The organism is Desulfocastanea catecholica (assembly GCF_054657295.1).
In genome coordinates this window covers 1-57,671 of record NZ_BAAHYZ010000024.1, presented here as the reverse complement: position 1 = coordinate 57,671, position 57,671 = coordinate 1, and the positions used below count along the sequence as shown (strand labels likewise).

Genomic DNA, 57,671 nt, shown 5'->3' with positions numbered 1-57,671 from the left:
TTAAATTAGGGGCCACGCAGGATGAGGAAAAACGGCAGGAAATTGAAGAGATTTTCGCAACGACCTGCACGCAGTGGATTCTTGAAATCAAGAAGGCCATCGACCTGTACCACGCCAACCATGCGGATCACCCTCTGAAAAGACTGATTCTGAGTGGAGGTGGCGCTAAGGTTTCCGGTCTCGTAGATTTTCTTGCCCAGGAAACGGATTTACAGGTGGAACTCTTTAACCCGTTTCTGAAGATGGTCTCGAACGAACAAAAAATTGATCCGGAATATCTCAAAAATATTGGACCGGAAATGGCTATCGCCACGGGAATAGCTCTCCGATCCTCTGTTATATAATTCTTCACATTGTCAAAGGTCCAGCATGCTTAAAATCAACCTGCTGCCGGTTCGGCAACTCAAAAAACAAGCCAAGGCGAGACAACAGCTTTTCGGCATGTTCCTTTTATTTATACTGGTTCTTGCCCTTGTAGCTGCTACCGGTGTTCTGCAGGCCCAAAAAATCTCCGGCCTGCAAACCGATATTGCCGCACTGCAGAAGGAAAAAAATTCCTACAAGCCGACATTAGACAGAATTGCCAAATTGAAAAAAGATCGCGAAGAACTTGACAGAAAAACCGGAATAATCAAACAACTCAAGACGGATTCTTCGCTGACTGTTCACACTGTTGATCAAGTTGCCAATCGAATAGATAATCAACGGATGTGGCTCGAATCCCTCAACCAGCAGGGTTCGTCGTTACAATTAACCGGTGTGGCACTTGATAACCAGACCATTGCTCAATTTATGGACAATCTCAAGGAATCTCCATTTGTGCAGGATGTCACCCTGGCCGGTTCTTCTCTGAAAGTGGTATCAGGCAGAAACCTGAAAAGTTTCGAATTAAATTGTGTTGTTGCACAGCCGGTAAAAGCAGCGCCTGAAAAGACTGATGTTAAATAATGATAAACACGTTGAAACCTGAATCTTCGGATGGCTACGTAAACAACTTCCCAATATGAGTGTATGAAAACGAGCGACGCAGCATTTGCAACCTTCATTGATGAAAAATACATACCTCTTTCGTCAAGAATCAAGCTGGGGATTACGGCTGGAATTATTCTCCTGCCCCTGGTGATTTTTTATTTTTCTTACTATCAAGCAAAAGCCGAGAAAATAGCAACTCTCAGCCAGGAAAAAGTGACGATCACCAAACAGCTTCAGGAAGTAAAAGCAAAGGCAGCTGACCTCGCCAAATTTGAGAAGGAGATGGCAGAAGCGGAAGCTCAATTCCAGGAGACCGCGGCACTGCTTCCCAAAGAAAAAGAAATCCCCAAACTTCTCAAGGACATCTCTGCCCTGGGTCGAAATGCCGGTCTTGATTTTTTGACTTTCAAACCACTTGCCGACATTCCAAAGGATTTTTATGCCGAGATCCCGGTGACCATCAATGTGCGGGGTCCCTACCACAACATGGGTTTCTTTTTTGACCAGGTCAGCAAACTTGAACGAATAGTTTCCGTCTCCAATATCAAAATGAGCTCCCCGAAAAAGGAAGGTGGAGAAATGCTGCTCAACTCGGACTGCAGACTGGTTACCTACCGTTTCACTAACGTTGAGCTCCCCAAACCACCCAAAAAGTGAAATCCATGATCTGTTTAATTGAGTATCCCAAATCAACTTTTCTCTCGAGCGTTTTCAGGACAAGGGTTCTCTGTGCATTTTTATGTGCAGGCGGCTTGGTTGGCATGCAGAACATCAGCTATGCGACGGCAACCGACACAATGGACCAAGCACAGCCTGCAGCTGCCGATTTCAGTACACAATTTGAATATGTACTTGAAAACAGACCTGATCCTTTTATGCCCTTCATTACCGAAAAAGCCGCGACATCAACTGCTGATATGAATGAAATCGTTGATAAAAGCGAACCTCTTACGGGCATGCAGCTTTTTGAACCCGGTCAGCTTACCCTTGTGGCATTACTGAAGAAAAATGCCGAAGATGTGGCCATGGTTGAGGATTTTACCGGCAAGGGCTATATCCTCCTTGAAGGTACAAAAATAGGCAAACGAGGTGTTATCAAAGATATCGCCGCCAATGCCGTTATTATTGAAGAGACTGCCGTAACACGGGCAGGAAAGGAAATCATCACCCAGGTGGTGATGACACTCAAGAAAGAAGAGGGAGAAGAATAGAAAATGCTTAAATGGCTAGACAAAATACAAGCGGCTGTTTTCATCGCATTTTGCATCTTATTCGTATTGCAGACCGAGAAAGCATGGTCTGACAATGAAGTTTCCTACGAAATAGCTGATATTGCCGTTGTGCTGTCAGGCGATGCGATTACGTACACTCTCTCCGGAACCGTCCCACCGGTATATAATGTAACGGAGCGATTTACTCCCTTTAGAGTTGTCGTTGATATTGCCGGAGCATTTTACGGCAAGAATCTTGCGCCGGAAAAAGCCCAGCTTCCGGAAAACTCTTTCGCGACACTCAATGTACTGGACATCAAAGACCAGCCCCCTGCCCGCATGCGCTTTGAGTTCACCTTAGCCGACAGCCATGATTACGCGGTTGAAAAACTTGGCAACAGCCTGGTTATCAAATTGTTTCCGGCAGCGTTAACAAAAACGCCTGCCGCAGCCGCACAACTGCCTGGAGTAAGGTCGCTGAATGATTTCAAGGTGGTGAGCACACCACATACCACCACCATCACCATCAGCTCCAATGGGCCTCTGGAAAATTATACTGTCGACACCATCAGCAGCGGGCCTAATAGACCGCCACGGATGTTTATCGACATTGCCGATGTGGCTATCAACGAATTGGTTCCTGAAAAATATATCGGCACCTCTGTCGACAAAATTCGCGTCTCTCCACATGGTACTGGAGCTCGTATCGTATTTGACTCGGCCACTGAGGATTTATTTAAATACACCGTTGCGCCATCCGCCGATGGGTTACATGTGGTGATCGATGAGCGACCGGCGAAAACTTCTTCGACTGCCGACCCTACCCTGGACCAGCTTATCGGCTCCTCCGAAAAATTACTCAAGCAGGCTCCAGGTAAAATGGCCGCCGGAAAATCGGGCGCCAAAGCTGCGGCTCTGCAGGATGACTTCTCTTTCTCCGGATATAAAAAACAGCGTATCAGTGTCGATTTTTATAAGATTGACATTCACAATGTATTTCGTCTTTTCCGACAGATTACCGATCTGAACATCATCGTCGACGAACAGGTACAGGGGGTATTGACTCTTGCTCTTACCGATGTCCCCTGGGATTTTGCTCTGGACATTATTCTCAACCTGATGGATTTGAAGAAGGAAGAACGCTTTAACACTATCGTCATCTATCCCGCCAAAAAAGAATTCGTCTGGCCGACCCGTGCCGAAGACAATCTCGAATTCAAAGCCGACATTGAAGTTCTTCAACAGGAAGCCCTGGTCATTGAAAAATCCACCAGCCAGCCCAAAGAAGTCATGCTGGCGAAAGAGTACATGGGCAAAGCGCAAAATCTGGAGAACAGAGAAGAGTTTGAAGAAGCGGCACAGCTGTATACCAAGGCCTTTGAACTCTGGCCGCAAAATGCCAGGATATCCAATAGGCTGGCGACCCTTTACCTGGTAAATCTCGGTATGAACGCCAAGGCTGTTCACTACGCCAAAGAAAGTCTAAAACACGATCCGAAAAATGATAAGGCGGCTCTGTACGCGGCCATTGCCTCAGCCAACATGCAGAGAACATCGGAGGCCAAAGAATATTTTGCGCAAAGCATAAGCAATTCGCCGCCAATGAAAGAGGCGCTGATGAGCTTTGCCGCTTTCAGTGAAAATAACGGCCAGAACGATGCGGCACTGAAGCTTCTCGACAGGTACCACTCCGCTTACGGCGAGACCCTTGACACCATGATTGCCAAGGCACGCATTCTCGATAAAACAGGCAGGTCCAAAGAGGCGACGAAGCAGTATCTGGCAATTCTCACCTCCGGCTTTCAGTTACGTCCCGATCTAAGGCAATATATCGAAGGCCGTCTGGCTGCTAAAGATCTTTAATAAAAATAAAATGGAATCTGATTCTCTCTCAAAATTTTCAGTCCAAGAGGTTTTTATGAAGTACCTAAAATATTCTTTTGTCGCCGGTAGCCTCTTGCTACTCACCCTGCTCCTCAGCTCTTGCGCCACCGACACGAAGCAAAAAGAACAACAAGCCGCCCTCGCTCAGCAATCGGCGCAGGCCGTTGACAAGGCAGCGACGGTGAATACTCCCCAATTACCGGCGAGCCTGCCGGTCCGTTATCAGACGGCATCGTATATTGTCGATAGAGATACGACGGAAGACATATCAATTGCTGAGGAGAGCAAACTCAAGGTTGGGGCTCGTATCACCTCGACCCGCGGCCCCCAGCCGCTCTGGGATATCATCAGCCGATTGGCCTCTCTTAAAAACATGAATGTCTCCTGGGCCAGCGATGTCGATAAAAACGTGCTCGTCGATGTAAACATTGGGGCAAATGACGATTTCTACACTGCTCTCGACAACATGCTCCGCCAGGTTGATTACTATCATGAAATGCAGGGGTCTACCATTATTGTCAAATATAAAGAGACCAGACAGTTTCAGATTTCCATGCCTTTCACCAAACAAAACTATTCTACCGGCACCGGCGGAAATGTGCTGGGCAACTCAGAAATTTCAAACAGTATTGACGGCACTATCTCACTTAATAGCGAAAGTAACGAATTCGATATCTGGGATAATATAAAACTTAATTTAGATACTATTTTGCAGATCTGGACATTCCGCAGAGAAGGTGAAACGGTTAAGAGAGATACTGACAAAGTAGAAGATGAAGATGTTGCCAAAGAAGGGTCACGAAGTTATTCCGGAAAAACAGAAGTTGCACATTCTGAATCCTCTGATGTTACTAAAACTTCTTCCGCTCAAAAAGCAGGTGATGTCGGCGGTGGCGAAGGCTTTTATATAATCGACAAACCGGTTGGTCTTATTACCGTTACGGCACCACGTCCTGTACTCGAAAAAATAGATGCATATATCACCACCCTGAAAAAATCTCTCTACCAACAAATCTCCATAGAGGCAAAAATTATCGAAGTTCAACTGGACGACCACTCCTCCATAGGACTGAATTGGAACCAGATTCTTGAAAATCTAACCGTTTCTGCTGAGTATTTTGGTGGAAGTGATTATTCCAAAAACACTACAGATAATTCGAATTTCTCCAACTCAATTAACGGGTCAATTGAAGATAGAAATACTATAAGCAATACACGCAACAGAACTTTTACTAACAATATCCTCGATGGAGATACTGCTACCAGCAGCACTAATAATATCTTAAGCAGCATAGCTGGTGCTAGTGCAGCATCTGGACTTTCGGGTGCGACCATCATTGCCGATGGTCTTAATAGAAGCTTTAGTGGTGCTATTTCACTAGCCGCATTTAGTTTCGATTCCTTTCTTAATGCCGTAAGCGAGCAGGGCCAAACAAACATACTTTCTAATCCTAAATTAAGTGTATTAAACGGCCAACCGGCACTCATGACTGTTGGTAAAGTTGTCGCCTATCTATCTAATGTTACAGCAGATATAAATGACGAAACTGGAACCGTATCATACACTTCTGAAACCGAGCGAGCACTTTCCGGAGTTGGCTTAGCACTGACTGCAACCATCCTTGATAATAATCAAATCATCCTCAATCTCGTTCCCGTCACATCGGAATTAGTCGAACCCATAGAATATAGACCAGTAGGTCTGGGAGAAGTAGGACTTCCGGTAATCAATGTTCGGGAAATGAGCACAACTGTGCGAGTCAATAACGGTGAAATGCTTGTAGTTGGTGGCTTAATTTCAAATTCATCGGAAGGTGATGAAAGTTTTATTCCCGGAACTAAAAATATTCCATTCTTCAAATACCTATTTGGCTACGAAGAAAAAACGAGTAGAAAACGTGAACTGATAATTCTTTTACGACCACAAATCATTTAATTTCTTCAAAAATGAATCTATTATTTTCAGTAGGGAGAACAAATATGGACAGGCTGAAATATCTCGTCATCGGAGTTTTAGCATTATTGCTGGTCGGTTGCGGCGGCGGACAAATGGTAGTTGAAACACTGAATGTCCCTCAAGGGCCAAACCCTAATGGACTTGGCAATGGAAAAAGCATTGTCATTCTCCCTTTTGCCGATTACTCCGAGGGCAATCTTGCCTCGGCCCAACGCAGAAATATGCTCGTTACTGAATCCCTGACCGATCGCCTTATCATCAACGGATTTGGTCTACCGATCCAGGAAGACATTATCGATTATCTTGTGCAGGAAAATGTCATCAAGGTCGATACTACCAGCTCGCTTGCTTTGCAGCTGGCCGACGATGACTGGTCCAATACAATGAAAAATGAAATCAGATTCTATATGAGCCAGGTTGCAAGTGACGCCGGGCAAAATTCTTTTGGTACACATGGGCTGGACGCGAAAACAGTGGCGAAAATCGGCCAGCAATTCAATGCGGATTATATCCTCAGGGGCCGGATCCTGGAATTCAAAACCAGGCAGGGAACCTCATGGGCACCATCGCGAAGAGGCTTGTTGCCCGTGGTCTTTGAGAGCACCGGTCGATCCGTTTTTGGTTACGTCAGTTCGGATGCCTATGATGCACAGGAGAGTTCCGACGCCCTCACCTACGGCCAGGGACCAGTTGACGCGCAGGGCACAGTAGAAATGCGCATGTGGGTGCAGGAAGCGGCAACAGGCAATGTCGTCTGGAGTAACAGAGTAAGAGTGCAGGTATCGCCCGAGTCAGTTCTGGCCGACAATCAGTACGATACGCTTTTTAACACGGCGATTGAGAAAGGTGCCACAACCCTCGTCGATCATTTTGTCGCCTACGGCCTGTAAGCTGTAAGATACCGGCTGGAATAATAACAAAAAAAAAAAGGGGGGGATGCTGGCGTAACGCCGGCATCCCCCCTTTTTACTTTCGGCTTTGCCAATTAATTTTTAGCCTCTGCTTCCTTTTTCTTTTTAGCATTCTGAAAAAGAGCCATAAAGTTAACAGGTTCCATCAAAAATGGGACAAATCCGCCGTCGATCGAAACCTGGCTGACGATCTGTCTGGTAAACGGAAAGAGCAATGTTGGGCAGTCGACCCCAAGCAGCATGGCCATATGTTCATCGGGAATATTCTTCAACATAAAAACCGCCGCATGCTCTATCTCTAAAATAAACAACACCTTGCTGTCCTCTTTCGAGGTTACCTTGGAGGTAATATGCAGGGAAAGTTCCCAGTGATCGTCGTCTATCTGCTTATTGTTGAGTTGCAGGTTTACCTCTACGGCAGGATCCATCTTCTGGCGATCGGTAAATATCTGCGGCGCGTTTGGATTTTCAAACGACAGATCCTTGATGTACATTTTCTGCATTCTAAATTCCGGTTTTGCCGCCTTGTCCTTTTCGGTGTTTTCTGCCATGGTGCTCCTTGATATTATTGTAATAGTGTTATTCTGAGATAAATAGAACCCGTAAAAGCCTAAATCTTTACATGGCTATCGCGACGCATCTCCCAGCTGCCTATTCTTGATACGCGCTATTAGAACGTACTTCGCCGATTGAGGCAAGCCTTGTCAACCAATTCTCCGCAATTAAGGCAGAACTTGTTTGAGAAAATGCCCCGTATAGGATGTCTCGACTCCAGCCAATTCTTCCGGGGTGCCAACCGCAACTATTTCTCCCCCGCCATTCCCGCCTTCCGGCCCGACATCGATTATCCAGTCGGCGGTCTTGATGACATCGAGATTATGCTCGATGATGATGACGGTGTTGTCCTGATCAACGAGAATGTTCAGGACATTGAGCAGATGCTGGATATCCGCCGGGTGCAGGCCGGTGGTCGGTTCGTCTAATATATACAGGGTCTTGCCGCTGCTCCTGCCGGACAGTTCCTTGGCCAGTTTGACCCGCTGCGCCTCGCCGCCGGACAGGGTAACCGATGACTGGCCAAGGGAAATATAGGTCAGACCGACATCGTAGAGCGTCTGCAGCTTGTTTTTCACCGGCGGCACATTCTGAAAGAATTCCAGTGCTTCCTCCACGGTCATGGCCAGCACATCATGAATGTTTTTATCCCGGTAGTGAATCTCCAGGGTTTCACTGTTATATCGCCTGCCCCGGCATGTTTCACACTCGACATAAATATCCGGCAGGAAGTGCATAGCAATCTTGTTGACGCCCTCCCCTTCACATGCTTCACACCGACCACCCTTGATGTTAAAACTGAATCTGCCGGGTTTGTAGCCACGGGATCTGGACTCGGGCAGACGGGTAAAAAGGTCGCGTATATGGGTGAAGACGCCGGTATAGGTGGCAGGGTTTGACCGGGGTGTTCTGCCGATCGGGCTCTGGTCAATATCGATAATTTTATCGATCAGGCCCAGGCCGGTCAACACGGTTCCGTCCTGACTGAAACTGTCGCTTCTTTTATGCAGACCCGCTTTGGCCATGCGAAACAGGGTCTCGATGACCAGGGAACTTTTTCCCGAACCCGAGACGCCGGTCACGCAGGTCATCCCCTTTAAGGGAAACGAGGCGGTGATATTTTTCAGATTGTTGATGGTGCAGTTTTTCAGCTGCAGACAGTGTTTTGCCCCGAGACGTATCTTGCGTCTTTTCTTAGGCGTTTTTATCTGCAGACGCCCGGACAGATAGGCGCCGGTAGCCGACTGTTCATTGAGCAGCAATCCCTGGACATCACCATTGTAGACGATATGGCCACCATGAATTCCGGCGCCTGGTCCCATATCCAGGACATGATCCGCCGCCAGAATCGTGTCGGTGTCATGTTCGACGACAATCAGGCTGTTGCCCAGATCACGCAGCTCAAGCAGGGTATTGATAAGTTTCTGGTTATCGCGCTGGTGCAGACCGATACTCGGTTCATCTAAAATATACAGCACCCCGGCCAGGCGCGAGCCGATCTGCGAGGCCAGGCGAATCCTCTGCGCCTCGCCGCCGGACAGCGTACCGGCCCGCCGTTCCAGTGAAAGATAGCCCAGTCCCACATCGCGAAGAAAAGAAAGCCGGTCGACAATTTCCTTGAGGATCGACTGACCGATCTTTTTTTCCCTGGCGGTAAAGGGCAGCTTCGGCAGCTCCGCCAGAATCATTTCAATCGACAGACAGGTCAGTTCGTATATCGACCATTTACCGACCCGTACGGCCAGTGCCTCGGGCTTCAATCGTGCACCGAGACAGCGCGGACATTGCTGCTCGTTCATATATTTGGTCAGTTCCTCGCGAACCATTGGTGACTGGGTCTCGTGAAATCGACGATCGAGCTGGGGGATAACCCCTTCAAAGGGCTTCACCGCAGACATGCTGCGCTGGCCGTTGCGATAATCAAATTGAATTTCTTCCTGGCCGGAACCATAGAGAAACACCTCTCGCACCTGCTCGGATAATGTGCCGAAAGGCGTTTTCAGCGAGACATGGTAATGTTTGGCGACGGATTCGAGCATATGGCCGGTATAGGATTCCTCGTTCCGCCAGCCCCAGGGGGCAATCGCGCCATCACTGATAGACAGGCGGTCATCCGGCACAATCAGGGACGGATCAAAAAACTGTTTCACGCCGAGTCCGCCGCACTCGACACAAGCCCCCTGCGGATTGTTGAAGGAAAACAGCTGGGTGGAGATCGGCGGCAGGGAAATGCCGCAGCTGTGGCATGCGGCAAGCTCACTGAACAGTCGCTGGGTATCGTCATCGGGAAAGAGCACCAACAGAAAACCATCGCTCAGCTTGACGGCGGTGGCGACCGAGTCAGCCAAACGTCTTCTGATGGAGTCCTTGATCACCAGGCGATCGACGACAACCTCGATGGAGTGTTTCTTGTTTTTATCAAGATCGGTGACATCGTCGGCATGCAAGATGTCGCCATTAATGCGGATCCGGACAAAGCCTTCCTTGCGCACTCGGGCCAGCAGCTGTTCATGGCGGCCCTTTCGTTCGGTGACAAGCGGGGCAAGAAGAATAATTTTCTTGCCCTCCGGCAGAAGCATCAGCGCGTTGACCATGTCCTCGAGGGACTGCGCCTCGATGGGCTTGCCGCACTGGTGACAATGGGGATGGCCGCAGCGGGCAAAGAGCAGGCGGAGGTGATCATAGATCTCCGTTACCGTGCCGACCGTTGAACGGGGATTTTTGCTGGTCGTTTTCTGCTCGATGGAAACTGCCGGCGAAAGCCCTTCCAGCGAATCGACATCAGGCTTATCCATCTGGCCGAGAAATTGCCGGGCGTAGGTCGACAGCGACTCAACATAGCGGCGCTGGCCTTCGGCATACAGGGTATCGAAGGCCAGTGTTGATTTCCCGGAACCGGACAGACCGGTAAAGAGCACAAGTTTATTGCGCGGCAGATCGACATCGATATTCTTCAAATTATGCATTCGCGCACCACGAATGCTCAGGGTCTTTGGTTCCATGGAAAACTAAAAGAGAAAAGAGAGCTATTGCAGACAGTTATCTGCGGAGGAGAGTGGCATGATCCACTTTAATACACCGGTCCATGACCACGAAAATCCCTTTGCTGCGGGCCAGCTCGGCGGCGGCTTCATTGATTACTCCCTGCTGCATCCAGACCACTCGAGGCAGCGGCTTCAATTCGACAAGCTGTTCGACAATCTCAAGAACATCTTCTGATTTTCTAAAAATATCGACGACGTCGATCGGGTGAGGAATGGATTGAAGATCCGCATAGCAGGTCTGGCCGAGGATCTCTTTTTGTCCGGGATTGACCGGGTAGATGGTATAGCCGACATCAAGAAGATACCGGCCGACCATGTTACTCGGCCGGTTCTCTTTGGGCGACAGACCGACAACGGCGATGGAGGTAACCTCCCCGAGGAGGCGGGATATTTCCGCTGTGTGCTGCAGTGATTCAGGTGTTTGCATGGAATAAAGCCCGTTATTAATAGGGAAAAAGTGCAGGGAGAAACGAAGGAGAAATCGATCCACTGTGTAATAGGTAATGTGCAGATATAATTATGATCCCATAGACAAAAGTCAAGATAGCAATTATATACTACGGGGACATTTGGCCGGACATGCCCGGTCTTCCTGAAATATCATTGCCAAACATGAGGAAATTTGATGAATTTTCAAAACATCATTTTTGAGTTGAGTACCTACTGGGCGGAACAGGGTTGCGTCATCCAGCAGCCCTATGACATGGAGGTAGGTGCGGGGACATTCCATCCGGCCACCCTGCTCCGCGCCCTCGGTCCCGAACCATGGAAATGTGCCTATCCGCAACCTTCCAGAAGGCCGACCGACGGACGGTACGGCAACAATCCCAATCGATTGCAGCATTATTACCAGTACCAGGTAGTCATCAAACCTTCGCCGTTAAATGTGCAGGAGCTCTATCTGGCCAGTCTGGAACGTTTCGGCCTCAATCTCCTTGACCATGATATCCGCTTCGTCGAAGATGACTGGGAATCGCCGACCCTCGGTGCCTCGGGGCTTGGCTGGGAGGTGTGGCTGGACGGGATGGAAATCACCCAGTTTACCTATTTCCAGCAGGCCGGGTCTATTGATCTTCATCCGACCACCGTGGAGATTACCTACGGCCTGGAACGTATTGCCATGTATCTCCAGGGTGTCGAAAGCGTCTACGATATCGCCTGGAACGACACGGTCAGCTACGGCGAGATCTTTCACCAGGCCGAGGTCGAGTTTTCCACATTTAACTTCGAAGAGGCAAATGTCGAAAAGCTGCTGATGTTTTTTGACATATACGAAGAAGAAGCACTGAAACTCGTCGATAAAAAACTTATCCTGCCGGCCTATGACTACTGCCTGAAATGCTCGCACACCTTCAATCTGCTCGATGCACGCAAGGCAATCAGCGTCAATGAACGGACACGATACATCGGCCGCATCCGCAATATCGCCAGAAAAGTCGCCGAGGCCTATGTTGAACAGCGGGCCAGTATGCATCACCCGCTTCTCAAGTAAGGCTACTGATCCGTCAGCCAATAAAACCTGTACGGCGGAATAACCAGTTCCTCGTTAAACATTGCCGGTTTTTCCCCTGAATACAGGTCGCGAATCGCCCCGTTGCGAAAATAGGCTTTTCGCTCTATGTCCTTCAGATTCAGATGCTGCGGAGCATTGTCAAAATTGGCCACCACCAGGACCCTGCTGGTCGGCTGGTCATATTCAAAACGGGCAAAAACGAACAGGTGCGGGTTGCCGACATCGAGCAGTTCGCGGTTATTAAAATCGGCAAAGGCGACTATTTCCTTGCGCACGGCGATCATTTTTTTCAAGGCGGAAAACAGCCGGTATTCGACCGTGCCCGGACTATTGCGCAGTGCCGCCTTGTCCCAGTTGATGCGCGGACGATGCGCCCAGCGACTGTCGTTGGCTTTTGCCGGATCTTCGAGATAGCTGGTATCGTTTAAGGTACCTAACTCGTCGCCGTAATAGAGCAGCGGAATGCCGCCGAAGGACATGATCATCCCATGCAGCAGGACGATGATTTTTATGGCATTGTCGATCTCCGCCTGATCCCCCATATCCAGCGCCGCCTCCAGGCCGACCAGCGAAGCAAGAGAGCCGGAAATACGGCTATCCCCGGTCTTGTCATTTTGGCCGAAAGGCAGGCCGCGGGATAAGGAATCGTCATACTTTCCGGTATAATAATCTATCAGGAACTGGCGATGGGCACGCGGCTCGTAGTCGACGGCACGAATATCATTATCGTCATAGCCCAGGCCGATATCGTCATGACAGCGGACATAATTGAGCCAGGTGGCCCGCTCGAGTTTATCGGGCAGACTTTTGATACCCTGGGTGAGCAGTTTGGCATTCTTGGTCGCCACCGCATCCCACAGAAGGGCCATATAGGTGGCGTTATAGGCTATTTCACATTCCTTGGCGTTGATGGCATCTTCGCCGAAATACTTGATTATCTCGACCGGCGCAACAATGGCCTCGGCGATGAACAGGACACCCGGGGCCGACACCTGGCAGCAATCCTTCATCAGTTGCAGCAGCAGATGGGCCTCACGTTCGTTCTGGCAGATGCTGCCGATTTTCTTCCAGAGAAAGGCCACGGCATCCAGGCGTAGAATATCCGCGCCCTGATTGGCCCAGTACAAAATGATGTCGAGCATTTCGATGAACACCGCGGGATTACTGTAGTTCAGGTCCCACTGAAAGTCGTTGAAGACGGTCATAACCCACTTGCCCATCTCCTCGTCCCAGGTAAAATTTCCCGAGGCGGTTTCCGGAAAAATCTCCGGCATGGTGACTTCAAACATGTCGGGCACTTCACGGTTGTCAAAGATATAGTAATAATCCTGATACTTCAAATTCCCCTGCCGGGCCTTCAACGCCCATTCATGCTCATTGGAGGTATGGTTGAGTACGACATCCAGGGTCAGGAGAATTCCATGCTTGTGGAATTCTCCGGCCAGATTCTGTAAATCCTCAAGACTGCCGAAACGCTCGTTGATGCGGCGAAAATCACTGACCGCATAGCCGCCGTCGCTGGCCCCTTTCGGGCAGACCAGCATCGGCATGAGATGGACCATATTCACCCCAAGTTCGAGGAAATAATGCATATGCTGCTGCAATTCCGACAGATTTTTGGCGTATCCATCCGGATACTGGGCCATGCCGACCCACTCCTGACTGAGAAACCAGTTGTGATCCTGCTCACGGGCGATATCGCTCTCCTTCAGGTGGTCGGGCCGCTGAATATACTGCCTGGCCATCGTTTCAACCAGCTTCTGCATCTGCCCATGAAAATCATCACGCTTGCCGTAAAGCCGTGTGAACAGCGAATGAATGGAATAAAAATTCGCCCCTAACCGGGTATAAAAATGGCGCAGATCCTGTTTATGAATTTCAGGTTTCAGGTCGGTAAGTATCTGGTTAAGGAGGGAGTGGGATACCTGTTCGTACATTAAAAAAACTCCACAATGATGCATTGGTAAAAAGGTTCCGGCACCGTCTTTTGCGGTTTGATCCGGAATCAATAACTCTCTGACAAGAAGTCGGCAGCGGCGTACACCGACTTTTCATTTTTCCGGGATGTCACAACTCTCGAAAAATTCGTAGAACTCAATTGCCTCAAGGATACCTTCGGCGTAGGGGCGAGAGGCAAAGAAAATTTCATCGCCATGCACCAGCTCGGAAAGCTCCTCATTGTGCCGGTTGGCAACGACGACGGCGAGCATATTCCCGCGCATCATGTCTTCATCGGCCCCGGAACCACCTGCAGCCAGTATCCTGTCGAGAGGAATATCATGCCTCTCGGCAACCCAGCGCAGGGCGAGTCCCTTGGACGCGCGGACCGGAATAATATCGAGATACTGCCCGAAAGAAAGCACCACGTTGGCGGCCTGCCCTTCCTGATGCAGCATCTTGTTGATCTGCTGGATATCCGGGGCGACCTGCGGATCAATGTAATAACTGATCTTGAAACGGCTCTGCTCCAGACGCGGCTGCAGCTTCAGCCCCGGCAGTTCCCGCAGCGTCCGACGGATGATACGTGGGTTCCACAGATAATCGATATGCAGCTCCCAGGCGGCATCGGGCACCAGGTTGGGGTTGTAATAGATTTCCGTACCAAGGCTGGTTATCAGCACGTTCGGCATGGGAATGTGGTGTTTTTTCATGACCTGGATTGCCGAGTCAAGCCGTCGGCCGGTGGCAATACCGAACAGGACGCACTTCCGGTTCGCCTGCAAGGCTTCTATGAATGTCCTGAGCGCAACAGGATGTCCGAGCAGATTCTGATCGAGGTCGGAGAACAATGCCCGGTCGTGATGCAATTGACTGCGGCGTTTACCGTGAAATGGCGTGGCAGCCGCCGTGCGGGTAATCAGGGGATGAACCACCTCGAGAAATTTCCTGGTATGCGCCTGCCAGGAATAATGCTTTTCTACCCCGCGCAGGCCGTTACCAGCAAATTCGTGCCACTGTCGGGAATCGGCCAGGATGCGCAGCAGCTTCCGGGTAATATCTTCGGCGTCAAGCGGATCGATAAGAAAACCGTTTTGGCAATTGCCGATAATATCAATGGGACCACCATCTTCAGTGGCGACCACCGGCAGGCCGCAGGCTGCCGCTTCAATCAGGGTCAGGCCGAAGGGTTCGGTCAGTGCCGGATTAATAAACACCCCTTTGCCAAGAGCCGCCAGCCGGTAAATAGTTGCCACCTCGGATGCCTGGTGATGTTTCGGGTAGGCCACTTTGCCATACAGGTCATACTGGTCAATGTGCAGGAGGATATCCTGCAGTACGCCCTGGGCGTCATCATCCATATCGGTGATATCATCACGATTACCGGCAATAATAACAAGATTGGCCAGTTGCTGGAGTTCCGGCGATTGGCCGTAAGCGGTAATGAGCTGGAGAATATTCTTACGGGGATCAGGGCGAGACAGAGCAAGAATAAGCGGTTTCTCCGGCTCTCTGAGAAAGCGGTAAATCTCTGCGGCAATGGCACTGTCGGTTTCATCCCCTTGCGGCGGAAAAAATTGCTGCAGATCAGTCCCCGGCGGGACAACGCGCATACGCTCGGGCTGGTAATGATCATAGGCGGCATACTGCTCATGAATTTCCTGCCTGGTACTGGTAATAACACAGGCGGCAACGCCCAGGGTCGTCTCTTCGGCCTCGATGCGCGTGGTAATATTGTACCGGGCCTCCAGGGTTTCCCGGCTGAACCCGGCGGCGAGCAACTGGCGCCGCTTGCTGCGCCCAAGAGAATGACCCGTATGCACCAGCGGGATACCGAGCAGGTGGGACAAACGCGTGCCGACATACCCGGCATCGGCATAATGGCTATGCACAATCGACGGCAGGCCGGGCTGCAGCTTGATGTATTCGAGGGCGGAATCGGCGAAGTTATCCAGGCTAGGCCAGAGCTGTTCTTTAGGGATATACCCTTCGTCGCCGCAATCAATGCGAACGATCTGCACGTTATCGGACAGCTTTTCAACGTGGTTGCCATAATCATCGCTGACCGACGGATCGACGACTCGCCTGGTCAGCAGGTCGACTCGCTCCACGTCGGCATGCTCGCCAAGCGCGCGGGCCAGTTCCACCACGTATTTGGTTTGTCCGCCGGTGTCTGCATCGCGGCCAAGTTCAAGATCGTGACCACGAATCAAACCATGAATACTGATCATGACGATGTAGATTTTTTTATCGTAGCTTTCCATGTATCCGATTACCAAAGAGGGTTAGGCCAATTAATTATTTGCATAAGAATTTGAAATAATATATCTTTTTTACTATAACCCGTCTACACGGGATGTAAATCCTACCATAATCGTTACTCTGCGGCAATGTCTTTAGCCAAGCGGTGGTACGCCTGTGCCGGAAATACGCGAAAGAGGTTTTTACACTGTATTAGTGATACGTGTAACAGCCGATGACAAAGCAGATTCGGTGGTGGTAAACGTTTGCTAAAGATGTATGTCGGCGACCAGGGGCAGATGATCCGAAGCAATGCGGCTCAACTCGGTGGAATGTGCCCGCAGGGCCACAAGTCTCCGGGGTGGTCGGACCCAGATTCGATCAAGCCGCAGCAGGGGTTTTCGAGCAGGAAACGTGGCCGGGGAGCGTGCGGTTGTTGGTGATATTTTAAACCATCGATGTAAAGCGCGCAGGGGACGGCTCCAGGACAGCCATTCATTAAAATCGCCGAGAAGAATACGGCCATCGACATCCGCGGCATGGACTATTTTCAGTAATTTCCTGATCTGCAGGTGTCGTTCACGGATACCGAGACCGAGATGGGTCGCCCAGACTATGATCGCATGGCCATTGACGGTAAAAGCCACCTCGATGACGCCGCGGGGTTCCCTTCCCGGCACGCTGATATCGTGGCGCCTGACTGCCGATATCGGCAGGTTGGTCAGAAGGGCATTGCCGTAGTGTGCACCGGCGGCACTGAGCGTAAACCCCTCGATCGGCTGCATATGGGCTGCCGCCGCCAGATACGCCAGCATATCCCCCGTCACCTCGGGGTGTGAGGTGACCTCCTGCAGCGCGACAATATCACCATCTATTTCGCGCAGAACGGCGGCGACCCGCTCGATATTTTCGATTCCGTCGCGCCCGACACAGCGATGGATATTATAGGTGACAATGCGCAGACGCATCAGGATCCGCCGTGCTGTTTCTTGCGTAGATATCTCTTTTCCACCCATTTACGCACACCAATCAGTGCGGCACCAAAGACGACCACCACGGCAAACAGGGCGGTAAAACTTGGCAGATCCGGCTGCCGCAGGGATTCGGACAGCTGATCGGCGACAAAGGCAATGGCCGTAATACCGGGGATTATGCCAATTAAGGTGCCCAACAAGAAATCCCGCAGAGAAATGGCGGAAACACCGGCAATAAGATTGATCAACGAAAAAGGCGCCACTGGAATAATGCGAAAGGCAATCACCGCCATGAGGCCTGATTCGGCAAGTCGCTGATTCACCCGATTGACGAGACCACCGGAAAACTTGGCGACAATATTTTTCCCGAGGAAATGCCCGAGCAGAAACATCACCATGGCACTGAGGATTGCCCCGGACAACGCATACCAGCCGCCCCACCAGGGACCATAGACAATGATGGTCGCCATAATCAGCAGGGTGACCGGAAAGGCAACCAGGCCCAACATGATATAGGTCAACGGAACGAGCAGCGGGCTGAGCGGATGGGCCTTGAGCCACTGCGCCGACTCCGTCACCGTAGCTATATTGAGATATTTCGCTAAAGGCGTCCAGCGCCAGAGAGCAGCAAGCAGCAGCACCACGGCAATGGTCACGATGATTTTCAGAAGGTGACGATAGGCGGGACGCTGCTGTTCCGGCGGGATAAGGTAATCAAGAAATTCTTCCGGTTCGATAGGTTTTTCCGGGTCAAGAAGGTCGGATTCGGGCAGCCACTGCTCGCTCGTTTCCTCTTTAACTTCCGGCAGCGGCATCAGGCTGCGATCGCCTCCGCGTAAAGACTCGATCGCCTCTATGAGCGAGTCAAAACGGGCAATTGCCTCGGCCACTTCCTCCGTTGATGTACCGAGATGCTCGGCCAGCAGACGATTACGAAAAGAAGCTATGGTCCGCGCCGCATCGCTGCCTCTTTCTCCGACAATGGCCAGATCACATTCCGAATCGAGGCCGAGCGACCTGTTACTGAGATTTGACGAGCCGACCCTGACAAATACCCCATCAATGACCGTAACTTTGCCATGGACCATCAGGGTGGTTTCCGGATCGACCGCCAGGCGCGGGTAATAGATGCGCAGCCGATCATAACGATCGGCCTCGCGCAGGATGCGGACTATTCTGTCGCGCAGCACATCCATGGTATGCTGCTCCAGCCAGCCGCCGGTCTGCAGCGGCAAAACCATAACCACCTCGGGCCCGTTTTCGTCAAGAAGCCGCTCTTTTAATGCCTCGCCAATGCGGAAGGAACTGAGGTACTGGTTTTCCAGGTAGATAGACCTGCGCGCCGCGGCAATGCTGTCCCGATAGAGACTTTCCACCTCGCGCACTTCCTGGTGTCCCTTGTAGTGCGGCAGGGTGCGGCAGATGGCAATTGGTGTCTCGGTGAAATCAGGGGTGACGCTGGCCGGCCAGGGATCATCGACCCGGTGTGGATCGACCTCGACCGGCAGTTTCCCGCAGGCCCTCTGCCAGCGCTGTCGCACGAGCTCTGCCAGGGCGAAAGCGGCCTCCCCGTCGACGACCATCTGCACATCATGAAAAGGCGGATACGGTTTGCCGTCGGGATCGACGCGCAGCTTGTTGTCCGGCAGATGCTCCGGAGTGTCCCAGCGGCACTTACTCAGATCGAGACCGCCGACAAAGGCCACGGCATCATCGATCACGACGATTTTCTGGTGCTGGGAACCACCGATGGGATGTTCGCTGTCAAGCAGGAAGTGGATACGCTTATGGGTCAGCCATTCCAGTTTATATCGCGGAAAGAACTCGCGCTCCATGGCATAGATCATGGAAAAATCCCAGCTCAGCAGATAGATATTCAGCTCTTTTCTCTGCCTGGCCAGGTAATCAAGAAGTTTGCCGAGCGTCTGGGGATAATCGCCGCTTTCGCCGTCGCGGATCAGACGCAGCCCGCTGTGCAGATCCCAGCCGACGATGATGATCGACTGACGGGCCCGGCGCATTGCTTCATGCACAGCCCGGAAGTAGGCCTCGCCATCGATCAGGAAGGCGGCTCGATGGGCGGTTTTTATCTGCTGGCAATTTTTCTGTACTGTAAATATCTTTTCCACCTGCAACCTCACAAAAGGTCGGATTTCTAGATGGCAGCCGCCACTCAGTATTTCTTGGTCCGCAAAATAGTGATGACCAGCCAGAGGCCAAGCACAACAGACAACAGATAGCCAATGACGCCCAGGGCAGGCAGGCCAAAGAGAAAGGGGCCGACACCGGTGGTGACAATCATTGACGAGCCCATGATGATCGAGCCGGTGATAATACCCGTCGTCAGGCGGTTTGAGGCACTTTCCAGGGTATTGACGAGGTACTCCAGCTTTTCCAGATGAAATTTAAAACTGAGCTCCCCATCTTCGATTTTATCTATTATCTGCAGGAGATGGCGCGGCAGCTCACGTTGCATGGCGAAGAAACCGGCAAAAGAGCGCCGCATCCCCCGCCACAACACGCCAGGTTTATATCGCTCTTTTGCCAGCCGATGGACACTGCCTTTCAGCTCGTCGATGACACTCAGTTCGGGGAATACCAGACGGGCCGAGCCCTCGGCAGTCACCAGGGCCTTTATCATAATGACCATGTCGATCGGCAGCTGCAGATTATGCTCCCGCAGCAGGGCGAGTAAGCCGCGCAGCAGCCCGCCGATATCCACGTCCTTGATCGGTAAGGCGTAATAGCTGTCGAGGATATTCAGCAGCCCCCTCTCCAGGGACTTGCGGTTGGTCTTTTTTCCCCTGGCGCGGCAGAGCTGCAAAAAACCGTCGACCAGGGCGTGACTGTCTCTGTCGACCACGGCGGAGAGTATTTCAATCAACATGAAGCGGTCCTGCTCCGTCAGCCGTCCCACCAGCCCCCAGTCGATAAGGCACAGCCGCATCTCACTGTCCACCAGGAGATTTCCCGGATGGGGGTCGGCGTGGAAAAAACCATCCTCGAGAATCTGCTGGACAACTGTCTGCAAGCCCAGCCGGGCGATCTGTTCTCTTTCGTCGCCTTTCGTCGGCAGGAGATCTTTTAAATTGACACCATCGAAGAACTCCATGACCAGCAGCTTCTTCGAACTATATTTTCCGTAGGGGATGGGGATGAAGATATCCGGTGCCGCGTAGGAACGGGCGATATTGATATTGTTCAGTTCATTTTTAAAATTAAGCTCCTGCATCAGCGTTTGCCGCACCGTGCCGGCAAGTTCCGGCAGGTTGTAGCAGCGTAATTCTTCAAACTGCTGATCGAGGAACCGGCAGATGGTATCAAGGATATCAAGGTCGGAGGTGATGTCTTTGACAATGCCCGGACGCTGCGCTTTCACAGCAACTATCGCGCCGTTTTCTTTAAGTATTCCCCGGTGCACCTGAGAAAGCGATGCGGCGGCCACCGGTTCGAAATCAAACTCGCTAAAAACCTCGGCTATCGGCTGCCCGAGACTTTTTTCAATCTCGGGAACGATTTCCGCCGAGTCAACCGCGGGCACACTGTCCTGCAGTTTCTCCAGCTCGACCAGCAGCTCTTCCGGCAAAAGATCCGGTCGCAGACTCATTATCTGGCCAAACTTGACGAAGGTCGGGCCCAATTCCTCAATGACAATACGAATTCGCTCAAAAAGTTTCAGACTGGAATCAACCGGTCCTATGCTATGCAGGAAATCTGCCCCCGGCACCTCAAGTCGATCAACGATTTCATCAAAGCCGTATTTGGCCAGGATCGTAACGATATTCTTGAAACGTTTCAGATTTTTGATGTCAGTCAGATGCATATACCATCCCTGGTGGTGGGTATTTTTTTTGGTTTATCGGGTGGGGAGCAGCCAGTCGGCACTCTCCGGGAAGAAATGCACCAGCCCTTCGAGAACACCGGCGGCATAGTTGCCGTTCATGCCGAGCAACCCTCCCCTGGCGATATACAGACAATCGCTCCGTCCTTTCTCCGCCAGGTCTTCAAGGGCCATCCGGCGAACATCGGCAGCACTGTTTCGCACCAGGATGGCCTGCAGGCCGCTGGTCAAGGCATCGAGATCATTGCCGCTGTCGCCGGCAAACACCACGTTTGTCTCGGCAATTTTTTCTTCCTGCATTAAAAAACGTATCGCCTGCAGCTTGTTGGCCCGTCGGGGCAGGATGTCGAGCAGACCGCATTGCGCCGCGTCGTCCCGGCTCCAGATAACCGTAGTGCGAATACCGCGCCCTTGCAGCAGAGCGGCAACCCGGTCCTGGACGCTGTTTATATCCAGGTCAAGATCGGTATAGTAGCTGACCTTATAGTCATTCTGTTTTGCTTCTTCCTGCAGCCGCAGGTTCATATCGTCGATGCCGGCCACCAGTCCGACCACGTCGTCCCGACTGCAGTCATGCCAGTCGCGGCCGATCTGCTGCTGCCATTTTTTATCCAGCTGCCATTGTCTGCTCCCCTTCCTGGGTATGGCTTCCCGGTCGATCCTGTACAGAGTGGTGCCGACATCGCCGATAACGTAATCAGGTTCAGGTAGAGCATATTCGGCGATCGCCTCTTTGACCAGCTGGGCATGTCGCCCGCTGACATAGGCCAGCCGTATTTCCCGGCGAGCGGCAAGCAAGGCAAACAGCTCTCTTGCCTGCGGCGATTCAGCCTGCTCTCCGTTGGGAATCAGGGTGCGATCAAGATCACTGCACAACAATATTTTCCTCATGAATATGTCAACCTTTCCTGTTTCTTTCTACTGATGCAAAAGCCCCTATGGGTTATAGGCTATGAGCTATGCAGACAAATCTTCGGGAAACGCATACGAACCATCTGCATCATCAAATTTATTCAAAGTGCACAGTAATAACTCATATCTATTCTGCACGTCTTCTCTATCGTTTTGTTCAAATACGGTTTCCTGACTTGCCCGTAGGATCATGGTTGCCTGGCGATGTATCGCTTTTCGCTGCTCTGTCTGAAGAGTTTGTTCGGCAATCAGGAGTAACGTTTCCAACAGCCGTATTGTTACTGCCATACTCGATCTGCCATATTGTCGAATCTGGTCGAAGGAAGCGTTCAGCACGCCCGAATAGATGAAGGGTTTGGTTTTCACACGCAGCTGCCCCTGATCATCAAAATAATTGGAGGAGGGAAATTTCCTTTTGGCAAGGCAGCAAAGGGCTGTGCCCAGCTGATCAACACAGGCCATGGCAGTGAACGGATCATTGATACCCGGGGAAAGGGCTCGAATGGCAACCTCGACAAGTTGATGGATTGAGTACTCGATATCCTGCTCCGGAGTAGGATTCGACCCGACAATAAATGCTTTGGTGATACTTCCGGTGAGATTGATATCGAATTCTTTCTCACTGCTGACAACCGCGAGTGTGCCGTCAGCCACAACAAATTGGCCTGGTCGTAAATGGAGCCGTATGAGGTAATCATTCTCTTTGGCCGTTTGCAAAAGTCCGTCAAGATCAATTGCCTGCAGGTAGCCCTTACGGTCAGCGATAATGGTGTGATTGTTGTAATGTGCCTTGTTCTCTTCCTGCAGCTGTGAAATTGTATCTGTTATTTCGTCTGGCTGATCGTCTAAATCGGTTGTGAATATCCGCCGTATATTGCGCTCGAGCTCTGCACTCACCCCGGCAACCACCTCATCAGCTTGAATTGACGTGGCGATATGATGAATGAAATAAATCAACACACCAACATCGAGTAATGCCAGACCAACTGCAAAGGTTACTGACAAATTTGGCACGAATATGTCTGTTCCGACTGCTTGAATTGACCGAAGTACAATTAAACAATAAATGAAGCTGGCGACAAAGGTGCCAAGAACAAACTGGATACTCTTATCCCGGATAAAATTTCGCAGCAGACGCGGTCCGAACTGTGAAGATGCAAGATTAAGAACAACAATGGTGATGGAGAAGGTGACGCCGGTGACGGTCATCATCGATGCAGCAAGGGTCGACAGGATTGACCGTGCTCCTTCCGGACTGACTGAATTAAAAAAACCATAAGATCTCAAGTAGTCTGTTAGCGAACCCCTATCGAGACTAATGATGCCAATTGAAATTACAATCGCCGCCAGGACCATAAGCGTCGGGATAAACCAGAAACTGGTTTTCAAAGATTCCCACCAATTTATCAGTTTCGTTTTCATATCATGGCCCTTGGATGCAGTTATTCCTTGTCAATATCTGAAATAGCTTGCCGGAAATTGATCAGAAGGCAAAAACACCTCATGGGTGATAAAGTCTTCTCACAATATTACCTTGCACTGAGTTCGACATCATCAAACCTGCTATACCATAACTATTAATTTTATTCACGCACCGGTCGAAGGGGCGACCCATGGCATACATAAAGCCCATGATCCCAAATGCGTTTCAATCCAAGCCTGGGCATAGAGGCCGTTGCCGGTGTTGACCACGGTTTCAATTCACGCCTCCGCACAGGAGGCGACCAGAGATCCTGGACGATCAGGAGGTTTGATTATGGGTTTCAATCCACGCCTCCGTACAGGAGGCGACCAGGGCGGGAAGAGACAGGCGCAGGTGAGTTTTGTTTCAATCCACGCCTCCGTACAGGAGGCGACTCACCAACTCCAGAAACAAAGCAATATCTGTACTGTTTCAATCCACGCCTCCGTACAGGAGGCGACTACAAAAAAGGAGCAAGATATATGACCTCACATGTTTCAATCCACGCCTCCGTACAGGAGGCGACAAAGCCAAGATGGAAGCCGAAATGGCCGAGCTGAGTTTCAATCCACGCCTCCGTACAGGAGGCGACTTGATTCTGTCGAAAGCGAAAACCGGGAAACGCTGTTTCAATCCACGCCTCCGTACAGGAGGCGACGCAACATGGAAACAAACCAATATGGCACGGCCCTGTTTCAATCCACGCCTCCGTACAGGAGGCGACATTTCGGTCAATATCGTTGCCGAATAAATCATGTCGTTTCAATCCACGCCTCCGTACAGGAGGCGACCTTTCAAACTCTTCATAATCCATTCCCCATTGATGTTTCAATCCACGCCTCCGTACAGGAGGCGACTTTTGCGTCCCTGCAACCGTTATGTCAAAATCGCTGTTTCAATCCACGCCTCCGTACAGGAGGCGACGAAAAAGGTATGAAGAAGGCCGTTGACATCACCAGTTTCAATCCACGCCTCCGTACAGGAGGCGACTTACCGACTCCTGGCTTGAATCGGCCAAACTCCGTGTTTCAATCCACGCCTCCGTACAGGAGGCGACTTTATGATGCGGATGGACCGGGCGGAGTAAGCAATGGGTTTCAATCCACGCCTCCGTACAGGAGGCGACCAGAAGATACTCATGACATAGAGTGTCCGTTCTGTGTTTCAATCCACGCCTCCGTACAGGAGGCGACTGTCGATTCATAATGTACTGATACAAATCGACAAATACAGCGGATTCCGCGAACATGCTTTCGGCCTTCATTTGCCAAACGCAATGACGGCCGGCAAACATGTCTTTTGCCGCAGAATCAGTACAGTTGCGAACCTCTTAACTTTTTCTGTCTATTACCGGTTCGCGCAAACATTTTTACTGCCTTAGATATCGTTTTTTAGCAAAAAAAAATGATATCGTGAAAGAATATATACCCCTGAAAAGGATACAGAAAAAAGTTTTACCTCCGAGCGTCAAACTATCAATGGACCTTCTTGATCAAACGCTTTCTTTGCGCCGATATGTTCCACCTTGTGTCGCCAGTTTGCGCCAAGGAAATAGAAACGGAGGCTATCTTGTTCCGGATCAATTTCCTCAATCAGTCGCTGACGAAACACTGTCCATTGAGCGGGATCCACAATACATTCAAATACCGAGTACTGCACTCGCTGGCCATAATCTTTGCAAGCTTTGGCAACACGCCGCAATCGTCTGCTGCCACCGAGCTCACTGGTTTTGACATCATAACTCACCAGAACAAACATGTCATACCCCTCTACTTTATTTCCAAATTACCGGAGGATAACCATCGAGCTCTCCTCGCAGCAATCTGGATAAAAGCAACGCCTGCCCGTAAAAAAACATCCCGATGGCCATTTTTTCTTCAAGAAAAGGATGGCTCCGCTCATCCTGTTTTCTGTTCTGGTAGGTAACCAGGACGGTTTTTCTTGCCGCATCGGTCATGCGAACCGCACCGCTTTCACTGAAAGTAAAATCTTTCGCCCTTAATTGCCCAAGATTAACCAGCGATATTGCCAGCCGATCAACCATTGGTCGGAATTCTTCCATAACATCGAGGGCCAATCCAGGTCTACCCGGTCGATCCCGGTGGAGATACCCCACGGCTGGATCAAGACCAACCGACTCGAGAGCCGAGCGAACGTCATGCATCAGCAGGGTATACAAAAAGGAAAGCAGGCAATTCATGCGGTCCAGAGGTGGTCTTCGATTACGTTGTCTCAGGAAAAAGTGCTCTTTATTACGTACGATAAGATGATCAAAAGCACCGAAATAGACATGGGCTGCGTCACCTTCTATCCCTCTGACCTCATCGAGTGTCAGTTCATCCTGCAGGCGGCGCAGTGATGCCGTCAATCGGTTGATACTGTTTTCCAGGGCAAGCGTATCAACTTTCTCGGGATGATCCCGCAAGACCCGCTGCATGGCGTATCTGCAGTTGGCGATTTTGCCGGTAACAAATTGTTTGGCAATCATCGCGGAAAAGATCGGATCATCGGCCCGGCGATATTGCTCACGTCGCAGCAGGACATTACCTGACACCGGTCCCTGAACCCTCGCCAGAAATCGACCCTTTTCGGAAAGAAAACTCAAGGTAACATCCCGCTCGGCACAAAACCCCATAAGGAAGGGGCTGCAACCGACATTGCCGAAACAGACAATGCCATCCAGAGTATGAATCGGCAGGCGGAGAGCAACTTCACCATCAACCCGCACCGCGACTGTTTCCCCGTCTTTTGCCAGATAGGCACCCTGCGTCGTGACAAACAGCGTATTCAGATGTTTCTTCATTTGACCTCTATTTTGTTCAGGTAGTTGACAACCTTCTTTTTTCCGGCAATTTTCGGCAGACATTGTGAGATAAAGGAACAGCTCTCGCATTTTTTTGCATACTCCGGTGGCGGCGTGTGGTTGGAGTTCAACAGAGCATGGAGTCTGTGCGCGGTATCGGTGGTAAGCTGTCGTAACGCATCATCAAAATGAATATTTTGCCGTCGTTTATTCTGGCCATAGTAAAGGGCACCTTCTGGTACATCCCGGTTAAGCATTTCCTCCAGACAGAGCGCCTGTGCGCAAAGCTGCACCCGGTCGGAATCGTCTTTTTTGGGACCGCCACGCTTGTATTCAACGGGAAATGGCTGCCAGATACCATTTTTTAGCAGATGAAATTCAACGATATCAGCCCGGCCAATCAGCCCCAAATGCAAGGAACGAATCGGCACGTCAAATTCGACTCGAATTTTACCACGCGATTCACTGCCGGTGGAATGCACCCGTTCGTGAAGAATTCGCCCCTCGGCGGTCAACCGGTTTTCCGTCCATTGTTGTTCGATATGAATCAGTGCACATTGTCGCGGACAGAACAACAGGTGCTGCAGGGCAGAGATCATGACCAGGTCGTCTTCGCTGTACATGAGATATTTCTCCGCTAGTCGCCGGAAAGGAGGTTGACGATCAACCGGATCAACAAGTCTTTCTGGCCGGGATCACTTGCCGCTGTCAACAGGGTCAATGCAACCAGCGCCTTGTTGTCAAAATGTTTCTTGCCGAGCAAACCGTTTTTCTGGAGAAACAGAAGAAAGAGAAATGAGCCGATGCGTTTATTACCATCGGTAAATGGATGGTCCTTGATGACAAAATAGAGAAGATTGGCAGCCTTTTCCTCAATACTCGGATATAAATCCTGCCCGCCGAAGGTCTGATGAATTGCGCCGATGATTCCGGCAAGAGCGTCACTCCGTTCATTGCCGAAGAGATCGGTTGCCTCCATCTTCGCCAGCAAATGCTGCTTAAGAGAACCAATGGCTGCCCGCGCGCCATCAAGATCCAACATTTCACCAATGACCTGCTTTCTGTTCGGTGGTGGCAATTTATCCTCGTCATACTGCAGCAACAGCTGCCAGGTTTTGGCGTACCGATTGACAAGGTTGAGTACCGAGAGGCCTTCGTCACTAACGAGATTCTGATTTTCCAGGGTATTCGTCAGCAACGACAAAACCTGTTGCGCTTCAAGGATGCCTTTTTCCGCCAGGCGACGCTGATTGAAGGTGTAGCCTTTTACAAGATGGTCTTTGAGGATGGAGGTTGCCCAGATGCGGAACTGGGTGCCGCGCTTGGATTTAACCCGGTAGCCTACGGAAATTATGACATCGAGGTTATAAAACACAACGGGTTTATCCGAATTTGCAATATGCATTTTTTGCATATTGCCTTGTTGTTGTAATTCACCCTCTTTGAATACGTTATTCACATGCCTGGAAATAACTGACTGATCTCGCTGAAAAAGGTCGACCATTTGAGATTGCATCAACCAGACCGTTTCATCGGCCAGACAGACATCGACTGCTGCTTGGCCATCGTCAGATTGGTATAAAATAACTTCGCCGCGATCTGGTTGCATAGTTTTAATTCTCTTTTGTTATTTATTGTTGCTGAGCCTATTTAAAATAGTTCCTGTAAAGAAACACCATGTGGCGTGTTTGCTTTATCAATAGTCACCTCATAATCAGTAAATTTTCTTGCTGGTTGAGTGGAATCTTTTAGCCGAACACTCACTAAATCAAAAAGTTTGTGAGCCGGTGCATTGCCAAATTCGCTATCATGTTTGAATATAATGATTTTCTGGCATGCCATTTCACCACGTGATGCAGAACGGTCATGATCGAACATATTTTGCAGTGCATCCCAGAATAGGTCGAGATCTTTTTCCGAGAACCCAGTTTGCTTTGCAAATGGAGCCGAGATAAACCCGTGAATCCTGTAAAGACCATAGGGGACAATTGCCTTTCTTGCTCCAAGCCCCTTGTCCTCTGGCTTATCAACTGAAACCGCAGCTGTTCTGAACATTGCCACATCCAAACCAATAATGGGATCAATGCTTCGTGCGAAACTGAGCTGTACTGGACCGCGGACTTGGCCGCAGGTTTTGTCACCTGTTGACATCACAGCTCCAAATGTGCGTACGTCATAGAAATTTTTGCACATCCATTTTTTTGCTACAATTTCCTTGCTCTCAACAAACAGTTCTTTAAGCTTTGCCCTTGCGGCATCAGAAATGTCTTTCAGTTTTACAACTGCCTTCTTTGTCTTGTCTAAATCAGCACTAAGTTGGAGATATATCCCTTCATTTTCAAAACCGACCCCTTCAGGGTAATCAGAGAAATCAGCAAGTTCTTCACGCAGGTCCGCAGGAACATGAACGAACAATTTTTCATTGTCCAATGCCTTATGGGCTCGTTTATGATGCTCTGAAAGAAATGCCCCTTCGCGCACATGAATTTCGTAAGGAGAGATATTCTCTTTCACTAGATCAACATAGTTTCGTATCTTACGCTTTATGCAAACATCCGTTGTGATGCCGTGTCCTGTCTCGGGGTCAATGCGGGGCATATTACCTGCATCAGGGTCACCATTTGGATTACCGTTTTTGACATCGAATAATAAGATAAACTCATAACGGTTTTCTATTGGGCTATTCATTTGATTCTCCTTCATTTTTTACGGAATTCTTTTTAGCTACCGCTTCTTGTATTTCACGATACATCGCATTCTTTTGGTGATAATAAGCAATGGCGAATATGCCTTGCTCTTGTAAATTCATGTGAGAGGGAAAGGAATTTATGTGCTCCAGGATTTTTCCAATACGCCCATCAGAGAAATGTCCAGACTTGGCCTTTTCAATGTGATGTTGGGATAAATTTATTAAACGAGGAAAAACGCTAGCTGGTGTTGCTGACGCGGCGCTGAAGAAACGATCTTTGATAGTTGTTTTCACCGTTACAGCCTCGGTCTGCGCTTTTTCTAGTGCTGCAAACAACCGCCCCAACAGATATGCGACGTCTTTTCTATCTGTGTCTAAAGCCATTGGAATCTCCATTTTATAATTTCGCTTTAATACTGCTTTCAATATAGAAGCTCTTAAATAATTGACTTGATGATCAGCTCGAATACGCCCAAGTACCCCTTGATAAAGATTTTGTGGATAACGAGTTCCCATTAAAACCGAACGAGTCAGCGCACCACCCAACAGCGGTGAGATATTCTTAGACTCCCTGGCTGTTTCTCTAAGCAAGTGCCAAATTCCTGGAAACTGAATGTCCTTATCTGAACGTTCTATCTCCAGATTATTGAAGTGTTCATGGAATCTGGCCATTAAGTCACCTACTGTACAAATATGCCAAAAACGTATCGCGAGTCGGGCTTTATTGAGTGAAAGTCCGAGGATGTAAAATTTCAAATTCTTGTCTTCTTCAATATCTTTTGGCAACGTTCCCTGGCGAATAGTCTCCAAAAATTTTTGAACCTGGATTGCTGCATTTGTATTTACAAACGACGGGTTAATTGCCTGCCCAAAAAATGTTTCAATAATTGACTCCCTCTCGGCCCAAAAAACCGTAGTTACATCTCCTATCCGTATTCGTTGGGTTTGGCTGCGCAGCAGAAACTTGAGCGCGGAAGAACTTTTGAATTCAGCCTTTACTGAAACGGGGGCATTTTTTCCTTTCTTTTTCCCATAGGATTCGTAAGCCACCTCATTAAATGACACAAGGGAAGCACCTGCCCCAAACTTAAACTGCGCATATTGTGGTTGGAGATCGTGAACCTCTCCATCAACAAAACTAACTCCCTTTTGAAACTTTTCTTGGGCAACAAAGGTTGACCAAAGGCTTTTTACCTCCGGACGTTCGTGGATGAATGTCGCATCTCCCAGCAACCGAAAGGCGACCCATTTCCCATGGATACCACACATTTCCTTCCAGCCACTTAAATCTTTAGAATCTTCAGGATTCCACTTAGCAAGAAACGACCTGGCAGCTAGAACACCTTCGTCACAAGATGCACCGCAGACCTCATCAATTTTTTCCTTGAAAAAAAGATGATGTATTTCGCTTCTGGAATTGTTTGACATTCCAAATAGGTAGTCAGCCTTGTCAACCATAAAATTTGGAGTTTTCGCAGCCGCATTTGCCCGGACATTAACCTGGTTAGTATATGGAACTACTGATGTTTTGAAATCAAACGTATTGGCCTTGATTTTGTTTCGCAGATCCTCTGGCTGGCCAATCAAATTCCCTTCTTTATCAATCGTAATGACAAATCCAATATCCTCGACGCTGAACCCATATGGCGGCACGTCCCCTGCTCTATTAAGACGAGCGTAGAGGGCAATCAGAGATTGAAAAATCATGAAACCACCTCCTGGCGACAGTTGATAATACCGTCCTGCATTACCGCTCGGAAAAAACGTGGTGTCATCTCATTGGCAAAATCGATATCATGCAACATAAACCCAAAGTCCTGTTCTCCAGAAAATGATGATGCTGGAATTTTATCACACCATTCAAATTCGACTGGAAATTCGCGGCATCCGAAATAGGGCCGATGAAAACACTGTCCTTTTTTTACCCTCCGTTCAAAAATTGCTAAATGTTTTCCAGGTGCAGCATCATCACTGCCAGCTGCATCAAAATGCGCCTCAATCACATATTCGACATTTCTCAGCACCATTGATGCCCGTTGTTGGCGCTCATCTTCAATGTAACGGCAGACGGCATTTCCGTTTTCCATGTCAGTCTTATTGACTGAAACTCTGTTCGAAAGCTCGTTACGCCGAATGTTTTCAAAACGAACAGGTTGCAATACATGGATACGATCGATAACCCAAGAAATGGCAGGCTTCCAGTAGATTGCCTCCAGAATTCCACGAGCGGCGGAGGGCGTCATCACATCATATGAAACTCGCTCCACCTTCATTTCCGGGCGAGTGAATAAGGCATAATCCCCCCAAACCCTTAACTTGATTCCATAACTCATTTTCCAATCCTCCTCTCTTTATCCAAAAAACGCATTCCCTTCTGGTGCCTTACACTGAAGCCCAGTTGCTGCGGAATACAATTCTTCCGAACGTAACACCCAAATACCTGGTGATGGGGTTTCTAACCAATCTTCTATTTCTTCAAACTGATAGGGATAGATCTGCACACTGTACTGTTGGAGTTTTCGCAAAATGCCTCCTTTATGCTCGACAAATTCAAGTGAACGTACCAAATCAATTGCAGTTTTTTCTATAGCAATGACTATTGGAATTGTTGCTGATTCAATCATTTGGAATTTAGCAATATCTCGAAACTGAATGTCTCCCGTTTGAGCTGGACGACACAAATTCCCTATGATCCCATCTAGATCCATTCGTTGTGCATTCTTCCAAAAAAAATCAGCAAAATATTCCCGCACACATTCGGGTGATGTCAATTTTCCAGAAAAAGGTCCAAAAAGCTTTACTGAAGATTGTGCCGCCTGACGAAAGAAGGAGCATCCAGAGTTTTCCGGAAATTCAAAAATGGACACTTTGCACGGTGTCTCAATTAGTCCATTGCGGTTGCATCTTCCGGCCGCTTGTGCAATACTGTCGATCCCGGCAACTGCTCGAAATACAACTGGAAAATCCACATCAACCCCGGCTTCTATCAGTTGTGTACTGACGACCCTACATGGAAGTCTATACGAAGGATTTAACCTAGTCCTGATTTCATTCAGTTTTTCGGTCCGATGAACTGGATGCATCAATGCACTCAAATGAATGTTTGCATCAGATTCAGGCAAGTTGTTGAAGATATCCAGGGCCTGTTGTCGAGTATTGACAATACATAATACCTGCTCATTTTGCAGAAGCTGGCTCGCGACATCCTGTTCGTTAAGTTCACCTATAAAAATTTCCTCTGTCCGTTTCAAAGCAGTAAAAAGGGTGGGAATATTCTTTATGATTTCTCTAACATCCTTGAGACCTGCCTGAAATTGCTCAGAATAATTAATAGCTGGCTGTGTCGCTGTGCAAAGTATCGAGGAAACGCCATAGTTCAACGACAACTCTTTAATAACTTCAAGGCACGGTTCTAATTTTTCCACCGGAATTGCCTGAACTTCATCAAAGATAATTATGCTGTTTGTCACATTATGTAATTTCCGACATTTCGAGGTCTTATTCGCATAAAAAGAATTAAAAAACTGTACATTGGTCGTTACTATAATCGGAGCATCCCAGTTTTCCGCAGCCAGTCGTGTTTGCCGGTCTGAATCGTCAGGGAGGAAATTGCAATGATGCTCTAGGAGAGCATCATCTCCGACCATATTGCGAAACACCATGGCATTTTGCTCAATAATACTTGTAAATGGGATAACATAGATAATTCTCCTTTTTCCGTGACGTCGCGCATGATTGAGTGCAAAAGCGAGTGAAGCCAATGTCTTTCCGCCTCCGGTCGGAACAGTCAGGGAGAACAATCCTGTTTCTAACTCCGCCGCCTCCAAGCAATCTTTAAGCACCTTTTCCCGCTGGTTATTCACCTTTGAGGTCTGATCTGCTCCATCTCGCATAGAATTGAAATTTTGCCAAAATCTTTCATGAAGCACTTCCATTTTAGGATATCCAGATCGCCAGTTGTTCTTTTCCCTGTCAAGAAAGATTTCCGTATCAAGAAAATCTGCATCCACCAAACAGGAAAAAAGCATGCGTACAAAAAATTGAAGTTGAAAACCAAATCGTTCTGTTTCAATTTGAAGAGGAAGGTCTTTAGGAAATTCCTGTATCGAATAGGGAATATCAATTTGTGGTAACTCTTGATCAAGCTTTTCCATCAATGAAGAAGTTGCTGAATCGTTCCAGTTTGGCAATCCTCCATGATGACCCGCAATACAATACGCCAACAGCTTTCCGGCTTCCTTTGAATTTTGAAAAATCCATTGGGCACCAATAGATGCATGGGATGGATGTCCTTCGTAAAATTTTGCAAACACATCAACAACGTTATTTTCTCTACGCAAATACGCCTGCCATGGCCGAGTTCCTTTCCCAAGGTCATGGTTGTCTCCTAGAATAGCCGCCCATTTCTCTGCTCCAAAACTATCAGCTGAGTTTGCAGCCAATTTTGAAACATTGTTCAAATGGTCCTCTAGGGTTTGCCAACCTTCGGGTTTAAGTCCTTTCACACTATGGGCGTAGTATTTCATCTTTATCCTTGCAACTATTCCGTGGTTAAACGTTCGGCCATTTTTCTCACCTTACCACCCCCACCCTGACAACCGATGTCACACTACAAATATTTTTTCACCATCCTGTCGATTTCTTCTTTGACAAGTATCCGCAGTTCCGGCGGTTCAAGCACTGCGATGTCGGCGCCGTGGCCGAGGATGGTTTTGATCAGTTCGCGGAAATCGGCGACCGGGAAATGCAGGGTGAGGCTGCCGTCCGGGTTGGGCGTTGACCTTTGCCGCGGATGCCAGATCTGTTCGCTTACCCGCGAGGCAATCTTCGCGGCAAAGCGCAGGCTGACTTCGGTTGAGGCATCGCCCTGCATAATGCCGAAGTGCTGGCGGGTATATTCCTTCAGTTCGGGAAGCTGCTCGGGCAGGGTCAGGTTTTCGCCGGCGCAACTGCTTGTGCGGATCCTGGACAGGGCAAAATTGCGCAATTCCTTTCTGGTGCCGCACCAGGCGATGAGGTGCCAGCTGCCCATATAATGCATGAGATGCAGGGGATGGATGGTTCTCGTGGTGGTAGTATCGGTGTGGGGCGAATAATAGACGATGTGCAGGGAGGTTCCGGCAAACAGGGCTTCGACCGTTTGCCGGAAAATGTCCCTGTCCACCTGGGAATATTCAATATTTTTCACGGAGATCCGGGTGCTGAGACGTTCCAGGCATGGCGTGGATTTGTTTCCGGTGCCCATCGGAATCCGGTCGATCAACCGGCAGAGTTGATCCTTCAGGGCCTGGTCGGGGATGGTCGAGGCCAGACGGACCGCCAGGCTCAGCGCCAGGATATTTGATTCGCTGATCCACAGGGCGGGTAATTCATAGGAATCATCGGTGTAGCAGTAGCCGCGCTTAGCACAGTGATATTGCAGCGGCGCATCGAGCCTGTCGCGGATAAACTCAATATCCCTCTGTGCTGTCCGGCCGGAGAGTTCGAAGTGGTCGGCAAGATTGTCGGCATTGGGAAACCGGCCGGCCTTGATCTGGCCATGAAACCACAAAAAACGCTCATACTTCAACCGGTCGGACATAGATCCTCCAGAAGAGGGCATTATCAGGATTGCCCCGTCCCGCGACAGAAAACGACAGCGGCAAATGAATATTTTTGCTGTCGAATCAAATAATTCTACTACCTAGCGCATTGATCCTCCCAGTGCAATACATATCGCCCGATGGAGCAAAAATAAAATGCGGATCTAGGATAAAAATGATGGGGTGGGGAGAACAGACCCCGGTGGACGTCTTGCTGCGGTTAATACATCGTCTTATGAGGGATTGGCTCTGCTTACCCCGGTAAGGCGCCCCGGATTATGATGTGGCCATACCGAGTTTTCAATTGACCGCAGGACAAAACTAGGATACAAATGGGAGGTTTGACGCAAGGTAAAGTGAAGAGATGTGGCGGAAGTGCATGGGAATCGAACCCACCTAACGGGCTATTAACCCGCTACACCGGATTTGAAGTCCGGTTAATCCTTGACGTAAATATTCAATATAAAAACATTATATTCGTTATTTTTTCACTTAGGGTACAAAAATAGGTACAGTCGATTAAAAATCTTTTTTATTAGTTCTCTGCGTTAAAGTTCATCAAGGTGTGCTTCATTAAAGATGACGCAATGTTTCATATAGTTGGTATCATATTTTTACGCATAGACAGGTTGTTCTTCGCAAAAATGGATCCGTGGCAAATTTGTCGAAAAATTTAGTTCATCCGACTAAAGCGTACTTTGTTTCGTGAAGCGCCATTATCTTCAGCCTGAAAAACTCCATATCTCTGTAACCATAGGATTTTCTCAGCATCGTCTTTATTTTGTTATTGATTCCTTCAAATGGGCGGTCGATAAGCAGTCAAAATCAAAATCAGACCTCGTAAATGGAGGTGAAAAATCAATCATTTTTTTGGACATTTTTCATCGGCTCTTCACCGACCTCAACTACAAGCCATTTGCCGGTTGGGGTACGCGCCCCGAGATTTGTCAGCTTACGACAAAGTTGCTCTTGGGCAATTCGGCGGCTGGTTTGTTGCAGGGGTTCAAGCCTAACGGTGACATCTGTCTTGGTTGACTTGATCCAGCCTTGGCAGCTTGTGATTGCATAAAATAGATCCACCAGCTCATTCTCCTCATTGAAATGCGGTCGAAGCCAATCCACCATTTGCTTTCGCGCATTCCAAACAGAAGATGTTACAAAATCAAATAAATACTTCCCTTCATCGTCAACCCGCTTGATCGATTTGTAACTCTCAAGTTCAGAAACATTCACACGCTCCGGCAGCAGTTTCTTCTCTTCCCGGGCAGTTGCCAGCGCAAGCTCTTGTTCGGTGATGGTGCTTTCAAGCCGCCCCTTGACGCTATTCTGACGGAGAGAGCCGTCTTTTTTAGTTGCAGCCTTCGCATTGGCCAACTTTTTGTAAAGCTTGTTGAGTTCGGTTTTCATCGCAGAGATACGGCTCGTCTGCCTTTTTATTTCAGGATTGGCAATGTCCTGCCGGTCACTTTCGACCAACTTGAAGCCAGGATGATAATGGAACGGGTGGCGATCGTTAAGATGCTTGAATGTATTTTCGGATGCCCCCCAGCGCTGCAGGATAGCTTGGGCGCACTCTTGCGTGCTCATATTCATGTCGCCGGTCCAGGCAAGTCCGCTTGCTCTCTTTTTGCTCGTCTTGTTCCACAGATAGATACGCCTGAGCGTCACAGTATACCTCTGCGTGCCAGACTCCGGTGCGACGGTGAAAGTCTTTTCCCCCTCAAAGGCACCGTACTGCTTGTCATTGAAGATAAACTCCGTGACAAATTTGCTCTTTTCCAGGGCAGCAAGTTTGTCGGCATCGGCATGTTTTTCCCAGGTTACAAAAGGAATTCCCTCTTTGACAAGGCTTGCAAAAAAATCCTCTCCACTGCCCTCTCGGTCAAATACCATGACTGGCTGGCGCGGCACCTGGCCAGTCCATTTCTTCCCTAACGCCACTATATATGCGCGAAGATCCCCCTTGCCTTCCTGTATTTCAAAATCTACTACCCGGCCGCTACTATCACAGGTCACCATATTGGTCCGACCGGGAACCGCCATGCGTCGTTGCGTATTGTAGGCCGAACGGACTTGATGCTTGCCGGTGTACGGCAAAAGATGGCCGTCGCAAAACCACAGCCAGATCCCTGCAAGGCCAGTTCGAATCTGATATCGAAAAAAATCCGCTAGCAACAACTTCGAGACCTGGAGCTGTGCCGCACTATAAAACCATTCCCAAATTATCGGCTTGGAGGCAATGCGCCTTATTCCAAGCACCAAACCTGCTTCACGAACACGAATATTCTTCAGTTGCTCTATCGAACGGATATTGCCTGCCGCCATCAAGACGAAAACCATGAAAATCTTGTAAGCCGAACCAAAATATCCGATTACCAGGTCCAGCCAATTCCATTGTTGTATCAGGGGCATCAGATAAAGAAACGTCCCGGCATAGCGCGTCTTCTCCCAGCCATGCTCCTCGCTAAAAGGTTGAACTTCCGGCTCTATCGGCTCGGCTGGATTACTTTCAACTTTTGAAAAGCCGAAATCTATTTTCTGCTGCCTCGTTTCTTGCTCCTGCTGCTTTGCCTCGCGTTCTTGGCGCTCCTGAGCCCGAATTTTCGCAACCTGTTCTGATTTGTTGCCGCAAGACAGCTCCTCTTGATGCAATTCACGTTGTTTACGCCGACTCCTGCTCGCTCCAACGTTATAGCCCTGAATCAAACCTTCGCGACCGAAATGCTTTTTGATCTCCATCCAGTTGTGGACGGTTTGGCGACTAATTGCCAGTGCCGTGGCTAAATCCGACTTGCCGGCACCCATTGCTATCGCTTCCACCACAAAAAGTCGTTTTGCCACTTTATCCGACGGATCAAGTGTGCTTACGTTAACTCCTTGCCGGTATAGGATAATTTTCTTGGCTTGTTTCCCTTGTCCACCTACAAATTCGAGGGTCAAGCCAAAGCCAAGATCAATGTTGTTATTTTTCTTTTCGTCCTTGAAAAGCACGGTCTGTTGCATGTGATCACCTTTTCTTCTGTATTGGTACTGGTGTATTTTACCCCAGAAAAGGTGCCTATTAAATATAAAATTGACGAATAAATAAATTTTTTATGTATTAATATTGTGTTAGATGAATTGATGTCTAATTATTTTTTTTGTTAAATAAGCGAGACAGATGTCCAATTTTATCGCGAATTATCGGAATTAAAGGGCTGCAAGGCTGCCTTGCCTTCTCGATTCTCGAGGTCTGAAAATATGCCAGCATGTCTTCAAAGTGATCTTCAATGGTCTTTGCGACCTTCTTCAACATATCGATGCCAGAGTTTCGAGCCATGGAGATCCAGCTGAGCAAATGCCATTCCGCAGCTTTTTATCACCTGTCCAATACCAGAGTTGTCGCAAAGCTGCTGGCCCAATAGCTGGGATTACTATTTTTTTGATTAAAGCATTTTTGTAGTTTTTCATGATTTTTTACCAGTTAACTCGAAGCGCCGTGTAGGGTGATGCCGATTGTCATTTGCATTTGTTTTTCCATAAAGTCAATTCAGCTCTCATTCTCGCGAATTTCGTTCGCTGCGACGGATAGAGATGAGTAGCCAGATGCCGGTAATTGCCGCACTTAAAAATCCCAAAAAACCGATCAGAGGTAGTCCAAATAGCTCGGGACCATGGTCCACAGTCATGACGATGGATGATCCGATGATCAGAGCCGCGATTACGACGCCCATGGTCAGGCGATTGGTGGCGCGGTCCAGTTGATTGCCGAAATGCTGCAGGCGGGGCACATCCACATGTACCTGAAGTCTGCCACTACGAGCAGAGCGCAGAAGAGAGTGTAGATCCTGAGGTAAGCCGGTGAGAATGTCGAGAGTGCCGGCAATTGCCTTCCAGCTCCGTTTAACCAATGCTTCAGGGGCATAACGGGCCAGCAGTGCCCGGCGCAGGAAAGGGGAACACTCGGTCACCAGGTCAAAGTCCGGGTCGAGCTGGCACCCCATCCCTTCCAGCGTGATAAGCGATTTAGTCAGAAGCGTCAAATCAGGCGGCAGTATGAGGTTATGGTCTCGGAGCAGGGTGGTCAGATCGGTAAGCATGGTGCTGATATTGAGTTCTTTCAAAGGGACGCCGTGGTACTGATCCACGAGACCTTCAATTTCCAATTTAAGACTGTCTTGCTCGATTGGGACCGATCCTGCCCAATCGAGCAATACCTCGACCACGCAATCAACCTCTCTCTCCACCAATCCATGGAGCAGATCCACGACCTGGTAGCGACGCTTTTCAGACAGGCGCCCGACCATCCCGAAGTCGATAAGGGCGATGCGGTTTTCCGGCAGATAAAAAATATTGCCCTGATGCGGATCTGCGTGAAAAAAGCCATCTTCCAGGATCATCTTTAACACGGCCCTGGCTCCACGCCCTGCCAGGATCTTCCTGTCCAGCCCTGCCTGTTCCGTGGCTTCCATGTTCCGGCCGGGAATTCCATTGATCGCTTCCTGTACGTTCATCCGTTCGCCAGTCCATGTCCAATATACCCTGGGAATAACAATTTCGGGATGAGATTTGAAATTACGGGAAATCCGTTCGGCGTTGCGGCATTCTGCGGCTAGATCCAGTTCACGAAGCAAGGAAAGGGTGAATTGGCGAACCACTTCGAGCGGTCTGAACCTTGACATCTCCAGGGATTCCGTCTCGACAATCTTTGCCAGGTGCTGTAGGAGCCGTAAATCCGCTTCAACGATCGGTCGTATGCCCGGACGTCGCACCTTGACGATAACTTCCTCACCATTGAGCAACCGAGCGCGGTGGACTTGGGCAATGGAGGCCGCAGCCAACGGTTCGGCGACGAACTCGGCGAAGATCTCATCCGGATCAGCCCCCAGATCTTCCTGCAGCTGTTGTCTGATCTGCTTGAATGGCACAGACGGGGCTTGATCCTGCAATTTCTCAAATTCGGCAATCCACTTGGGGGTAAACAGATCCATGCGGGTAGCAAGGATCTGACCCAATTTGACAAATGTCGGCCCCAACTCTTCCAAGGCACGCCGCACTTTCGTAGGTGCATCCAGTCGTGCCAATTCACTAGCCTCTTTCCAGTGCAGCACCTTACCCGTGCGCTCCAGTGCATTGGCCATCCCCAGTCGACGAACCATATCGCTAAAACCATACCGGATCAAAATTGAGGCGATATCATGGACCCTTCCCATATCACGGGCAGCAATCAGGGTTTCCCAAAAAACAGAGGACATTACTATTCCTTTTTGTTATTGCCGGTTTTCATGAGCGTCTCGGCAATTCCTTGGAGAAAACCGGCGGTGGCTTGTGCCAGATGCTCTCCCAGCTTTAAGGCCTTATCTGCACCGGTGTTTACACTTTCTTTCATGTTTTGTTCCAATTGGCGTGTCAGCGTTTCGACGACCTTCTTTACCGTCTTGCCAGTGGTGGTGCCGGTGTTGCGACCATGTTGTGCCAGATCGCCAAACACATCTCTTGCTACGCCATCCGAGGTCTTGGCTATATTTTTTACGGTATCCAGTAACATATCTTCCAAAACGTTCAGATCATCCATTGCCCGCTTAAAGTCATGAGCTCCGAACTCCCTTATGTGACTGGCTGCTTCTTCGATAGCCAATTTGGAAGCCTCGGCTGATTTTGCCAACGCTTCATCCACACCGGCCATTGCCTCCTGCAAGGACTGCTCGGTCTTCTTGCCCTTTTCTTTTGCTCCAATGCTTGCACCCTGCAGCACTGCCTGAACAACTTCCCGCATCTTTTGCAAATCCAAATGACCCGTGCTCATCGCCTTCAAGGTAATGTTTCGGACGGTTTCCTGGACGTTCTCTCCGTTTTTTACGGCGGTCCGTGTTTCAGCTTCTGTTTTTCGGTTCTTATTTTCCTGAGTTGTTTGCTCGCTCATTACCTTCTCCTTTCCGTAGATTTGATTGCCCATTACCCAGAAAACAAAAAATACATTTCAATGTACTTCGGTATTAAAAATAATGGCTCGTTTAACCGGTGAACCTCATGTTGCAATTATTCTTCAGGCGGAACATGATCAGCCGACATAAATCAGATCTTCAAGACCAGCTCATGTGCTACAATTACATTTAAAAAGATGGCTTTACTGTCGGCTGATCAACGTACTGCTTAATAGTGTTGCCTCTTATTCTATGATCCTTTCTTGACTTGATTTACGCGGAGCTTCTTCTTTTTTGATTAGGAATATTTTCGATATTCCTGAAAGATTATCATTCATGATATTCATGGCCCGTCGCATAGTTTCCCAGGTTTGTGCATCTATTCCAGAGCTGAATTTAGCTGAAAAATATTCTACAATAACATCAACTTCTTGTAATAAGGATCGACCTCGATCGGTAAGGACAACAATATGTGCCCGTCGGTCATTGGGATTTGGTAGCCGGAGCACAAAAGATTTATTTTCAAGGCGATTTAAAATTCTGCTTAAATTGGCAGGCGTCTTAGAGGTCTTCAGACAAATTTCGCTTTGAGTGAACTGTGGATTTTTATCTGACAGACACCTTAAAACCCACAGTTGTTCCATGGTCAGATTGTATGGCTTAAGCATTTGATCCATAATACTCTGGATGTCCAAGGACATTGAACAGATTACTCGGCTTAATGATGTCTTATTGTTTTTTTTCAATGATTGCTTATCACTGGCAGGAGTTTCCTTTCTTATCCTTTAGCGCAACAAACGCTTCACAAATGCCATTTTTTTATCCGTCAGATAGAATAGTCCATATTATTGTTTAGTAATTTTGTTCATCTTCATCCACACAGTTTGTCTGGAAACAGCACGATAATATTTTTTGCTACTTTGAGAAAAAAATCACTCCCCTCCACCACCCAACACAGCATACAAGCGCACAAGATTGACAAGCTTGGTCAGGCGCAATGCAACCATATTCTGCTGCGCTTCAAAGTGTGAGCGTTGCGCATCAAGGACACTGAGATAACTGTCAACCCCTTCTATGTAGAGTTTATTTGCGAGACGATAGGTTGTAGCAACCGCGGATACCAGGGATTGTTGCGCCGCGATTTGCTGATCAATTGTTCCCTGTACTGCAAGAGAGTCAGCCACCTCCTTAAAAGCAGTTTGAATTGTCTTCTCATACTGAGTCAGGACAATTTCCCTATCGGCTTTGCTGACCCGTAACGCTGCCCAGACGCGGGCATCGAAAATAGGAACAATGATATGCGGCGTAAAATTCCATGTGCCGGAACCTGAACTAAAGAGTCCCGATAACTCGTCACTTGCGGTACCTATCGCCGTGGTCAGCGAAATGCGGGGAAAGAAGGCTGCCCTGGCTGCTCCGATGTAGGCATAGGACCCTTTGAGCCGATGTTCCGCCGCCATAATATCCGGTCGACGTAAAAGCCCCTCGGAAGAGAGACCTGGAGATATTTCCTTAGGTGGAATAACGCTTCCCAGGTCCGTCGGTAACAATTGCTTTGGAATCGGTGTACCGGCAAGAAGCTGCAAGGCATTTTGGTCCTGCACTACCAGTTGTGTGAAGCGAGCAACATCTCCCCGGGCCGTATCCATTGGTACTTGTGCCCGCTTCAGATCCAGTTCAGTTGCGATTCCGACATCATATCGTTTTTGTACTAAACCGTAGGCGGCCTGCTGAGTTTCCAGAGTAGACTGGGATAGTTTCTGCTTTTCCCGATCTGCAGCAAGCGTCAGATAAAACCTGGCAACCTCGGACACCAAGGTAATCTTGGCACCCCGCCGCGCTTCATCTGTGGCCAGGTACTCTTCCAGGGCTTGATCTTTCAGGCTGCGCATGCGGCCAAAGAAATCGATCTCCCAAGAAGCAACACCTAGATCAAGGTTATACTGTTCACTCGTTTTTGGATCTCCGGAGCCGATAAGGTCGTCGGAAAATTGCTGTTTTCCTCCTCCCCCGGTCGCATTGACTGCGGGGAACAACTCCGCCCGTTGAACACCATATAGTGCACGTGCCCTTTCCACATTCAAGATAGCCAGTCGCAGATCTCTATTGTTTTCCAGGGCAATTCCGATAACAGTTTGCAACTGTTCGTCGGGAAAGAACTCTTGTCGGCTCAGCTCCGGAGTGGTCGGGTATGTTGTACCCTGCGGCCATTCTTTCGGAATCGGTGATCGAGGTTGTGTATATTGAGGAGCCAGTGAACAGCCTGCCAAAATAAGGCCGATGACGGTCGATAAAAACAATAATCGTCTATTCATGTGCGTTTTCCCCTGGAATACTTTCATCAACATGTTTCATGGTTACCTTTTTCCTATGTTTTCCCAGGAACTTATAGATCAGCACATAAAAGAGCGGTGCAAAAAGTGTTACCAGAAAGGTCGAGGTCACCGTGCCCCCGAGCACGCCAGTGCCGATGGCTCTTTGTGCCCCTGATCCAGCTCCGACTGCCAGAGCGAGCGGCAGGATGCCGAAGCCGAAGGCAAGCGAGGTCATGATGATAGGCCGCAGCCGCAATTTGGCCGCCTGCAGGGTAGCCTCGACAAGGCCTACTCCTTCATCAACTCTAGCTCTGGCGAACTGGACGATCAGGATAGCATTTTTGGTGGTCAACCCCAGAGTGGTCAGCAAGCCAATCTGGAAATAGACGTCATTGGGCATCCCTCGCATGCTTGAGGCAATAACTCCACCGATAACGCCAAGAGGCAGAGTCAGCAGAATCGCCATGGGTATAGGCCAGCTCTCATATAGGGCCGCCAGGCAGAGGAAGACCACAAAAATCGAAAAGGCATAGAGCAAAGGGGCCTGGGAACCGGCCATTCGCTCCTGATAGGAAAGTCCAGTCCAGTCGTAACCGATCCCTTGCGGTAGTTTGGCGATCATTTCTTCGATGGCGTCCATCGCCTCGCCGGAGCTGTGTCCCGGGGCCGGCTCGCCCCAGATGTTGATCGATGGGAAGGCGTTGAAACGCTCGAGTTTAGGCGAACCCATGGCCCAGCGGCCTGATGCAATGGAAGAGAAGGGAACCATTTTGCCGACGTTGTTACGCAGATAGAGTTTTTCCATATCCTGTGGGAGCATACGATAAGGGGCATCCGCCTGGACATAGACTTTTTTGACCCGACCGGCCTGAATGAAATCATTGACATAGGCACTACCGAAGGCGCTACTAATGGTGTTATGGATGGAATCGATTGGAATTCCCAAAGCACCAGCCTTATCCCAGTCCACATCGATATGATATTCTGCAACATCATTCATGCCGTTGGGCCGGACCCTGACCAGACGCGGGTCCTGGCTCGCCATACCGAGGAGCTGGTCACGGGCTGCCATCAATTTTTCGTGCCCCAAACCACCTCGGTCCAACAATTGCAAATCAAACCCTGTGGCCATTCCCAACTCAACGACCGGCGGCGGCGAGAAGGCAAATACCATGGCACCTTTTATCTGGGTGAAAGCCCCCATGGCCCGACCGGCGATGGCCCCGACCTTCAGGTCCGGCCTCTGGCGCAACTTCCAGTCTTTGAGTTTGACAAATCCCAGAGCCATATTCTGCCCTTCACCACCAAAGCTCATACCGGCGACTGTAATGAGGGATTCAACTCCATCTTTTTCATGCTCGAGAAAATGATCCCTCACCGTATTCATCACAGTCTCAGTCTGTTCCAGAGTCGAGCCTGACGGAAGCATGGCCTGAACCATCAGGATACCCTGGTCTTCGTCGGGAATATAGGATGTGGGCATGCGCTGAAACAAATAGCCCATGGATCCCACAATCAATACAAACAGAAACAGGTAACGCAGTTTTTTGACCAGGATCCGACCAACCAATCTGACATACAAATCCCGCGCACGAAAAAAACTCCGGTCGAACAAGCGGAAAAACGGGCGTAGAAACCAGACTGCGCCATCCGAGGGTTCATGCCCCTTGGGCACCTGTTTAAGCATTGTGGCGCACAACACCGGGGTCAGAACCAGGGCAACCACCACTGACAGGAGCATGGACGAGATGACGGTTACGGAAAACTGGCGATAGATGACCCCGGTGGAGCCAGGAAAGAAGGCCATCGGACCAAATACCGCTGAGAGCACCAGGCCAATGCCGATCAGGGCGCTGGTGATCTCCTCCATCGATTTAGCGGTGGCCTCTCGGGGCGAAAGCCCCTCCTCAGCCATAATTCGTTCAACGTTCTCCACAACTACGATGGCATCATCGACCAAAAGCCCGATGGCCAGTACCATGGCAAACATGGTCAACATATTGATAGAAAATCCAAACAGCCCTAAAATCCCGAAGGTCCCGAGCAATACTACAGGTACAGCAATGGTCGGAATTAATGTAGCTCGAAAGGTCCCCATAAAGAGGTACATGACCACAAAAACCAGCAGGACGGCCTCGAATAAGGTCTTAACCACCTCGTCAATAGCCACCTCGGTAAAGGGAGTGGTATCATAGGGATAAATCACCTTCATGCCGGGTGGGAAATACCGGCTCATTTCTTCTAACTTCTGTTTGACAGCATCGGCGGTATCCAGCGCATTGGCGCCGGCGGCCTGGCGGATTGCCATGGCGGCGGCCGGTTTTCCGTTATAATTGGCAATGATATCGTCACGTTCAGTCCCCAGTTCCGTGCGGCCGATGTCTCCCACGCGAACCACCGAACCATCAATATTGGTGCGAATGGGAATGGTAGCAAACTCCTCTGGGGTCTTGAGCAGATGCTGAACGATAATAGCAGCGTTAAGACGCTGACCAACCATAGCAGGTGTGCCGCCTAATTGACCCGCAGAGACTTCAACGTTGTAGGCGCTGAGCGCCAGTACGACATCTTCCATGGTCAGGTTGTAACTGGTCAGCTTATTGGGATTAACCCAGATCCTCATAGCATACTGGGAACCAAAATTTTGTACCTCACCGACTCCCGGTACCCTGGAGAGGATCTTTTCCAGATTGGACTGGGCGTAATCACGCAGATCATTACCGTCCATGCTGCCATCTTCCGAGGTCAAACCGACAACCATTAAGTAGTTTCTCGTTGATTTACTGACCTTGACGCCGGAGCGTTGCACTACATCGGGCAGGCTGGCCATGGCAAGCTGCAACTTGTTTTGTACCTTGGACCAGGCGACATCAGGATCAGTACCCGGCGCAAAGGTCAGCTCAACCCGAGAGGCGCCTGACGATGAACTTGTGCCGGAGAGGTAGAGCATATCGTCCAGCCCCGTCATTTTTTGTTCTATGATCTGAGTCACAGTATTTTCGACTGTCTCACCAGAGGCCCCAGGAAAAAAAGAATCAATGGCGATGGCGGGTGGCGCGATGGGCGGATACTGTGAGATGGGCAGGTTGTAGATAGCGAGTCCGCCTGCTGTCATCATGATAATGGCGATAACCCAAGCAAAGACCGGCCGATCTAAAAAGAATTTTGATAACATCACGCGCCTTCCTTACTGGTCTTTTGGGAAGGTGTATCGGGGCCGGTCATTGGTTTTTGCCCTGCTTTCGTCTGATCAAAAGGCGTAGCTTTCACCACCGTGCCCGGCCTCAACATGAGGAGTCCTTCCACGATCAACTGATCACCGGGGGTTAGGCCTGTTGCAACGAGCCATCTATCGCCGATTGCACGGTCGAGGGTAAGCGGCCGAAAGTCGGCTTTGCTTTCGGCATCAACGACCAAGGCATATGGCTTGCCTTTCGCATCACGGGACACTCCTTGTTGAGGAATAAGGATGGCCTGCTCATTGACGCCTTCCCTGATTAATGCCTGAACGAACATCCCAGGTAAAATTACCCCTTCCGGATTTGGGAAGAGTGCCCGCAGGGTGACTGAACCGGTGGTAGGATCCACCGTAATATCACTGAACTGTAAGATTCCCTCCTGAGCATAAGGAGTGCCGTCTTCCAGGATAAGCTTGACCTTATTCTGGTTTTTTCCCTGTTGGTTGAGGAGGCCTTCCTGTAGGCGACTCTTCAGGTGTAATAAATCGATAGTGGACTGGATCATGTCAGCGTAAATCGGGTCCAATTGCTGGATGGTGGCTAAGGCCATGGGTTGGTATGCCGTGACGATAGCACCATCGGTCACGTTAGATTTACCGATGCGGCCGGAGATAGGTGCTGTGACTTTGGTATACTTAAGATTAATACGGGCTGTCTCCACCGTCCCTTTATAATACCGGATATCGGCTTCGATCTGGGTCAGAGCGGCTGCTGCGTCGTCGAAGTCCTGCTGGCTGACCGCTTTATCCATCCGTAATTTTTTGTAACGTTTGGCTCTCGATTTGACAGCAGACAAACTGGCTTGCGCCCGCTCAAGAGCTGCTATGGAAGTGTCCAGTGTCGCCTGAAAAGGTGCGGAATCAATCAGGTAGAGTACTTGACCCGCCTTGACCACAGAACCTTCAGTAAACAGTCGTTTCTGGATTAGGCCGCTAATCTGTGGTCTGATCTCCGCAACTCGGAAAGCGGAAGTCCGACCCGGTAATTCTGTTGTCAGTATGATTTTTTCAGGTTGTACCATCACAGTGGACACTTCAGGAATGGGTTTCTTCGGCGTTTCTTGTGGTTGACGCTCACAACCGGCCAGCGAAAAAACTGCCAACATCGCTGCCAGCAGAACAGCCTGGTTAATAATTTCATTAAGTTGCATCAGAATTTCTCCAAATAGGGTCTAATGGGAGTAAACGTACAGAATGGGGGAACGATTGGTCCTCCATTCTTGCTTTTGGATATATGGGAGCGAATAGAGCCAATGTCTTTAAATTGTTCGAAGATAGACTGATCCTGGAAAGAGAGTACAATCGGCAGAACTTTTGATAGTACTCTCGATAATCAGGGTGTCTGTGGTGATGCTTAAAGCCAACCAACTGGTATGGTTAATTGGTTGGCTAGGTCGTTTCAATGTAAAGTCCTTGATCTGTTTATGAAGCATCATCGCCCACCAAAACTTTGCGGTGATTATCAGCTTTGATGGGACGGGTCTTGAAACCAGATCATCAGAATGCATTGCCATTTGTCTTACTCAGTCCAGAACGTAGTAACTCAATCACATGTTTTGCCACCATATCTGGGTTGTCATATTCGGGACGATGCCCTGGCATTAACTTGCGAAGAAGACCTGCCTCAAAAGAAATAACCACCAGACCAAAGACAGACATTGCAAGCATATGTGCATCGTAACGAGAATCCAGTTCAACAACCAAATCACGAAGGGCGACAAATAGATCCTTAAACACATACTCCGCCAACTTTTGCTGACGGACCTCATCACTGTCGAGCCTCACCCATTGCATCAAACGTAGGAAGTTCTCATTTGTTGCCACCAGATGGGTGAGATTTGTAATAAACAATTCAAGCCGCACCCAAGGTGCACCATTACCGTTGAGAACGATTATTAGCTTAGCTGTCTTTTCCCTGAATTCATGCGCAACCACCTCCAGGTAAAGCTGCTCTTTATCAGAAAAGTAGTAGTAAAGCCCTGCAGGGGTAATCCCAGTAGCAGCAGCTACATCTCTCATTGAAACTCGGTCATAACCAAATGTGGCAAAAAGAGCACCCGACAGTTCCAGAATGTCTTGCTTAGTTTTTCTCTTGATATTGGTTTGGATCATTGTATCACCGATGATTCAGTATAATGGGTTTATTTAAACGAACGTTCAGTGAAAAATATATACTGAAACTTTTACTTAGGCAACAGTTTTAAATAATAGCTGAAGAAATCTGTATATAATACTACGCCGAATTACTATATTTACCAGTAATATCGGGTTATTGAACTCAAGGTGGTCTTCCCATGAAAAGGCCAATACTTTTTTTGGAGTGGCGGAAAAATTTTGCGACGAAAAAGCTTATATTAAAACATTGACCAAAGTCCGGTGGCTCTACAAAGAGTTCATGTTCCGAGAGCCTGTCCGCCGTGCAGCCTATGGGTACTGGAAAGAGTGCTCATGGATTATGTTCGGGAGCGATTCTGAAGAGGCTATATTTATACCGGTATGGAATAATTCAACCTCGATGAGACAAAAAACTCCAGGTATGCTCACAACCTTCGCAAGCTATCTGGTAGACAGCTGGTACCTGAATATTCATCGTGCCATTCCTCCATGGCTGCAACCCACGAATGACGAATTTGCTTTTTCATGAACTGAGCAAGGTAAGAATCGTTAAAGAAATGCGCTGAAGCTGCAGTTTCAAGCATACGCTCAACTTCCGCTTCCGCTAGGCTGCTGACTTGTGCATACATATCGTCTACAATCGTACTAAATGCCCTCACCAATTCAGGATCAAAAAAGCTTCCGGTACCTTCGTGCACAATCCTCATCGCAGTGTCGACGCTAAACGGTTCCTTGTAAGGGCGTTTGGAAGTTAGAGCATCGAACACATCGGCAATGGTGAAAATGCGCGCATTGAGTGGAATTTCTTTACCTCTGAGTCCGCGCATATAGCCACTGCCATCGAATTTTTCGTGGTGGAATTCCACCACTTCGCGGGCCATCTCATTAATAGAGGGCGACTTGCTGATAATATCCACCCCGAGCAGTACATGGGCGCGCATTACCGAGAATTCAGCCTCTGTCAACTTACCGGGTTTTAACAGAATGTTGTCGCTGATGCCGATTTTACCTACGTCATGCAGAAATGCTCCAGCGATAAGACTGCGGATCTGAACGCTATCCAGATTGATAGATTCGGCCAAACGGATGGCGTAAATGGTGACACGATAGTTATGCAGACCGGTATCAGAGTCCCGCTGGGCAATCGCTGTGCCGAGCACCGCCATCAGTTCGAGGTTGCCTTTTAGCAAATTCGCAGCAAATCGTACAAGTTCGCGATGGAGAAAAATGGTCAAAGGATAGAATACAATAGAGGTGATCAATGCCACGGTTACAATTAGCAGCAGGTTTCGCACCATACCACTTCGGAGTTGTTGAACCCTTTCGAGGTCAACCCGATAGACACCTTCAAAATAACCAGCAATGGTGCCGTTTTTTTCCCGTAGCGGCAAAAGTATCTGTATGAACACAGAGTCGCCGATCAGCACCTTGCGAAAAGATCTCGATTCAGCTAGCAAAAAAGGCTGGGGATGTTTCTTTTCCCAATTATCAACGATATCGGCACCAACAGTAATTTCCTTGATAATTTTTCTCATATCACGATTGTAGAGTGTAATATTCACGAAATGACCCTTGAGAAACTCCCTCGTTTTTTGCTGGAGTAAGATTAAATTAACATTGGACTGGTCCAAAAGATGTAGATTCTCTTTTGTAAATAGTTCAGACTCCTTTAACGCCAGATTCATGAAGAAGTTGTCGGCATCTTTCATTTCCATGTAGAAATCTATCCCCCCGATGACGAGCGACAGTAAAATCCAGATGATGAACAAGCGTTTGATGGCAACCTTGCGAATATTCAAAATCATATTTATTTCCTCTGCATCAATGGTCGCCACACTGGCCAGCTAAGCTACATTCATGTGTTAACTCGGTATGTTACATCAGATAAACTCTTCGCCGAGACTCATTGATCGATTTTTTCTTATAGGTGAAATACTCAGCGCAATAAAATTGAATCCTCACATGGTTTACTCAGTCCCATACTGAGTAATTCCATCACATGTTTTGTGCAAATACTTCTGGTGTATTTTGTTCTGGATGATGCCCTGGTATAAATTGCCGATTGTAACAACCTCAAAAGAGAAGAGGGACACTCGGTCGACTTTGTAATACCATTGGCAATATTAATAGTGTTATGGTAACAGCATCGTTTGCCATGTCATTTCCTCCTTTTGTTTTAGGTTAGATGAGTATGACACACTAGGGGTATCATATAGTGAGTATCCTGGATTTTTTTTCACAAGCTAAATTTCAGGGGTAATCAGAAAAGTTTCTCATGAAAATATTTTGGTACATGGTGGACATATCCCATGTACCAAAATCTGGCCTCGGAATGTTTTTGAATATACGATTCCATTTGCACCTAATTGCCTTCAGCGTCTTTTGTCTTTTTACAGCAAGTGAGTAAATATGACTCTGTTCTACTTGATCGTAAAAATCGGATGAAAAAATAAAAAGCTGAAGCAATTGTGGATGGGATTGATGCTTATTGCGAAAGGAGTAAACTTTCCATCCAGCATCATCAAAGGGAAAAATTCCCTATACTTGAGTGTAAAAAATCCCAACAGAATGGGAAAAATGACTGTTATCCATGGTATTGCTTTTACGTTCAATAAATACCTGTTAATTCAAGGAAACCATACCAAAGTAAACCAGGCGCTACCAAAAATACATATAACATCATGTAAGATATTCGCCCCCAGGGCCTCCTCATGTCATCATCCCGATGGTTTTTCGGAAACGAACCAATGTGATGCAGAAAAAAATCATACCTATCAGGACGAGAATGATGAATTGCGGCCATACTACATCCAGACCTGCACCTCGATAGAGAATAGCTTGGGCAAGTGAAACAAAGTGGGTCGTCGGTGCTACCTGCATTATAACTTGAACAAAATCAGGCATGCTTTCGCGCGGTGTGATCCCGCCGGAGAGCATTTGCAGCGGTAATAACAAAAGCATCAACAGTAACCCGAACTGTGGCATCGACCGGGCGATGGTGCCCATGAAAATGCCCATGGAAGTCGTGGCGAACAGGTGCAAAGTGGTGCCGACCAGAAACAGTGCGAGTGAACCTTCAATCGGAACCGACAAAAGCCACTGTACCACAAAGACCAGCGCAAAAGCACATGCGGCAAGCACCACCAAACCCATCGCCCAGACCTTGCTCATCATGATCTCAAACGGTGTCACCGGCATAACCAGCAGATGTTCGATTGTCCCATGCTCCCGCTCGCGAATCAAAGCAGCGCCGGTCAGTACGATGGACAGCATGGTGACGTTGTTAATCACCTCCATCACCGCACCGAACCACGATTGGGTTAGTGAGGGGTTAAAGCGCGCCCTCAGTTCAAGATCGACCGATTGCGTTGCAATCCCACGATAGTGCTGGACAAATTCTGCTACCTCACCGGTGATCATGGATTGTATATAGCCGCTGCCGCTAAAAGCCTGGGTCATGCGGGTCGCATCGACGTTCAATTGAATTGTTGGTTGTCGCCCAGCCAGCAGATCACGCTGAAACTCGGGCGGGATGTTCAGGGCGAAGGTATCGATGCCGGTATCCATCCGGCTATCCATCTCGGTTTGACTAATCATCACCGGCGTGAGAAAATGTGGTGGATAGAAGGCGTCAACGATACGCTCCGACAATGGCGACCTATCTTCATCAACAATGGCGATCGGTGCCTTATTGAGGGTTTCCGGCATTGCCGTGGCACCCGAATACACCGAAACCGTGAAGGCAAAGACAATAAGCACCTGCATTATCGGATCCCGGGACAGGCTGCGCAGTTCTTTGATACCCAGCTGGCGAATGTTGTCGATACGCATATTCAGGGCTCCTGTTTCCGTAATAACATCACGCATAGCCCGGTCAACAAGGGGACGGTCAGTATAAGCGGAATAAAAGATGTCTGCAGAGCTGCGAAGTCAAGGCCCTTGGAAAATGTGCCGCGAGCAATGATAAGAAAATAGGTGGTGGGATAGACGTTGCCGATCATCCTGCCCAATCCCTCCAGGGAAGAAACCGGGGAGGTCATGCCGCAGAACTGTACGGCAGGAAGAATGGTGAGCACTGCTGTACCAAAGATGGCGGCAATCTGGCTGCGCACAAAGGTGGAGAACAACAGGCCCAAGGCGGTGGCCGAAGTTACATACAGCAGTGCCGCGATGGATAAGGTGAAAAAACTTCCCTTCATCGGCACACCGAAAACGGTTACCGCCAGCAATGACATGAGCAAAAAGTTGACCATTGCCAGCCCGATGTAGGGCAGTTGTTTGCCGAGCAGAAATTCGAGCCGCGTGACAGGCGTGACGTAGAGGTTGACGATGGAACCAAGCTCTTTTTCCCGTACTACGCTGAGCGCCGTGAGCATAGCCGGAATCATCAACAGCAGGAGCGGAATCACAGCCGGTACCATCGCCACCAGACTCTTGACATCCGGGTTATAGCGAAACCGAGTTTCGATGTTGACCAGACCGGCGGAACGGAGCTGGCCAAGCTTTCGGTCAGCGATATCGGCCAGCCAGTGGGCATGGATCCCGCGCACATAGCCTTGAATGGTTTCAGCACGCTGGGGCATGGCACCATCAATCCAAGCTCCTATCGCAACCGGGTTGCCACGCGCAAGATCACGGGCAAAGCCTGGTGGGATTTCCAGGGCAAGGCTGATCTCGCCGGCACGCATTCGTCGGTCCATATCAGCGTAATCTGTAATTGGCGCATGTTCGATGAAATAATAATGCGAGCCGGCAATATTGAGCGCATAGTCGCGGCTGGTCGTGGACTGGTCGTGATCGAGCACGGCATAGGAGAGACCTTCCACATCCATGGTAATCCCATAGCCCATGATGAACATCAAAACGACACTGCCAAGCAGTGCTAATGAGGCACGGATCGGATCACGGTATAGTTCAAGTGCCTCTCGACGGGTATAGGTGAACAGGCGGAGAATTGCAGACGAAAATCTTTTATTGAAGGCAGTGGTATTTGATACGAGCGGGGAGGAGAGGTCCATCGCCGCATCCTCTGACATTTCCGGGGTCTTACTTTCCGGTAGTGCATCTTCCAGATAACCGATAAAGGCTTCTTCCAGTGTTGCTGCTCCACGTTTTTCAACCAGAGCTGCCGGGGTATCGCTGACCAGCACCTGTCCGGCGTGCATCAGGGAAATGCGGTCACAACGTTCGGCTTCATTCATAAAATGAGTTGAGATGAAGATGGTGACTCTGTCTCGGCGGGAGAGGTCAATCAACATTCGCCAGAACTCATCACGGGCGATTGGGTCAACCCCGGAGGTGGGTTCATCCAGGATCAGCATCTCCGGACGATGGATCATCGCCACAGCCAGGGAGAGACGCTGCCGTTGCCCCAGGGGAAGACGGTCGGGCAACTCGTCCATGACCCCGGTCAGGCCGAAACGTTCTGCCATTTCGCTTATACGGTTGGGGATATCGTTGATCGGTACGCTATATAGCCTGGCATGCAAAGTCAGGTTCTGTTCCACCGTCAGCTCGGAATAGAGAGAAAAGGACTGGGTCATGAACCCGACGCGTCGACGGGTAGCAATATCCTTTGGATTCACCGGCTGTCCGAAAAGCCAGGCCTCGCCCCCACTGGCTGTCAGCAGACCGGTGAGCATCTTCATCGTCGTTGTCTTGCCGCAGCCATTGGAACCGAGAAAACCGAAGATCTCTCCGCGTTTGATGCGAAAACTCACATGGTCCACCGCTGTGAAGTCACCAAAACGCATTGTCAGATTCTTCGCCTCAATGGCTGTCTCACCATCATCGAACGGACGTGGCGGGATCCGCACCGTCTGATGGCCGACCCGTTTTTCCACCGGCAGCAGAGCAATGAAGGCGGTCTCCAGATTTTTGGTAGAGGTGCGGTCAAGAAGTTCCTGAGGCGTGCCGGTGTTAAGCACCCGCCCATCATCCATGGCCACCAGCCAATCGAAACGGGCAGCCTCTTCCATATATGCGGTAGCCACCAATACGCTCATACCGGGCTTATTAATACGGATACGTTCGATCAAGTCCCAGAAGTATCTGCGCGAGAGCGGGTCGACGCCGGTGGTAGGCTCATCGAGGATCAACAGGTCAGGATCGTGAATGAGAGCACAGCACAGTCCAAGCTTTTGCTTCATACCGCCGGAGAGTTTGCCGGCCGGTCGGTCATGAAAGGGTGCTAGTCCGGTCGCTTGCAATAATTCGCCGATGCGGCGTTCACGTTCCTGGCGACCGTGGCCGAACAGACGGGCGAAAAACTCGATATTCTCAAATACCGACAGAGTTGCATAGAGATTTTTACCCAACCCTTGTGGCATGTAGGCAATGCGGGGGCAGACGGTTTTCCTGTGGTGTGCTTCGGTCATGTCACCGGCCAGCACTTCGACTTGGCCGGTCTGGATGATACGAGCGCCGGAAACCATTGAAAACAGGCTGGATTTGCCGACCCCATCCGGCCCGATCAGTCCGACCATTTGTCCCGCCGGAAAATCAAGGGTGATGGCATCCAGGGCCAAGGTCTTGCCGTAACGCAGGCTGACATCGGTTAATCGTACGATCGGCGCAGTCCCTGTCGCAATCGACGAAATATCTGATTCACGGCCGGTCATCATTGCGGCAGCCTCACCTGCAGATGGTCAGGCCATTCGGTTTGCGGATCCAACCGTATATAGGCCATGCCCGGCAGGCCGGTCTTGACCTGACGGATATGTTTTTTGAGCAGATCCGGGGAGATCTGCGCCTTTACCCGGAACATCAGTTTCTGCCTTTCGCTTGCGGTTTCCACAGTTTTAGGTGTGAACTGGGCAACGTCGGCAACGAAAGAAACCTGAGCCGGAATGACATAATTCGGCGCCGCATCAAGCACGAGGTGCACCTCGGAGCCGATAGTTAATCGACCCGCAGCTGCAGTGGGCAGAAAGAAGGTCATGTAGACATCGCTCAGATCGAGCAGATTGACTATCTTGCCTCCGCCGGCGACGACTTCACCGGGCTGTGCCACGCGATACTGTACCCGCCCGTCGCGAGGAGCCGTCAGCACGCTGTCGGCGAGATCTGCCTGAATTCGTTCAAGGGTAGCTTGGGCAGCCTCAACATCAGAATGGGCTCCGATAACCTGAGATCTGGCCGTAGCGATGGCTGCGGCCGTAGCTGCCACTTGGGATTGGGCCGCATGAAACACTGCCTGCGCACTGAGGAAAACTGCACGATCATCGTCGACCTGCTGTAGCGAAACGGCACGGTTGGCAACCAGCGATTCCGAACGTTTCAGGCGTTTTCCGGCCACATCAACTTCGGCCTTTCGCTGAACAACTACCGCTTCTGCCACCGCTTTTTCGCTTATGCGCGTAACCAACTGGCTACGGGCTATCTCGATGGCATTTCCCGCCTGCCGTAACCGAGCCTCGGCCTCTCTCTGTTGAGCCTCAAGCACAGCAGTATCCATTTTTGCAAGAATTTGCCCCGCTGTGACGAAATCGCCTTCATTTACCAATATTTTCATAACCCGGCCTGCGGTCTTGGCGGCGATGTCTATTTCCACCGCTTCGATGCGGCCATTGCCACTAGCAATTCCCTCATTCTTTTTGTTGCCGCCATATTGTTGCCACGATACCACGGCCAAAATGGTGATTACCAAGATCCCGACGCTTCCGTTTAGCCACTTTTTCACATTGCCAGTCATTATTCTTCCTCAAACAGTCTAAGCTATGGTCGATATAAAAATTGGGTCTCCACAATGCTGTTGTTTTTTTATTCCATCCCAACATGCATGAATAGTCTGCATAATTAAAGAATCATCCAGATCAATGAATCCGAGAATATGGTCTCTGGCCACCCCAAGAATAGGGCCAAAGGATAGGGCAAAGAGGACGATCAAAGGGAGATCCTTCACAAGCCGCTGAGCGACACCGTCGTCGAAGATTCTTCGGAACAGATCGTCATCTTCAGTCTCCAGGAGCTTGGCCCTGCGAAACGCTATGCCATAAGGCGAGTTGAGGTACTGTTCCAGGAAGCGGAATTCAAGAGGATTGGCTATAAAATATCGGAGGAGTGCTGAACTGACATGGAGAAACCTTTCCCTGAGTGGCTGGTGTGGTAGATAGCCCTTCAGAAGAGATGCATGAATTTTGTCATGGAGCTCCTGAAACAATTCTGTGATGAGGATATCCTTGTTCGCAAAATAGCGGTAGATAGTACCCATCCCAACGCCAGCTTGATTAGCAATGCTTGAGATTGGTGCACCATGGAAACCATGTTCAGCAACCAATTCCAATGCTGCCCGCAGTACATTTTCACGTTTTTCAGAAATTACCATCGTCTGCACCTTCAATAGGAGTGAATATTCACTCCTATTGAACCTTTTATTTATTTTTGTCAAGTGTCCTTTTTTATTGAGCCCAGTCGTCAATACCGGTTCATAAGCATCTTTTGCGTCTGTCACCCTTCCTACCAAGACCAGCGAGAGCTTTACCTTTGTCAATCAAAGCATGAGTATCAAACGGATTGATCTCCAAAGCCTTTTCATAGGCAATGATCGCATCATCTCTCTTCCCAAGAGAAGGTTTCCGTTCACCTTACAGGTTGATGGTACCATTATTTCCCAGTACCTCCCCCAGTTTTTCATTACTCCCCAGCCATTCATAGATTAAAGGGGACGAAATGAGGTTTTGTAATGGGCACAGGAAAAAATGGGGATCGATAGGTGATTTTGGTGGAATCGTTCTGTTACTTGATAACCCGAAAATCGGATAAAGCGCACACTTTAAGCCAAAAAAACAACCCCATAAGCACGGTTAGTTGAAAAACCGTGCTTTTTTCTTGCCTTTTTTGCGTGCACGTATTAAGTTTATACGTACATTCTAAAGGGGAGTTTATTCATGGCTAAACAAATAACAGGAAAAACTCACGTCGGCGAACGGCGTGAGAAGCGTCCGAATGGCGATATTTACATCTATGAACGGATTACGGCCTACGACGAAAAGACCAGAAAGACCTATACGGTCAGTCAGAAACTCAAGGGAAAAATCAAGTCGGGAACCCAAGAAATTGTGCCGACTCGTCCGAAAAAACACAAAGGCGAAAGAGGCATTGCCGATGCAACACGTCAGCATACCGGCCTCACGGACATCCTGGAATGGGTGGGCAAGGTTTCCGGCATTGATGATGATGTACGTGCTTCATTCAGCGAGGGTGATGCGGCGAAGATGCTTTCTATCGCACGCTACTGGATCGGTTCCGGTGGCAACACGCTGCCGCGCCTTGAGAGTTGGCAGGTGATGCACCCCCTTCCATATGGTGAAGGGATCACTGAAGACGTGTATGGCAACCTGTTTAAGGATGTTGGTCGCAATGAAGAAGGCGTTCAGTGCTATTTTTCAGCTCGAGCGGCACGACTGGGAAAATCGCCTGTGCTGGCGTTTGACTCAACCACCATCTCGACCTACTCTGAAAATCAATCGGAGGCACGGCGGGGGTTCAACAAGGATGGCGACGGACTCAATACGATCAAGCTTTTGACCATATACTCCGTGAAGGCTCGCGAACCAATGGCCTTCGCTAAGCAACCCGGTAATATTCCGGATGTCATCTCCATTGAAAAT

General features: G+C 49.2%; 40 protein-coding genes, 3 pseudogenes and 1 CRISPR repeat array (1 of these 44 running past the window's edge). Of the genes and pseudogenes, 9 read left to right on the top strand and 34 right to left on the bottom strand.

Features of this window, described 5'->3' with window-relative positions:
* The 7 genes from pilM to ACYQ8U_RS18320 all read left to right on the top strand — a co-directional run.
* A protein-coding gene (gene pilM / locus ACYQ8U_RS18350; RefSeq protein ID WP_459947015.1) for a type IV pilus assembly protein PilM crosses the window boundary here: on the top strand, nt 1-344 show its final stretch. It extends 715 nt beyond the left edge of the window; 344 of the gene's 1,059 nt are visible here — the last part of the coding sequence; its start codon lies off the left edge, out of view; the stop codon is at nt 342-344.
* A 25-nt stretch (nt 345-369) separates the two neighbouring features.
* On the top strand, nt 370-948 hold the full coding sequence (locus tag ACYQ8U_RS18345) for a PilN domain-containing protein (protein ID WP_459947014.1): 579 nt from the start codon (nt 370-372) through the stop codon (nt 946-948).
* A 63-nt stretch (nt 949-1,011) separates the two neighbouring features.
* Complete coding sequence (locus tag ACYQ8U_RS18340) at nt 1,012-1,629, top strand: type IV pilus inner membrane component PilO (RefSeq protein WP_459947013.1); 618 nt, start codon at nt 1,012-1,014, stop codon at nt 1,627-1,629.
* Between the two features lie 104 nt (nt 1,630-1,733).
* Entirely contained in the window at nt 1,734-2,183 is a 450-nt protein-coding gene (locus ACYQ8U_RS18335) for a pilus assembly protein PilP (RefSeq protein ID WP_459947012.1), read from the top strand.
* Between the two features lie 3 nt (nt 2,184-2,186).
* On the top strand, nt 2,187-4,046 hold the full coding sequence (locus ACYQ8U_RS18330; protein WP_459947011.1) for a secretin and TonB N-terminal domain-containing protein: 1,860 nt from the start codon (nt 2,187-2,189) through the stop codon (nt 4,044-4,046).
* Between the two features lie 55 nt (nt 4,047-4,101).
* Nucleotides 4,102-6,003: a hypothetical protein gene (locus ACYQ8U_RS18325; RefSeq protein ID WP_459947010.1), complete on the top strand. Its 1,902-nt coding sequence runs from the start codon at nt 4,102-4,104 to the stop codon at nt 6,001-6,003.
* A 44-nt stretch (nt 6,004-6,047) separates the two neighbouring features.
* The gene (locus ACYQ8U_RS18320; RefSeq protein ID WP_459947009.1) at nt 6,048-6,914 is read left to right on the top strand and encodes a hypothetical protein; all 867 of its coding nucleotides are present in this window, start codon (nt 6,048-6,050) and stop codon (nt 6,912-6,914) included.
* 95 nt (nt 6,915-7,009) lie between these two features.
* Here the strand turns inward: ACYQ8U_RS18320 and secB are convergent, their stop codons facing one another.
* The 3 genes from secB to ACYQ8U_RS18305 form a co-directional block, all read right to left on the bottom strand.
* On the bottom strand, nt 7,010-7,486 hold the full coding sequence (secB, locus tag ACYQ8U_RS18315; protein ID WP_459947008.1) for a protein-export chaperone SecB: 477 nt from the start codon (nt 7,484-7,486) through the stop codon (nt 7,010-7,012).
* Between the two features lie 171 nt (nt 7,487-7,657).
* Nucleotides 7,658-10,492 carry an excinuclease ABC subunit UvrA gene (gene uvrA / locus ACYQ8U_RS18310; protein ID WP_459947007.1) on the bottom strand — a complete coding sequence of 945 codons (2,835 nt, stop codon included), beginning with the start codon at nt 10,490-10,492 and terminating at the stop codon, nt 7,658-7,660.
* A 37-nt stretch (nt 10,493-10,529) separates the two neighbouring features.
* Nucleotides 10,530-10,961: a CoA-binding protein gene (locus tag ACYQ8U_RS18305; RefSeq protein WP_459947006.1), complete on the bottom strand. Its 432-nt coding sequence runs from the start codon at nt 10,959-10,961 to the stop codon at nt 10,530-10,532.
* A gap of 198 nt (nt 10,962-11,159) precedes the next feature.
* On the opposite strand from ACYQ8U_RS18305, the gene glyQ reads away from it, so the two are divergent.
* On the top strand, nt 11,160-12,026 hold the full coding sequence (gene glyQ, locus ACYQ8U_RS18300; protein ID WP_459947005.1) for a glycine--tRNA ligase subunit alpha: 867 nt from the start codon (nt 11,160-11,162) through the stop codon (nt 12,024-12,026).
* Nucleotides 12,027-12,028: 2 nt separating this feature from the next.
* Here glyQ and ACYQ8U_RS18295 read toward each other — a convergent pair whose 3' ends face one another.
* From ACYQ8U_RS18295 to ACYQ8U_RS18145, 31 genes and pseudogenes are all read right to left on the bottom strand, one after another.
* Nucleotides 12,029-13,984, bottom strand: a complete 1,956-nt coding sequence (locus tag ACYQ8U_RS18295; RefSeq protein ID WP_459947004.1) for an amylosucrase — start codon at nt 13,982-13,984, stop codon at nt 12,029-12,031.
* 114 nt (nt 13,985-14,098) lie between these two features.
* Nucleotides 14,099-16,249, bottom strand: coding sequence for an HAD-IIB family hydrolase (locus tag ACYQ8U_RS18290; RefSeq protein ID WP_459947003.1), 2,151 nt, complete (start codon nt 16,247-16,249; stop codon nt 14,099-14,101).
* A 246-nt stretch (nt 16,250-16,495) separates the two neighbouring features.
* Nucleotides 16,496-17,194, bottom strand: a complete 699-nt coding sequence (locus ACYQ8U_RS18285) for an endonuclease/exonuclease/phosphatase family protein (protein WP_459947002.1) — start codon at nt 17,192-17,194, stop codon at nt 16,496-16,498.
* Nucleotides 17,194-19,329 (bottom strand): VTT domain-containing protein, encoded by a 2,136-nt coding sequence (locus tag ACYQ8U_RS18280; protein WP_459947001.1) that lies wholly within the window; start codon nt 19,327-19,329, stop codon nt 17,194-17,196. Before ACYQ8U_RS18280 ends, ACYQ8U_RS18285 begins: the two co-directional genes overlap by 1 nt.
* A 44-nt stretch (nt 19,330-19,373) precedes the next feature.
* Nucleotides 19,374-21,023, bottom strand: coding sequence for an ABC1 kinase family protein (locus ACYQ8U_RS18275; protein ID WP_459947000.1), 1,650 nt, complete (start codon nt 21,021-21,023; stop codon nt 19,374-19,376).
* 33 nt (nt 21,024-21,056) lie between these two features.
* Nucleotides 21,057-21,932, bottom strand: a complete 876-nt coding sequence (locus ACYQ8U_RS18270) for an HAD-IIB family hydrolase (protein WP_459946999.1) — start codon at nt 21,930-21,932, stop codon at nt 21,057-21,059.
* Nucleotides 21,933-21,998: 66 nt separating this feature from the next.
* Nucleotides 21,999-23,375 carry a DUF2254 domain-containing protein gene (locus ACYQ8U_RS18265; RefSeq protein WP_459946998.1) on the bottom strand — a complete coding sequence of 459 codons (1,377 nt, stop codon included), beginning with the start codon at nt 23,373-23,375 and terminating at the stop codon, nt 21,999-22,001.
* A gap of 271 nt (nt 23,376-23,646) precedes the next feature.
* Nucleotides 23,647-24,608: a CRISPR direct-repeat array (repeat unit 32 nt; unit sequence GTTTCAATCCACGCCTCCGTACAGGAGGCGAC).
* A gap of 274 nt (nt 24,609-24,882) precedes the next feature.
* On the bottom strand, nt 24,883-25,173 hold the full coding sequence (cas2, locus tag ACYQ8U_RS18260) for a CRISPR-associated endonuclease Cas2 (protein WP_459946997.1): 291 nt from the start codon (nt 25,171-25,173) through the stop codon (nt 24,883-24,885).
* A 16-nt stretch (nt 25,174-25,189) separates the two neighbouring features.
* Entirely contained in the window at nt 25,190-26,218 is a 1,029-nt protein-coding gene (cas1c, locus tag ACYQ8U_RS18255) for a type I-C CRISPR-associated endonuclease Cas1c (RefSeq protein ID WP_459946996.1), read from the bottom strand.
* On the bottom strand, nt 26,215-26,841 hold the full coding sequence (gene cas4 / locus ACYQ8U_RS18250) for a CRISPR-associated protein Cas4 (protein ID WP_459946995.1): 627 nt from the start codon (nt 26,839-26,841) through the stop codon (nt 26,215-26,217). Before cas4 ends, cas1c begins: the two co-directional genes overlap by 4 nt.
* Nucleotides 26,842-26,855: 14 nt before the next feature.
* Nucleotides 26,856-27,827 carry a virulence RhuM family protein/type II toxin-antitoxin system death-on-curing family toxin gene (locus ACYQ8U_RS18245; protein ID WP_459946994.1) on the bottom strand — a complete coding sequence of 324 codons (972 nt, stop codon included), beginning with the start codon at nt 27,825-27,827 and terminating at the stop codon, nt 26,856-26,858.
* A 41-nt stretch (nt 27,828-27,868) separates the two neighbouring features.
* The gene (gene cas7c / locus ACYQ8U_RS18240; protein WP_459946993.1) at nt 27,869-28,906 is read right to left on the bottom strand and encodes a type I-C CRISPR-associated protein Cas7/Csd2; all 1,038 of its coding nucleotides are present in this window, start codon (nt 28,904-28,906) and stop codon (nt 27,869-27,871) included.
* Nucleotides 28,899-30,614: a type I-C CRISPR-associated protein Cas8c/Csd1 gene (cas8c, locus tag ACYQ8U_RS18235; protein ID WP_459946992.1), complete on the bottom strand. Its 1,716-nt coding sequence runs from the start codon at nt 30,612-30,614 to the stop codon at nt 28,899-28,901. Before cas8c ends, cas7c begins: the two co-directional genes overlap by 8 nt.
* Nucleotides 30,611-31,240, bottom strand: coding sequence for a type I-C CRISPR-associated protein Cas5c (gene cas5c, locus ACYQ8U_RS18230; RefSeq protein ID WP_459946991.1), 630 nt, complete (start codon nt 31,238-31,240; stop codon nt 30,611-30,613). Before cas5c ends, cas8c begins: the two co-directional genes overlap by 4 nt.
* Nucleotides 31,241-31,258: 18 nt before the next feature.
* A complete protein-coding gene (gene cas3, locus ACYQ8U_RS18225) occupies nt 31,259-33,433 on the bottom strand; it encodes a CRISPR-associated helicase Cas3' (protein WP_459946990.1) in 2,175 nt (724 codons plus the stop codon).
* Between the two features lie 83 nt (nt 33,434-33,516).
* Complete coding sequence (locus tag ACYQ8U_RS18220) at nt 33,517-34,488, bottom strand: helix-turn-helix transcriptional regulator (protein WP_459946989.1); 972 nt, start codon at nt 34,486-34,488, stop codon at nt 33,517-33,519.
* A 679-nt stretch (nt 34,489-35,167) separates the two neighbouring features.
* Nucleotides 35,168-35,287, bottom strand: a pseudogene (locus ACYQ8U_RS18215) (transposase); the annotation flags it as partial.
* A 60-nt stretch (nt 35,288-35,347) separates the two neighbouring features.
* A complete protein-coding gene (locus ACYQ8U_RS18210) occupies nt 35,348-37,492 on the bottom strand; it encodes a helix-turn-helix domain-containing protein (protein WP_459946988.1) in 2,145 nt (714 codons plus the stop codon).
* Between the two features lie 124 nt (nt 37,493-37,616).
* Nucleotides 37,617-37,829, bottom strand: a pseudogene (locus ACYQ8U_RS18205) (transposase); the annotation flags it as partial.
* A 196-nt stretch (nt 37,830-38,025) separates the two neighbouring features.
* Nucleotides 38,026-39,723: an ABC1 kinase family protein gene (locus ACYQ8U_RS18200; protein ID WP_459946987.1), complete on the bottom strand. Its 1,698-nt coding sequence runs from the start codon at nt 39,721-39,723 to the stop codon at nt 38,026-38,028.
* A 2-nt stretch (nt 39,724-39,725) separates the two neighbouring features.
* Nucleotides 39,726-40,391 (bottom strand): DUF6781 family protein, encoded by a 666-nt coding sequence (locus ACYQ8U_RS18195; protein ID WP_459946986.1) that lies wholly within the window; start codon nt 40,389-40,391, stop codon nt 39,726-39,728.
* Between the two features lie 246 nt (nt 40,392-40,637).
* Complete coding sequence (locus ACYQ8U_RS18190; RefSeq protein WP_459946985.1) at nt 40,638-41,069, bottom strand: MarR family winged helix-turn-helix transcriptional regulator; 432 nt, start codon at nt 41,067-41,069, stop codon at nt 40,638-40,640.
* Between the two features lie 255 nt (nt 41,070-41,324).
* Nucleotides 41,325-42,707 carry an efflux transporter outer membrane subunit gene (locus ACYQ8U_RS18185; protein ID WP_459946984.1) on the bottom strand — a complete coding sequence of 461 codons (1,383 nt, stop codon included), beginning with the start codon at nt 42,705-42,707 and terminating at the stop codon, nt 41,325-41,327.
* Nucleotides 42,700-45,882, bottom strand: coding sequence for an efflux RND transporter permease subunit (locus ACYQ8U_RS18180; protein ID WP_459947029.1), 3,183 nt, complete (start codon nt 45,880-45,882; stop codon nt 42,700-42,702). Before ACYQ8U_RS18180 ends, ACYQ8U_RS18185 begins: the two co-directional genes overlap by 8 nt.
* Nucleotides 45,882-47,096, bottom strand: a complete 1,215-nt coding sequence (locus ACYQ8U_RS18175; RefSeq protein ID WP_459946983.1) for an efflux RND transporter periplasmic adaptor subunit — start codon at nt 47,094-47,096, stop codon at nt 45,882-45,884. Before ACYQ8U_RS18175 ends, ACYQ8U_RS18180 begins: the two co-directional genes overlap by 1 nt.
* 346 nt (nt 47,097-47,442) lie before the next feature.
* Nucleotides 47,443-48,057, bottom strand: coding sequence for a TetR/AcrR family transcriptional regulator (locus tag ACYQ8U_RS18170; RefSeq protein ID WP_459946982.1), 615 nt, complete (start codon nt 48,055-48,057; stop codon nt 47,443-47,445).
* Between the two features lie 428 nt (nt 48,058-48,485).
* Nucleotides 48,486-49,895, bottom strand: coding sequence for an HD-GYP domain-containing protein (locus ACYQ8U_RS18165; RefSeq protein WP_459946981.1), 1,410 nt, complete (start codon nt 49,893-49,895; stop codon nt 48,486-48,488).
* Between the two features lie 874 nt (nt 49,896-50,769).
* Nucleotides 50,770-51,891 carry an ABC transporter permease gene (locus ACYQ8U_RS18160; protein WP_459946980.1) on the bottom strand — a complete coding sequence of 374 codons (1,122 nt, stop codon included), beginning with the start codon at nt 51,889-51,891 and terminating at the stop codon, nt 50,770-50,772.
* Nucleotides 51,892-51,893: 2 nt separating this feature from the next.
* Nucleotides 51,894-54,683, bottom strand: coding sequence for a ribosome-associated ATPase/putative transporter RbbA (rbbA, locus tag ACYQ8U_RS18155; protein ID WP_459946979.1), 2,790 nt, complete (start codon nt 54,681-54,683; stop codon nt 51,894-51,896).
* Complete coding sequence (locus tag ACYQ8U_RS18150; protein ID WP_459946978.1) at nt 54,680-55,753, bottom strand: HlyD family secretion protein; 1,074 nt, start codon at nt 55,751-55,753, stop codon at nt 54,680-54,682. The genes rbbA and ACYQ8U_RS18150 overlap by 4 nt, the downstream gene beginning before the upstream one ends.
* A gap of 18 nt (nt 55,754-55,771) precedes the next feature.
* Complete coding sequence (locus ACYQ8U_RS18145) at nt 55,772-56,512, bottom strand: TetR/AcrR family transcriptional regulator (protein WP_459946977.1); 741 nt, start codon at nt 56,510-56,512, stop codon at nt 55,772-55,774.
* Between the two features lie 436 nt (nt 56,513-56,948).
* On the opposite strand from ACYQ8U_RS18145, the pseudogene ACYQ8U_RS18140 reads away from it, so the two are divergent.
* A pseudogene (locus ACYQ8U_RS18140) lies at nt 56,949-57,671 on the top strand (IS1634 family transposase); the annotation flags it as partial.

Excerpts from the sequence above, each read along its gene's own strand:
- ACYQ8U_RS18345 (WP_459947014.1), top strand. The coding sequence starts at position 370 with ATGCTTAAAATCAACCTGCTGCCGGTTCGGCAACTCAAAAAACAAGCC.
- ACYQ8U_RS18340 (WP_459947013.1), top strand. The coding sequence starts at position 1,012 with ATGAAAACGAGCGACGCAGCATTTGCAACCTTCATTGATGAAAAATAC.
- ACYQ8U_RS18335 (WP_459947012.1), top strand. The coding sequence starts at position 1,734 with ATGCAGAACATCAGCTATGCGACGGCAACCGACACAATGGACCAAGCA.
- ACYQ8U_RS18330 (WP_459947011.1), top strand. The coding sequence starts at position 2,187 with ATGCTTAAATGGCTAGACAAAATACAAGCGGCTGTTTTCATCGCATTT.
- ACYQ8U_RS18325 (WP_459947010.1), top strand. The coding sequence starts at position 4,102 with ATGAAGTACCTAAAATATTCTTTTGTCGCCGGTAGCCTCTTGCTACTC.
- ACYQ8U_RS18320 (WP_459947009.1), top strand. The coding sequence starts at position 6,048 with ATGGACAGGCTGAAATATCTCGTCATCGGAGTTTTAGCATTATTGCTG.
- secB (WP_459947008.1), bottom strand. The coding sequence starts at position 7,486 with ATGGCAGAAAACACCGAAAAGGACAAGGCGGCAAAACCGGAATTTAGA.
- uvrA (WP_459947007.1), bottom strand. The coding sequence starts at position 10,492 with ATGGAACCAAAGACCCTGAGCATTCGTGGTGCGCGAATGCATAATTTG.
- ACYQ8U_RS18305 (WP_459947006.1), bottom strand. The coding sequence starts at position 10,961 with ATGCAAACACCTGAATCACTGCAGCACACAGCGGAAATATCCCGCCTC.
- glyQ (WP_459947005.1), top strand. The coding sequence starts at position 11,160 with ATGAATTTTCAAAACATCATTTTTGAGTTGAGTACCTACTGGGCGGAA.
- ACYQ8U_RS18295 (WP_459947004.1), bottom strand. The coding sequence starts at position 13,984 with ATGTACGAACAGGTATCCCACTCCCTCCTTAACCAGATACTTACCGAC.
- ACYQ8U_RS18290 (WP_459947003.1), bottom strand. The coding sequence starts at position 16,249 with ATGGAAAGCTACGATAAAAAAATCTACATCGTCATGATCAGTATTCAT.
- ACYQ8U_RS18285 (WP_459947002.1), bottom strand. The coding sequence starts at position 17,194 with ATGCGTCTGCGCATTGTCACCTATAATATCCATCGCTGTGTCGGGCGC.
- ACYQ8U_RS18275 (WP_459947000.1), bottom strand. The coding sequence starts at position 21,023 with ATGCATCTGACTGACATCAAAAATCTGAAACGTTTCAAGAATATCGTT.
- ACYQ8U_RS18270 (WP_459946999.1), bottom strand. The coding sequence starts at position 21,932 with ATGAGGAAAATATTGTTGTGCAGTGATCTTGATCGCACCCTGATTCCC.
- ACYQ8U_RS18265 (WP_459946998.1), bottom strand. The coding sequence starts at position 23,375 with ATGAAAACGAAACTGATAAATTGGTGGGAATCTTTGAAAACCAGTTTC.
- cas2 (WP_459946997.1), bottom strand. The coding sequence starts at position 25,173 with ATGTTTGTTCTGGTGAGTTATGATGTCAAAACCAGTGAGCTCGGTGGC.
- cas1c (WP_459946996.1), bottom strand. The coding sequence starts at position 26,218 with ATGAAGAAACATCTGAATACGCTGTTTGTCACGACGCAGGGTGCCTAT.
- cas4 (WP_459946995.1), bottom strand. The coding sequence starts at position 26,841 with ATGTACAGCGAAGACGACCTGGTCATGATCTCTGCCCTGCAGCACCTG.
- ACYQ8U_RS18245 (WP_459946994.1), bottom strand. The coding sequence starts at position 27,827 with ATGCAACCAGATCGCGGCGAAGTTATTTTATACCAATCTGACGATGGC.
- cas7c (WP_459946993.1), bottom strand. The coding sequence starts at position 28,906 with ATGAATAGCCCAATAGAAAACCGTTATGAGTTTATCTTATTATTCGAT.
- cas8c (WP_459946992.1), bottom strand. The coding sequence starts at position 30,614 with ATGATTTTTCAATCTCTGATTGCCCTCTACGCTCGTCTTAATAGAGCA.
- cas5c (WP_459946991.1), bottom strand. The coding sequence starts at position 31,240 with ATGAGTTATGGAATCAAGTTAAGGGTTTGGGGGGATTATGCCTTATTC.
- cas3 (WP_459946990.1), bottom strand. The coding sequence starts at position 33,433 with ATGAAATACTACGCCCATAGTGTGAAAGGACTTAAACCCGAAGGTTGG.
- ACYQ8U_RS18220 (WP_459946989.1), bottom strand. The coding sequence starts at position 34,488 with ATGTCCGACCGGTTGAAGTATGAGCGTTTTTTGTGGTTTCATGGCCAG.
- ACYQ8U_RS18210 (WP_459946988.1), bottom strand. The coding sequence starts at position 37,492 with ATGCAACAGACCGTGCTTTTCAAGGACGAAAAGAAAAATAACAACATT.
- ACYQ8U_RS18200 (WP_459946987.1), bottom strand. The coding sequence starts at position 39,723 with ATGTCCTCTGTTTTTTGGGAAACCCTGATTGCTGCCCGTGATATGGGA.
- ACYQ8U_RS18195 (WP_459946986.1), bottom strand. The coding sequence starts at position 40,391 with ATGAGCGAGCAAACAACTCAGGAAAATAAGAACCGAAAAACAGAAGCT.
- ACYQ8U_RS18190 (WP_459946985.1), bottom strand. The coding sequence starts at position 41,069 with ATGGATCAAATGCTTAAGCCATACAATCTGACCATGGAACAACTGTGG.
- ACYQ8U_RS18185 (WP_459946984.1), bottom strand. The coding sequence starts at position 42,707 with ATGAATAGACGATTATTGTTTTTATCGACCGTCATCGGCCTTATTTTG.
- ACYQ8U_RS18180 (WP_459947029.1), bottom strand. The coding sequence starts at position 45,882 with ATGTTATCAAAATTCTTTTTAGATCGGCCGGTCTTTGCTTGGGTTATC.
- ACYQ8U_RS18175 (WP_459946983.1), bottom strand. The coding sequence starts at position 47,096 with ATGCAACTTAATGAAATTATTAACCAGGCTGTTCTGCTGGCAGCGATG.
- ACYQ8U_RS18170 (WP_459946982.1), bottom strand. The coding sequence starts at position 48,057 with ATGATCCAAACCAATATCAAGAGAAAAACTAAGCAAGACATTCTGGAA.
- ACYQ8U_RS18160 (WP_459946980.1), bottom strand. The coding sequence starts at position 51,891 with ATGCGTATCGACAACATTCGCCAGCTGGGTATCAAAGAACTGCGCAGC.
- rbbA (WP_459946979.1), bottom strand. The coding sequence starts at position 54,683 with ATGATGACCGGCCGTGAATCAGATATTTCGTCGATTGCGACAGGGACT.
- ACYQ8U_RS18150 (WP_459946978.1), bottom strand. The coding sequence starts at position 55,753 with ATGACTGGCAATGTGAAAAAGTGGCTAAACGGAAGCGTCGGGATCTTG.